At 39.5% G+C, this 51,944-nt stretch carries 47 protein-coding genes, 1 tRNA gene and 1 pseudogene; 12 read left to right on the top strand and 37 right to left on the bottom strand.

Translation table 11 applies throughout. From position 1 onward, the window contains the following. Positions 1-7: 7 nt before the first annotated feature. The 5 genes from nusA to HMPREF3020_RS02075 all read right to left on the bottom strand — a co-directional run bounded on the left by nusA (position 8) and on the right by HMPREF3020_RS02075 (position 3,134). Entirely contained in the window at positions 8-1,495 is a 1,488-nt protein-coding gene (gene nusA / locus HMPREF3020_RS02055; protein ID WP_005699067.1) for a transcription termination factor NusA, read from the bottom strand. Positions 1,496-1,510: 15 nt separating this feature from the next. Then, entirely contained in the window at positions 1,511-1,966 is a 456-nt protein-coding gene (gene rimP, locus HMPREF3020_RS09405; RefSeq protein WP_049371053.1) for a ribosome maturation factor RimP, read from the bottom strand. Positions 1,967-2,095: 129 nt separating this feature from the next. Further along, positions 2,096-2,172 (bottom strand) — tRNA-Met (locus HMPREF3020_RS02065). 114 nt (positions 2,173-2,286) lie between these two features. Continuing rightward, positions 2,287-2,415, bottom strand: coding sequence for a hypothetical protein (locus HMPREF3020_RS09530; RefSeq protein WP_005696016.1), 129 nt, complete (start codon positions 2,413-2,415; stop codon positions 2,287-2,289). Then, a complete protein-coding gene (locus HMPREF3020_RS02075; RefSeq protein ID WP_005699036.1) occupies positions 2,412-3,134 on the bottom strand; it encodes a BUD32 family EKC/KEOPS complex subunit in 723 nt (240 codons plus the stop codon). Before HMPREF3020_RS02075 ends, HMPREF3020_RS09530 begins: the two co-directional genes overlap by 4 nt. A gap of 88 nt (positions 3,135-3,222) precedes the next feature. Between HMPREF3020_RS02075 and HMPREF3020_RS02080 the strand changes: the two genes are divergently transcribed. Beyond that, on the top strand, positions 3,223-3,783 hold the full coding sequence (locus HMPREF3020_RS02080; RefSeq protein WP_005698953.1) for a YceB family lipoprotein: 561 nt from the start codon (positions 3,223-3,225) through the stop codon (positions 3,781-3,783). Positions 3,784-3,810: 27 nt separating this feature from the next. Here the strand turns inward: HMPREF3020_RS02080 and qseC are convergent, their stop codons facing one another. The 4 genes from qseC to HMPREF3020_RS02100 form a co-directional block, all read right to left on the bottom strand. Next, the gene (gene qseC / locus HMPREF3020_RS02085; RefSeq protein WP_070775387.1) at positions 3,811-5,166 is read right to left on the bottom strand and encodes a quorum sensing histidine kinase QseC; all 1,356 of its coding nucleotides are present in this window, start codon (positions 5,164-5,166) and stop codon (positions 3,811-3,813) included. Beyond that, a complete protein-coding gene (locus tag HMPREF3020_RS02090; protein ID WP_054419433.1) occupies positions 5,156-5,824 on the bottom strand; it encodes a response regulator in 669 nt (222 codons plus the stop codon). The genes qseC and HMPREF3020_RS02090 overlap by 11 nt, the downstream gene beginning before the upstream one ends. Positions 5,825-5,893: 69 nt before the next feature. Next, complete coding sequence (locus HMPREF3020_RS02095; RefSeq protein WP_070775388.1) at positions 5,894-6,262, bottom strand: YgiW/YdeI family stress tolerance OB fold protein; 369 nt, start codon at positions 6,260-6,262, stop codon at positions 5,894-5,896. Between the two features lie 145 nt (positions 6,263-6,407). Beyond that, positions 6,408-7,094 (bottom strand): hypothetical protein, encoded by a 687-nt coding sequence (locus HMPREF3020_RS02100; protein WP_070775389.1) that lies wholly within the window; start codon positions 7,092-7,094, stop codon positions 6,408-6,410. A 106-nt stretch (positions 7,095-7,200) separates the two neighbouring features. On the opposite strand from HMPREF3020_RS02100, the gene yfaE reads away from it, so the two are divergent. Beyond that, positions 7,201-7,449, top strand: coding sequence for a class I ribonucleotide reductase maintenance protein YfaE (yfaE, locus tag HMPREF3020_RS02105; protein WP_070775390.1), 249 nt, complete (start codon positions 7,201-7,203; stop codon positions 7,447-7,449). Between the two features lie 345 nt (positions 7,450-7,794). On the opposite strand, the gene dapB is transcribed toward yfaE, so the two are convergent. The 14 genes from dapB to glnS all read right to left on the bottom strand — a co-directional run bounded on the left by dapB (position 7,795) and on the right by glnS (position 24,173). Further along, positions 7,795-8,607 (bottom strand): 4-hydroxy-tetrahydrodipicolinate reductase, encoded by an 813-nt coding sequence (gene dapB, locus HMPREF3020_RS02115; RefSeq protein ID WP_070775392.1) that lies wholly within the window; start codon positions 8,605-8,607, stop codon positions 7,795-7,797. Positions 8,608-8,624: 17 nt separating this feature from the next. Further along, complete coding sequence (locus HMPREF3020_RS02120; protein ID WP_005696005.1) at positions 8,625-9,251, bottom strand: LysE family transporter; 627 nt, start codon at positions 9,249-9,251, stop codon at positions 8,625-8,627. Next, positions 9,245-9,739, bottom strand: a complete 495-nt coding sequence (locus HMPREF3020_RS02125) for a phosphatidylglycerophosphatase A family protein (protein WP_070775393.1) — start codon at positions 9,737-9,739, stop codon at positions 9,245-9,247. The genes HMPREF3020_RS02120 and HMPREF3020_RS02125 overlap by 7 nt, the downstream gene beginning before the upstream one ends. Beyond that, positions 9,739-10,719: a thiamine-phosphate kinase gene (gene thiL, locus HMPREF3020_RS02130; RefSeq protein WP_070775394.1), complete on the bottom strand. Its 981-nt coding sequence runs from the start codon at positions 10,717-10,719 to the stop codon at positions 9,739-9,741. The genes HMPREF3020_RS02125 and thiL overlap by 1 nt, the downstream gene beginning before the upstream one ends. Positions 10,720-10,776: 57 nt before the next feature. After that, positions 10,777-11,214, bottom strand: a complete 438-nt coding sequence (gene nusB / locus HMPREF3020_RS02135; protein ID WP_070775395.1) for a transcription antitermination factor NusB — start codon at positions 11,212-11,214, stop codon at positions 10,777-10,779. Positions 11,215-11,219: 5 nt separating this feature from the next. Next, positions 11,220-11,693: a 6,7-dimethyl-8-ribityllumazine synthase gene (gene ribE / locus HMPREF3020_RS02140; RefSeq protein WP_005695997.1), complete on the bottom strand. Its 474-nt coding sequence runs from the start codon at positions 11,691-11,693 to the stop codon at positions 11,220-11,222. A 105-nt stretch (positions 11,694-11,798) separates the two neighbouring features. Continuing rightward, the gene (locus HMPREF3020_RS02145; protein ID WP_070775396.1) at positions 11,799-14,264 is read right to left on the bottom strand and encodes a glycogen/starch/alpha-glucan phosphorylase; all 2,466 of its coding nucleotides are present in this window, start codon (positions 14,262-14,264) and stop codon (positions 11,799-11,801) included. Positions 14,265-14,379: 115 nt separating this feature from the next. After that, entirely contained in the window at positions 14,380-15,819 is a 1,440-nt protein-coding gene (gene glgA, locus HMPREF3020_RS02150; RefSeq protein ID WP_070775397.1) for a glycogen synthase GlgA, read from the bottom strand. 90 nt (positions 15,820-15,909) lie between these two features. Further along, complete coding sequence (gene glgC, locus HMPREF3020_RS02155) at positions 15,910-17,208, bottom strand: glucose-1-phosphate adenylyltransferase (protein ID WP_070775398.1); 1,299 nt, start codon at positions 17,206-17,208, stop codon at positions 15,910-15,912. Further along, a complete protein-coding gene (gene glgX, locus HMPREF3020_RS02160; RefSeq protein WP_070775399.1) occupies positions 17,198-19,216 on the bottom strand; it encodes a glycogen debranching protein GlgX in 2,019 nt (672 codons plus the stop codon). Before glgX ends, glgC begins: the two co-directional genes overlap by 11 nt. 17 nt (positions 19,217-19,233) lie before the next feature. Further along, positions 19,234-21,423, bottom strand: coding sequence for a 1,4-alpha-glucan branching protein GlgB (gene glgB / locus HMPREF3020_RS02165; RefSeq protein ID WP_049372555.1), 2,190 nt, complete (start codon positions 21,421-21,423; stop codon positions 19,234-19,236). A gap of 11 nt (positions 21,424-21,434) precedes the next feature. Then, on the bottom strand, positions 21,435-21,848 hold the full coding sequence (locus HMPREF3020_RS02170; RefSeq protein ID WP_257281675.1) for a 4-alpha-glucanotransferase: 414 nt from the start codon (positions 21,846-21,848) through the stop codon (positions 21,435-21,437). Between the two features lie 144 nt (positions 21,849-21,992). Further along, entirely contained in the window at positions 21,993-22,433 is a 441-nt protein-coding gene (locus HMPREF3020_RS02175) for a YcgN family cysteine cluster protein (RefSeq protein ID WP_049372554.1), read from the bottom strand. A gap of 66 nt (positions 22,434-22,499) precedes the next feature. Continuing rightward, the gene (gene glnS / locus HMPREF3020_RS02180) at positions 22,500-24,173 is read right to left on the bottom strand and encodes a glutamine--tRNA ligase (RefSeq protein ID WP_049372553.1); all 1,674 of its coding nucleotides are present in this window, start codon (positions 24,171-24,173) and stop codon (positions 22,500-22,502) included. 222 nt (positions 24,174-24,395) lie between these two features. Between glnS and HMPREF3020_RS02185 the strand changes: the two genes are divergently transcribed. The 4 genes from HMPREF3020_RS02185 (at position 24,396) to HMPREF3020_RS02200 (ending at position 29,661) form a co-directional block, all read left to right on the top strand. Next, complete coding sequence (locus HMPREF3020_RS02185) at positions 24,396-25,577, top strand: efflux RND transporter periplasmic adaptor subunit (protein ID WP_049372552.1); 1,182 nt, start codon at positions 24,396-24,398, stop codon at positions 25,575-25,577. Between the two features lie 17 nt (positions 25,578-25,594). Next, positions 25,595-27,526 (top strand): MacB family efflux pump subunit, encoded by a 1,932-nt coding sequence (locus HMPREF3020_RS02190; RefSeq protein ID WP_049372551.1) that lies wholly within the window; start codon positions 25,595-25,597, stop codon positions 27,524-27,526. Positions 27,527-27,610: 84 nt separating this feature from the next. Continuing rightward, entirely contained in the window at positions 27,611-28,978 is a 1,368-nt protein-coding gene (locus tag HMPREF3020_RS02195) for a toxin/drug exporter TdeA (RefSeq protein WP_070775400.1), read from the top strand. A 53-nt stretch (positions 28,979-29,031) separates the two neighbouring features. After that, positions 29,032-29,661: a histidine phosphatase family protein gene (locus HMPREF3020_RS02200; RefSeq protein WP_049372549.1), complete on the top strand. Its 630-nt coding sequence runs from the start codon at positions 29,032-29,034 to the stop codon at positions 29,659-29,661. A gap of 73 nt (positions 29,662-29,734) precedes the next feature. On the opposite strand, the gene apbC is transcribed toward HMPREF3020_RS02200, so the two are convergent. Then, positions 29,735-30,847 (bottom strand): iron-sulfur cluster carrier protein ApbC, encoded by a 1,113-nt coding sequence (gene apbC, locus HMPREF3020_RS02205; RefSeq protein ID WP_049372548.1) that lies wholly within the window; start codon positions 30,845-30,847, stop codon positions 29,735-29,737. 161 nt (positions 30,848-31,008) lie between these two features. Between apbC and metG the strand changes: the two genes are divergently transcribed. After that, the gene (gene metG, locus HMPREF3020_RS02210; RefSeq protein WP_070775401.1) at positions 31,009-33,057 is read left to right on the top strand and encodes a methionine--tRNA ligase; all 2,049 of its coding nucleotides are present in this window, start codon (positions 31,009-31,011) and stop codon (positions 33,055-33,057) included. Positions 33,058-33,161: 104 nt separating this feature from the next. Continuing rightward, the gene (gene tehB, locus HMPREF3020_RS02215) at positions 33,162-34,022 is read left to right on the top strand and encodes an SAM-dependent methyltransferase TehB (RefSeq protein WP_070775402.1); all 861 of its coding nucleotides are present in this window, start codon (positions 33,162-33,164) and stop codon (positions 34,020-34,022) included. A 70-nt stretch (positions 34,023-34,092) separates the two neighbouring features. Here the strand turns inward: tehB and dapD are convergent, their stop codons facing one another. From dapD to HMPREF3020_RS02235, 4 genes are all read right to left on the bottom strand, one after another. Further along, a complete protein-coding gene (gene dapD / locus HMPREF3020_RS02220; protein WP_005695977.1) occupies positions 34,093-34,920 on the bottom strand; it encodes a 2,3,4,5-tetrahydropyridine-2,6-dicarboxylate N-succinyltransferase in 828 nt (275 codons plus the stop codon). A 150-nt stretch (positions 34,921-35,070) separates the two neighbouring features. After that, positions 35,071-35,535, bottom strand: a complete 465-nt coding sequence (locus tag HMPREF3020_RS02225) for an outer membrane lipoprotein (protein ID WP_070775403.1) — start codon at positions 35,533-35,535, stop codon at positions 35,071-35,073. A gap of 23 nt (positions 35,536-35,558) precedes the next feature. Next, positions 35,559-35,858, bottom strand: coding sequence for a hypothetical protein (locus tag HMPREF3020_RS02230; protein ID WP_049365853.1), 300 nt, complete (start codon positions 35,856-35,858; stop codon positions 35,559-35,561). Positions 35,859-35,862: 4 nt separating this feature from the next. Next, positions 35,863-36,432: a VOC family protein gene (locus HMPREF3020_RS02235; RefSeq protein ID WP_049366949.1), complete on the bottom strand. Its 570-nt coding sequence runs from the start codon at positions 36,430-36,432 to the stop codon at positions 35,863-35,865. An 88-nt stretch (positions 36,433-36,520) separates the two neighbouring features. On the opposite strand from HMPREF3020_RS02235, the gene argS reads away from it, so the two are divergent. Next, positions 36,521-38,254 carry an arginine--tRNA ligase gene (gene argS, locus HMPREF3020_RS02240; protein ID WP_070775404.1) on the top strand — a complete coding sequence of 578 codons (1,734 nt, stop codon included), beginning with the start codon at positions 36,521-36,523 and terminating at the stop codon, positions 38,252-38,254. A gap of 35 nt (positions 38,255-38,289) precedes the next feature. On the opposite strand, the gene smrB is transcribed toward argS, so the two are convergent. Beyond that, a complete protein-coding gene (gene smrB / locus HMPREF3020_RS02245; protein WP_065244786.1) occupies positions 38,290-38,799 on the bottom strand; it encodes an endonuclease SmrB in 510 nt (169 codons plus the stop codon). A gap of 84 nt (positions 38,800-38,883) precedes the next feature. Here smrB and prmB point away from each other — a divergent pair, with 84 nt between their 5' ends. Further along, positions 38,884-39,828 carry a 50S ribosomal protein L3 N(5)-glutamine methyltransferase gene (gene prmB, locus HMPREF3020_RS02250; RefSeq protein ID WP_070582355.1) on the top strand — a complete coding sequence of 315 codons (945 nt, stop codon included), beginning with the start codon at positions 38,884-38,886 and terminating at the stop codon, positions 39,826-39,828. Between the two features lie 97 nt (positions 39,829-39,925). Further along, entirely contained in the window at positions 39,926-40,990 is a 1,065-nt protein-coding gene (locus HMPREF3020_RS02255) for an MFS transporter (protein WP_070582354.1), read from the top strand. A gap of 55 nt (positions 40,991-41,045) precedes the next feature. Here the strand turns inward: HMPREF3020_RS02255 and cysB are convergent, their stop codons facing one another. The 5 genes and pseudogenes from cysB to sucC all read right to left on the bottom strand — a co-directional run bounded on the left by cysB (position 41,046) and on the right by sucC (position 45,865). After that, entirely contained in the window at positions 41,046-42,017 is a 972-nt protein-coding gene (gene cysB, locus HMPREF3020_RS02260; protein WP_049384265.1) for an HTH-type transcriptional regulator CysB, read from the bottom strand. A 12-nt stretch (positions 42,018-42,029) separates the two neighbouring features. Further along, positions 42,030-42,959, bottom strand: a pseudogene (gene rluB / locus HMPREF3020_RS02265) (23S rRNA pseudouridine(2605) synthase RluB); the annotation flags it as partial. A gap of 120 nt (positions 42,960-43,079) precedes the next feature. Next, on the bottom strand, positions 43,080-43,703 hold the full coding sequence (locus HMPREF3020_RS02270) for an L-threonylcarbamoyladenylate synthase (protein ID WP_070582353.1): 624 nt from the start codon (positions 43,701-43,703) through the stop codon (positions 43,080-43,082). A gap of 123 nt (positions 43,704-43,826) precedes the next feature. Next, on the bottom strand, positions 43,827-44,696 hold the full coding sequence (gene sucD, locus HMPREF3020_RS02275) for a succinate--CoA ligase subunit alpha (RefSeq protein ID WP_070775405.1): 870 nt from the start codon (positions 44,694-44,696) through the stop codon (positions 43,827-43,829). Between the two features lie 2 nt (positions 44,697-44,698). Next, on the bottom strand, positions 44,699-45,865 hold the full coding sequence (gene sucC, locus HMPREF3020_RS02280) for an ADP-forming succinate--CoA ligase subunit beta (protein ID WP_070775406.1): 1,167 nt from the start codon (positions 45,863-45,865) through the stop codon (positions 44,699-44,701). Positions 45,866-46,010: 145 nt separating this feature from the next. Here sucC and cytX point away from each other — a divergent pair, with 145 nt between their 5' ends. Next, entirely contained in the window at positions 46,011-47,189 is a 1,179-nt protein-coding gene (gene cytX, locus HMPREF3020_RS02285; RefSeq protein WP_070775407.1) for a putative hydroxymethylpyrimidine transporter CytX, read from the top strand. Between the two features lie 102 nt (positions 47,190-47,291). Here the strand turns inward: cytX and odhB are convergent, their stop codons facing one another. The 3 genes from odhB to HMPREF3020_RS02300 all read right to left on the bottom strand — a co-directional run. Beyond that, entirely contained in the window at positions 47,292-48,518 is a 1,227-nt protein-coding gene (gene odhB, locus HMPREF3020_RS02290; protein ID WP_070775408.1) for a 2-oxoglutarate dehydrogenase complex dihydrolipoyllysine-residue succinyltransferase, read from the bottom strand. A gap of 57 nt (positions 48,519-48,575) precedes the next feature. Further along, positions 48,576-51,383, bottom strand: a complete 2,808-nt coding sequence (gene sucA, locus HMPREF3020_RS02295) for a 2-oxoglutarate dehydrogenase E1 component (RefSeq protein ID WP_070775409.1) — start codon at positions 51,381-51,383, stop codon at positions 48,576-48,578. A gap of 150 nt (positions 51,384-51,533) precedes the next feature. Next, positions 51,534-51,944, bottom strand: a 411-nt coding sequence (locus tag HMPREF3020_RS02300; protein WP_180363110.1) for a ComEA family DNA-binding protein, incomplete at its 5' end; no start/stop codon positions are given.

The following is a 51,944-nucleotide window of genomic DNA, read 5'->3' on the forward strand; positions in this document are numbered from 1 at the left end:
AAACTCCTTACTCTTCGCTAAACCAGCAAATATTACGCGCAGCCATAATAAAGTCAGCGGCTTGCTCTGCGGTTAATTCTTCGATATCAGCTAAATCATCTACACCTTGCTCAGCAAGTTCTTCAAGCGTAGTAATTTGTTTTTCAGCTAATTTAAAGGCAATGTGACGATTCATCCCTTCAAGATTTAATAAACGATCTTCAATATTCGCTTTTTTCAAGGCTTCTTCTTCAGCTGCAGCAGCTGCAGTAATGGCATCTTTTGCGCGACCTTGTAATTCTTCGATAAGATCTTCATCTTCTAAACCATCAATTGCACTCAGTTCGCTCACAGGAACATAAGCCACTTCTTCTAATGAAGTAAAACCTTCATTTACTAAGATTTGAGCAAACTCTTCATCAAGACCTAATTTATCCATGAATAAATTTAATACTTTAGTATCTTCTGCTTGATGTTTCTCATTTAATTGTTCGGTAGTCATGACATTTAATGTCCAACCGGTTAATTGTGTCGCTAAACGTACGTTTTGACCGTTACGACCAATTGCTTGTGCTAAGTTGTCAGCATTAACAGCTATATCCATTGAGTGATTATCTTCATCTACGATAATTGAAGTCACATCAGCTGGTGCCATTGCATTGATCACATATTGTGCTGGATTGTCATCCCAAAGTACGATATCCACACGTTCGCCACCTAACTCGTTGGTAATCGCTTGAACACGTGCACCACGCATACCCACACATGCACCAACTGGGTCAATACGTTTATCATTAGATTTCACCGCAATTTTCGCGCGAGAACCTGGATCACGTGCCGCACCACGGATTTCAAGCATTTCTTCACCGATTTCTGGTACTTCAATACGGAATAACTCGATTAACATTTCAGGTTTTGCACGAGTCACAAATAGTTGTGCAGTTTTGCTTTCTGGATTCACTTTATAAAGCACACCACGAACACGATCACCTGGACGGAAGTTTTCACGAGGAAGCATATCTTCACGCATAATCACGGCTTCTGCTTTATTGCCTAAATCTAAAATGATGCTTTCACGATTTACTTTTTTCACCGTACCCGTAACAATCTTACCTTCTTCAGAACGGAATTGCTCAACCACTTTTGCACGTTCTGCTTCACGGATTTTAGTGCTGATTACTTGGCGAGCAGTTTGCATTGCAATACGGTCAAATGCGATAGACTCAATTTGGTCTTCAACATAATCACCAAGTTGAACATTCGGATCTTCAAATTGTGCCGCTTCTAATGTCATTTCTTTTGTTGGCACTTTAACTTCATCAACCACCAACCAACGACGGAATGTATCAAACTCACCCGTTTTAGGGTTGATAGATACGCGAATATCGGTTTCATAGTCATATTTTTTCTTTGTTGAAAGTGCAATCGCACTCTCTAACGCTTCAAAAATCTTTTCGCGTGGTAATAACTTCTCGTTAGATACTGCTTCAGCAGCTAACAAAATCTCTTTACTCATTTTCCTTTTTCTCCTTTAAAATTTTGCGATTACATTGGCTTTTTGAATGTTGCCAAAAATAAGAACTTGTTCCTGACCATCAACAATAAGTGTCAACATGTCATTTTCAATTTTTTCCAATTTACCTTGCCATTTACGGCGATCTAAAACAGGAATACGTAAATGCACAGCGATATCCTCACCCACATAACGTTGGAATTGTTCAAGCGTAAATAACGGACGATCAAGACCTGGTGATGACACTTCTAGGTTATATTTATCCGCAATTGGATCTTCCACGTCTAAAATCGCGCTCACTTGACGACTTACATCAGCACAATCATCAACGCCTACGCCATCGTCTTTATCAATGAATAAACGCACGGTCATAAAGCGACCTGCACGTTGGCATTCAATCCCCCAAAGTTCGCAGCCTAAGTCTTCTACTGCACCTTGAAGCATCTCTTGCAATCTTTGTTCTAATGTTGCCAATTTTTGCTCCTAATCTTAAAATTCAGACATAAAAAAAGGGTTAGGTTCGTCAATGAACCTAAGCCCAGTTTCTAAATTTCTCGTACAAAAAAACCCCAAACTTGGGGTTCTTATTACTGAACTTGTTATTGGTTGCGGGGGCCGGATTTGAACCGACGGCCTTCGGGTTATGAGCCCGACGAGCTACCAAGCTGCTCCACCCCGCGTCCGAAATATGGGGTGTATTATAGTGTTCTAAATCAAAAGATCAAGCGGTTTCTGCTAATTTTCTTGAAAACCTAAGATTTTTGACCGCACTTTGCTTTATCTTAAAGTGAGAGTTAGAATCCAAAGCCAGTTCCAAGACCTACACCAACGCCCACACCATTACTGCCGCCACCAGCGCCAACACCCACAGAACAAGCGCTTACCAAAGCACTTAATACAGCCACTAAAAATAATTTTTTCATAGATTTTCCTTTGTTAAATGTTCAAATAACCGATAAACGGCCAATAAATCCGTTCGAGCAATTGGTTTAAACGGAAGTAAAAGATAATAAAGCCAGCGAAATCTTCTCATATATGACAACATATCAGCCCAATAAATCGTTGGACAGTGAGATTTATAATAATCAAATAATTCATTAAGCTTTTCATCATCTAAGCCTTTCACACGACACAAACTGTATAAAAATGCTAGCATATCACGTGTAATCAACCAATGTTCATTATGGCTTTTTGAATGGGATTCAAAGTCCATAAAACTAATCTGACCATCTCTCCATGCAATATCTCGTATGGCTGGACGACCATGAATAATGCCTTGTTGATGAAGATTAATCAATATCTCCATCGCTAAATGCAAAATATGTGATTTTTCTGTCCAAGACAACGTTTCATCATTAAGCCAGATGTTCAATGTTGGCCCTGCATCTTCCAATACTAAATAATCATCACCGAAATCACATAATTTAGGTATTGGTGCACCAATATTATTCAGGTGCTGAAGAATCTCACATTCTTCTTTAAAATGTTGCTTTGGATGCGGTTTTAATAATAACCATATCCCTTTTAATTGCTCGGGTTGTTTTAACCAATAATGTTTCCCTAAATATTCAAATTGGAAAACACGTTCCCCACGGTGTTTTTCAAGAAGCTTCTGCACATGCTCTTTAAATGACGAAGTCATAATCTCTACTTAAATTTTTATTGTATAGTGAAAAGATAAGCGATACATTCTACAAAATTTTTATTCTTTTTCAATCAAGGAGAAAAATATGCATTTTTTGAAAAAAGTACTCGCCGTACTGATATTAGGTTTCTGCACGCTATCCGTGCAAGCCTCTCCATTCAGTATTGGCGAGCAACAAATTAACCAGTATTTAAGCGAAAAAGGCACGATTAGTGACAAGCTCGGTATCCCTGGATTATTTTCTGTCGATTACGCATTGAAAGATTTGGTGACTCAAATCGGGCAAACTGAAAGTAATCGTGTTGAAATGAGCGGTTTGGTTGATACGCTTATTCGTTTATCTGGTAAAACCTACCCAGCTAAATTGCATTTAACCTTTGATGCCGTTCCAGAGTATAACGCACAAGAAGGTGCACTCTATTTAAAAAATCTGCGAATTTTACGCTGGTCTGGCGAACCTAATAGTGCCATGGAGCAACTCCAAGATGTTATGCCGCTATTAAGCGATGGTGTAGCAGCCTTATTAAGTCAGATGCCGGTTTACACCTTAGATGAAAGTGATATGAAACAAATGCTCATTAAGAAATTTGCCAAAGAAATTAAAGTTGAAAAAGGTCGATTGGAATTAATTGGTGGAATGTTTTAACAAAAAGGGCGTATTAAACGCCCTTTTTTATAACTCAATGATAGCTCGCAAACCTTGAGTGTGTCCGTTATCTTCAATATTTTCCAGGCGGAAACGGTAATGGTGCAATTCTGCGATTCTTGCCACAATAGACAATCCAAGCCCACTTCCCTTTTCATTTTGTCCTGCCGGACGATAAAAACGCTGCCCTAATTTTGCTAATTCTTCTGGGTCAACACCACCGCCATTATCTTCGATAAGAATCTTACGCGGCTGCAAAATCACACGAACCAGAGTGCCTTGCGGACAATATTTAATGGCATTATCCAACAAGTTTCGTAGCATTTGTGCAAGTAATAATGGCTGTCCTTGCTTAACGGCAGGATCTCCCTGATGTTCAAACTGCAATTCGATTTGGCGTTGCTGCGCACTGAAATATAACTCACCGATAAGTGAAGTTATCATTTCTGACCAATCAATGGATTCCTGATGATTTAATTCTTTAAGATTATCTAATCGAGAAAGCGTAAGAAGCTGTTCGATTAATTGGGTCGCTCGGTCGATACCTTGGGTTAAATGCATTAAGGCCATTTCACGAGTTTGTGCATCATCGCCAGCCAACTGTGCGACTTCCGTTTGAATACGTAATGCCGCTAATGGGCTACGTAATTCATGTGCTGCATCAGAAACAAAGCGGCGCTCCCGTTCCAACTGCTCACTGGTGCGTTTGAAAAATTGATTTAAGTTTTGGACTAACGGTAAAATCTCTGTTGGCACATCATCGGTTTCTAATAACGATACATCACCTGGTCGGCGAGCTTGTACGTTTCGACTCAATCGATTAATTGGTTTTAATGCACGATAAATCACAATAAACGCGACCAATAAGAGTACTGGTAATCCTGCAAACCAAATTCCTGTTTGGCTGAAAACCATTTTATTGACCAACTCTTCGCGATATTCTAACTCTTGACCTACGGCGATCACCAATTCACCATTACCAACAGGTTGCCAATAAATCAACCATTCATCGTCATCATCTAAAATATGCGCTTTACTAAAACCAATCTTATTTTGAAAAATAAATTTGTCGCCATTATCACCATCGGTTAATAATCTTTCGCCTTTGTTAGAAAATATGGCAAAGGCCAATGCATCATTATCATAATGACGTTTCTGTGGTTTAAATCCACCACGTGGAAAATTCGCATTTTCATCCAATAACACATTTTTCAAATCAGAGGTTGCTAAACGTTCGGCAAAAAGCACTTGCTGTGCATTAAACACATCTTTTACTTCTTTTTTGACAACCGTCCAGGCAACAGCCGTGGCAATGCACCACACGCAAAGTGCGGTCAAACTTAAACCGATTAAGAGACGAAAACTCAGTCGTTTATTTTTCATTAACTTGTCCTAAAGCATAGCCTACGCCATGTACCGTACGAATAAATTGCTTACCTAATTTTTGACGCAAATTATAAATATGTACGTCCAATGCACCACTACTTAATTCTTCATCCCAATTTGACAGTTTTTCTTCAATGGTCGCACGTGAAAGCACTCGTTCTTTATTCAGCATAAAAAGCTCGAGTAATTTATATTCACGTCCAGTTAATGTAATTTCATCTTCATTCAACCAAGCCTTACGCTGAGCAGGATCGAGTTTGACATTACCATGCTCAATTTGTGGTTTAACTTGCCCATAACGACGACGAATTAATGCTTGTAATCGCACCACCACTTCAGCCAAAGCAAAGGGCTTGCAAAGATAATCATCCGCACCTTGTTGAATGCCTTTAATGCGTTCATCCAACGTATCACGTGCAGTTAAAATCAACACTGGTACATCTTGATTATTTGAGCGCCATTGTTTCAATACATCCAAACCATCTAGTTTAGGCAGGGTTAAATCCAATACCACTGCATCATAAGGCGCGCCGATTAAGGCGTTTAATCCACTTTGCCCATCAGTAAACCAATCTACAATAAAGCCTGATTTCGTTAAACCAATTTGCAGACCATTGCCGATGAGAGCATCATCTTCTACTAATAAAACTCGCATAATATTGACCGCACTTTTCTTAAAACGAAAAAATGGCAGGCTTTTGCCCACCACTTCAAATTATATGAATTATTGCGCTTTTTCAACGCTAATGACTTCAAGCTCTGGTTTTTCAAACATTTCATTGTCTAGTTTACCGTAAACGCGGATTTTATCCTGAGGTCCCACATTTAAGCCATTCCAAACGCGGTTTTTAATTTCCAATTTGATTTGGTCTGTGCCATCAGTGAAAAGATATTCATCACCATCAATTTGTTGAGTGATGTTACCGACTAAGGTAATCATAGAATTATCTTTCGCAGATAATGCTTGTTTAACTGTAAGTTGTTGACCTTGGTTACCACCTTGGAAGCCACCTTGTGCAGTGTTACCATTGAAACCCGCAAATGCTACTGAAGTAGATAAAGCTAAAAGGGTTGCTAAAGCAAATTTTTTCATGATGTTCTCCTAAATAAAATTAACCATAAATAGTCATGTTTCAAAGCGAAGGATTATCCTCATTGCCGCCTTGTTGATGCTTATTAAACACAACAAATCTTAATGAAATCTTAAGCAACCTTAAGATTTTTAAATTTTTTTAAAATCACCAACAAAATCGCTCATTCACCCAGTTATCTTGGCGTTCTTTTTCCCATTTCGCTTTATTTTCAGGATTAGCAAAATAGCGGTCTTGCTCAACTAAACGTGCATCAAGTTTTGCTTCAGCTTCTTTTAACGCTTGTTTTCTATCTGGATGCTTGCTTGGTAATTGAGGTAAAAATACAGTCTGATACGGGTGATTTTTCACCCAGTCAATCGCATCTTGCGCCGCCTTTTGTTGCTTATTCAAATCACAGAACGCATAGGGATTAACATGCTGTCCCACTAATTGCCCAAATGCAGTGTTATTCGATACTGTTAATTTATCTAAATCCAACACATATAAAGCGGTGATTAAACGATTTTGCCCTCGATAAAACCATTTTACTGCTTCATCACGCAAGCCAAAATCATAAGCACGAGCAGAAAGCGCAAACATTGTCATTGGGGAAACAAAATCCACTTTTTTCTCAATAATATTGACCGCACTTTCAAAATCTTTTTGTGTATTTTTCAGTAATAACGCATCAATATCTTTGTTCACATTAATCTGTTCAAGTCGTCCATCTCTGGCATCGTAATAAGGCTTTACATACATATCAATATGCTTAACCGGCTCTTTTGAAATGGTGCTACAAGCCGTTAATAAAAGTGCGGTTGAAATTAACGTTAATTTTAGAAAGGTTTGCATGTTCTTTCCTTATGATGAATATTAGCTCGCTATATTACAACAAAAGAGCCGTGAGTTTTACTTCTCTTTCTTCTATAATGAGCAAAATTTTGTTTTATTTTGTTTCATGAAAATCCATCTTATTCAGCGCCAAATCACCTTAGATTTCGATAACCAAACTTCTCTGCTTAATTTTTTAGAACAACATCAAATTCACCATGAATATCAATGTCGTTCAGGTTATTGTGGTTCTTGCCGCGTGAAGATCAAAAAAGGCAAGGTGTCTTACGCCGATGCTCCCCTTGCCTTTATTCAACCCGATGAGATTTTGCTATGTTGTTGTCGGGTGGAAAGTGATATTGAATTGGACCTGTAATTCATTAAGACTTAACGAACTCTGCCCGTATGCAATTTTACTATTTTTTAGGTGCCATTAAATAACTAAAAAATATAATTACAAAAAATATAAATACTGAAGGTTTAAAAGTGTCTTCAAAGATAAACCTGTAGTTTATATTGGGTGCCTCTAAAACAATTCCCCCAACTATAATCGCTATAGATATACCCAAATAAATAGCTAAAAAAGCAATAAGTAAGGAGAAAATACTCTTCATCTTTTTCCTGTCTAAATCAAAGATTCATCATGCAAAAACATAACGATCCACACATAACATGTACGGATCGTTATTTAATAAGTGAATTAAAAAATCCTATCTACTCTTTATAAATTATTCAAATCCAACACATCTGTCATATCAAACAATCCGTGAGATTGTTTTTCTAACCATTTACCTGCACGAACTGCACCATTGGCAAAGGTCATACGGCTTGATGCTTTGTGAGCAATTTCAACGCGCTCACCAATATCCGCAAACCATACACTATGTTCACCCACGACATCAGAGGCACGAATGGTAGAGAAACCAATTTCATCACGTTTGCGTTCGCCTGTAATGCCTTCGCGACAAAATACGCCATGCGTTTTCAAATCACGACCAAGGGTTTTCGCAATGTGTTCGCCCATAGAAAGTGCGGTACCAGATGGTGCATCCACTTTGTGGCGGTGGTGTGCTTCAATGATTTCGATATCACAATAATCGCCCATCACTTTGGCGGCTTTTTCTAATAGTTTAAACACCAAATTCACACCCACACTGAAGTTTGATGCAAATACAATGGCAATTTTTTCCGATGCAGCTTGAATTGCGGCTTTGCCTGCATCATCAAAACCTGTGGTGCCAATTACCATCTTTTTATTATTAGCGACACAAAATGCGATATGCTCAAGCGTGCCTTCCGGACGCGTGAAATCAATCAGCAAATCAAAGTTGTCTTTTTCTGCATTTAAATCATCTGAGACTTTGACACCTAATGCACCAATACCCGCAAGCTCGCCAGCATCTGCACCGACTAAAGAGGAACCTTTACGTTCAAAAGCTGCACCTAATTCTACCCCTTCTGCATTATGTACGGCTTGAATTAATTGACGCCCCATTCTTCCGCCTGCACCGGCGATCGCAATTTTTAATGTCATGTTTTGTCCTTTTTTAATCAAATTAAAGCGTGTTGAACGCCACTATAAATTAAATAGATTCCGAAGAAAATAAAAATCAACCCTGCCGCATTATCAATATAGCGACTATATTGGCTATAAAACTGTTTTGCAACAGAACGTGAAAAAAGCACCGAAATGATGTAGAAATATAAAAAGGTTTCTACGGTAATCACGGCAAGTGCGGTCAAAATTTGTGATGTTTCGGTAATATTCACTAGAACCAATGACATCACACTGCTGAAATAAATCACAACTTTAGCATTCGATAAATTGACTAATAAGCCTTTCATAATGCTCGTTAAGGTTGATTGATTTGGCACATTTGCATTCTGCTTTTCATCAAAAACCGCATTGTTTTTTACTTTTGCCATTTTAATGCCGAGATAAACTAAATAGGCTCCACCAAGCATCATCACAATGCCTTGAATAATTGGCATGGTGGCAAAAATAATAGCGAGGCCTAAAACAGCAGCCGTTGCCCAAATTAATACACCAATGGTAATCCCAATCACGCCACCAATAGCTTCTCGGCGAGAACTCATCGCTGAAACTCGGCTGACATAGAAAAAATCAGGGCCAGGCGAAAGCAAGCCAACAAGATGAATAATCATCAAATTTAGCATGGCAAGCCTACTATACGTAATATCGCAATAACAATAACAGCATAGATTGCCGCTAAAACATCATCCACCATAATCCCAAAACCGCTTTCCAGTTTTTGATCAAAGTATCGGATTGGATAAGGTTTTAAAATATCAAAGAAACGGAAAAGTATAAAGGCAATGACAATCCAAGGTAATGATAAAGTTGGAATCGCGGCTAACACGATAAATACCCCAACAAATTCATCCCAAACAATGGAACCGTGATCATGAACACCCATATCATCTGCGGTTTTTTGGCATAGATAACAGCCAAGCGCAAAGCAAAGTGCGGTCAAAATTAAGAAGATTTTTAGTCCAAGGCAAGCTAATAATGCCGAACCTAAAATCGTTCCGGCTACACTTCCCCATGTACCCGGTGCAGGACGAATGAGTCCTGAGCCAAAACCTAATGCAAGTAAATGAACTGGATTTTTTAAGCTAACTCTATCAAGAGGTGAACTATTCATTATTTATCCTTAAAATGATCGAAACCAGACGGCGCTTGATAATTGATAACACGTCCATCTTTAAAAAAAGTAATCGGATTGTTATTTTGCGGAACAATTTTTCCGATACAGGTACAAGGTATATTCAACGATTGAGATAACTTTTCAATCTCAGTTTTCTTATTTGCGGGAACTGTGAAGCAAAGCTCATAGTCTTCCCCACCACTCAATGCAAACGCTTCTGCTTTTTCTAAGCGATATGTTTTTTTGAGTGGTGTGGATAAAGGTAAAGTAGATAATTCAATCTCTGCAGAACATTGGCTTCTCGTTAAAATATGTCCTAAATCGGCAACAAGACCATCTGAAATATCAATGCATGAGTGAGCAATTTCCCTTAAGGCTTGGCCCAATTCAACGCGTGGTGTTGGGTGAAAATGACGTTTTACTAAAAATTCAGTATCAAAATCGACCGCACTTTTACCTTGTAAGATCCAATTTAAACCAGACGCACTATCACCTAACGTGCCCGATACATAAATTAAATCACCAACCTTCGCGTTATGTCGGAATAAAGCCTTTCCTTTTGGTACGAAACCTTGTGCCGTAATGGTTATAGAAAGTGGACCTTTCGTTGTATCGCCACCAATTAATGTTACATCATATTGATTTAATGTATCAAACAGACTTTGACTAAATTGGCTCAGCCAGTTTTCATCAACTTCAGGTAATGTGAGTGCAAGAGAAATCCAAGCGGGTTTAGCGCCCATAGCAGCTAAATCACTTAGATTTGTCGCGATAGCTTTATACGCTAAATCTTGGGGAGAAATAGAAGATAAAAAATGCGTGGCCTCAACCATTGTATCGGTGGTAATGGCAAGCTGATAGCCTTCAGGGATATGAGTGATCGCACAATCATCCCCAATACTAAAATCAACAAAGTGTTGATTGTCTTTTTGTATTGAGAAATATTGCTCTATAAGATCAAATTCACCCGTACTCATTTTATCTTTTCACTCAAAAACAAAGGGCAGACATTTGTCTACCCTACATTTGAATAATTATTTGCGACCTAATGCAGGAGCGACTTTATCCAATACACCGTTAATGTATTTATGGCTTTCATCTGCACCAAACACTTTCGCCACCTCAATTGCCTCGTTAATCGCCACTTTATACGGCACATCAGGCTCAAATTGAAGTTCATAAACCGCTAAGCGTAAAATAGCTCTTTCAATCGGATCTAATTCATCTAATGCGCGATCTAAATAATGGCTCATTGAGAAATCAACAGCTTCTACATTCGCAACGGTTTGACGGAAAAGGCGGCTAAAATAAGGTTTATCCACACCTTTTAAATCTTGATCCACAACGAAAGTGAGTTCCACTTGTTCTGGTGCATTACCAGAGAGCGCCCAAGAATATAATGCTTGGACTGCACATTCTCTCGCTCTACGACGTGGCGATACTTTTTTTACAGGCTCTTTTTTCTCTGTCATTGGAATTATGCCGCATCAATTTGTTGTAAAAGATTCACCATTTCAAGTGCCGTTAATGCTGCTTCTGCACCTTTATTACCTGCTTTGGTCCCTGCACGCTCGATAGCTTGTTCAATGTTTTCAGTCGTTAAAACACCGAATGCTACTGGGATTTCAGCTTGCATTGCTACTTGACCTAAACCGCTGCTTGCTTCGCCCGCTACATATTCAAAGTGAGCTGTGCCTCCACGGATTACCGTACCCAATGCCACGATTGCATCAAATTTTTTGCTTTCAGCTAAACGACGTGCTACTAATGGAAGTTCATAGGCACCTGGTGCACGAACGATAGTAATATTCTCATCTTTCACTTGACCGATGCGTTTTAATGCATCTACCGCACCTTCTAATAAACTTTCATTAATAAAACTGTTAAAACGAGCAATCACCACTGCGATTTTAGCATTTGGCGCCGCTACCGCACCTTCTAAAACTTTCATACTTTTTCCTAATCTGAATGAACAATAAATTTGACGGTGGATTTTAGCATAAAAAGAAACCCTGTGGAAATAATCCGACAGGGTTTTCTATGAGTGGAAAAGAACTTACTTCTCGAGTTTTAACGGTTCAATTTTCCAGATATTTTTCGCATATTCAAGAATTGTACGGTCTGATGAGAAGAAGCCCATGTTCACCATATTTTGAATGGTACTTGCTATCCATACATCACGATCTTGATATTTTTTATCTACCGCTTTTTGCGCTTCCACATAACTGCGGAAATCAGCAAAAGATTGGTAATAATCGTGGTATTGTAAACCTTGAATTAGAGAGTGATAACGGTTCGGTTCTTCCGGCGAGAAATCACCACGGATAATTTGGTCAATAACTTCACGTAATTGCTCGTCATTTTGATAATAATCAAACGGACGATAACCTTCGCGACGTAATGCTTCCACTTGTTCAACCGTATTACCAAAGATAAAGATGTGGTCTTCACCAACATTATCTAAAATCTCAACGTTCGCACCATCAAGCGTACCCAATGTTAACGCACCATTTAAGGCAAACTTCATGTTACTGGTACCTGATGCTTCTGTTCCTGCAAGAGAGATTTGCTCAGAAATATCTGCCGCTGGAATGATTAATTGTGCAAGACTTACGCTGTAGTTCGGAATAAAGACAACTTTTAAACGACCTTTTAAGCGTTCATCATTATTGATGACATTCGCGACATCGTTAATCAAACGAATGGTTTGTTTTGCTGCATAGTAAGCTGAAGCTGCTTTACCCGCTAGAATGAACACACGTGGCTGCCAATCTTTTTCTGGATGAGCAAGCATTTCGTTATAACGAGCAATAATGTGTAAAACATTAAGCATTTGACGTTTGTATTCATGAATACGTTTTACTTGAACGTCAAATAATGCATGCGGATCTAAATCGATGTTAAGTGTTTTCTTCACATATTGTGCTAATTTCACTTTGTTATCGTATTTGATATCTGCGACAGCACGCTTAAATTCACCTTTATCTGCAAACGCTTTAAGTTTTTCAATTTGGCTTAAATCGCAACGCCATTCAGAACCAATATATTGATCAAATAAAGCTGCTAATTTCGGGTTTGCTACTGCAAGCCAACGACGTGGTGTCACACCGTTTGTTACATTGGTGAAACGTTCTGGATAGATACGCGCAAAATCAGCAAAGGTTGAAGAAACCATAAGATCTGAGTGAATTGCTGCTACACCGTTCACTTTATGAGAACCAACAACAGACAACCAGCCCATGCGAACTTTACGTTGATGTCCTTCCTCGATAAGCGATACACGACGGATAAATTCCATATCGGTAGTGACATAAGTTTTCACATACTCAAGGAAATGATCATTGATTTCAAAAATCATTTGTAAGTGACGAGGTAAGATTTTCGCCATCATTTCTACCGGCCAGGTTTCTAATGCTTCTGACATTAAAGTATGGCAAGTATAAGAGAAGATACGACGAGTCACATCCCAAGCGTTTTGCCATGAATAACCGTGTAAATCGATTAAGATACGCATTAACTCTGGAATCGCTAATGTTGGGTGAGTATCGTTCAAGTGGATCGCGACTTTATCTGCTAAGTTATCTAACGTGCCATGTGTTCTAAAATGACGACGAAGAATATCTTGTAAAGACGCTGATACTAAGAAGTACTCTTGACGTAAACGCAATTCACGACCATTCCAGGTAGAATCATCCGGATAAAGTACGCGAGAAAGGTTTTGGTTAGCTGAACGAGTCGCTACCGCCGCTAAGTGATCACCACGGTTAAACTCCGCTAAATCGAACACCTCACCACCATGAGCAGACCATAAACGTAATGTGGATGCTGAATTATTTTTATAGCCAGGAATCATTTGGTCGTATGCAAGTGCGGTCACTTTTTCAGCTGGACTCCAAATACATTTTTTGCCTTCAAAATAAATATGACCACCGAAATCAATGCTGAAACGTTTTGATGGACGCATAAATTCCCAAGGTGCGCCTTTTTCTAACCAATCATCAGGGCGTTCAACCTGTTGGCCATTTTCAATTTTTTGACGGAACATACCGTATTCATAACGAATACCGTAACCCATTGCTGGAATCGCTAACGTTGCAAGTGAGTCCATAAAACAAGCAGCAAGACGACCTAAACCACCATTACCTAAACCAGGATCCACTTCTTTTTCAATAATCTCTTCTAAATCAACATTTAATTCAGCCAAAGCTTTTTGTGCCACATCATAAATGCCTTCTGCGATCATCGCATTAGAAAGTGTGCGGCCGATTAAAAATTCCATAGAAAGATAATAAACACGGCGAGTTTCTTCTGCACGAGATTGGCGTGCAGTTGTAATCCAGCCTTCAGTCACTAAATCACGCACCGCATGAAGAGTCGCATTTAACCAGTCACGTTGACTCGCCTCTTTTGGCGAACGACCGATTAAGAAAATTAATTTATAAACAATTGCTTTTTTTACGCCTTCAACATCAACGCTAGGTCGATTATAAAGAAATGGCGAATCAAAATTGTCCATGATCATAGAAAGTAAAACCTCAATTAAAAAAACCGCGCAAATTTTAAGCTTTTTTAGGAAAAAAACAACAAAACCCCCCTTCAAAGGTGATTATTTTTGAAGGGAGAGTCAATCCATTGAATTATTGGTTTAAAATGCTTAAATAGAGCTGCTCATATTGAGCGGCTGCATTTTTCCAACTAAAGTCCTGTGCCATGGCGTTATTACGAACCATCGCCCAAACACGTTGTTTTTGCCATAATGCAAAAGCATGTTGGATAGCGTTTCGTAAATCATCTGCTTCGGCTTTTTGGAATACAAAGCCTGTTGCAGTACGCTCTTTAATGGTTTCGCTTGTACTGTTCGTGACCGTATCGGCTAATCCTCCAGTTGCACGAATAAGCGGCAATGTGCCATATTGCAAGCCATACAATTGGGTTAATCCACAAGGTTCAAAACGGCTTGGCACTAAAATGACATCACCACCCGCAACCATTAAATGTGAGAGCGCTTCGTCATAACCAATTTTTACTGCAATATTTTCTGGGTAACGTTGTGCTAATTGGCAAATTCCCTCTTCCAAATGTTTAGCACCGGAACCGAGAATCGCTAATTGACCACCTTGTTTCACAATTTCATCCGCTGTCGCAATCAATAAATCCACGCCTTTTTGTTCTGTTAAGCGCGTTACCATCACAAATACTGGCGCATCTGGCTGTTGTGGTAGATTGAAATAAGCCTGTAAATCGGCTTTATTTTTCTTCTTACCTGCAATGGATTTTAATTTATAGTGATGCTGAATATACGCATCACAGCTTGGGTGCCAAATTTCTTGATCGACGCCATTTAAAATGCCCACCAACTTACCTGACTCACGTAAGCCCGTTAGTAAGCCTTGCAAGCCATAACCAAAGTCCGGTGTGGTAATTTCTTTTGCGTAAGTAGGACTCACTGCTGTTACCATATCGGAATAATAAAGACCCGCTTTTAAATACGAAATTTGACCAAATAACTCTAGACCATCAACATGGAACATGCCTTCCGGTAAGCCAATTTCATATAGGTGACGATGTGCGAATTGTCCTTGATAAGCAAGATTATGAATCGTAAATACTGATTTTGCTGGACGACCTTTATTGAAGAGATAAGCTGCCGCTAAACCTGCATGCCAATCGTGCGCATGCACTACTTCGGCTCGCCACCAACTATCTAAGCCTGTCGCAAGCTCTGCCCCCACCCAACCTAATAACGCAAAACGCTTATAGTTATCGGCATAATCGTTGTAATCGGTATCATGATAAGGATTTCCTTCTCGCCAATAAAGATGAGGCGCATCAATCAGATAAATCCCTACGCCATTGTATTCGCCATAACGTAATACAACATGGCCTGCAAAATTATCAAATTCTGTCACAACATGCGTATTCTCAATGCCCGCTGAAATTTTTGGATAAGCCGGCAATAAAATACGAGCATCAATACCAATTTCTTTTTGAGCAAAAGGGAGCGCCCCTAAAACATCGGCGAGTCCACCGGTTTTTAATAAGGGATACAATTCCGAGCAAACATGTAAAACTCTCATAATTTTCCTTTTATACTTAAAATTGTGCTGTCATTGATAACAGCACAATCTTTTTACTTCACTTAAAATACTGTCAAAATTGACCGCACTTTAATCCAAATGTTCTTCGTTAGTGACTTCTTCGCCTTGCAATTTTTTCAACATCGTTGAGGTTACAAGTACAACTTTACCGGTAGAACTCACACGGAAGCGTTTACTGTCAAGGGCTTTATCCACACCGATTTCCATACCATCTGGAATAATACAATGGCGATCAATAATACAATCTTTTAATGTACAATTTTTACCAATTTGTACTTGCGGTAACACGACACTGTGATCAACAGTAGAGTCTTCATCAATTTTGACTCTATCAAACAACACTGAATTACTAATAGATGCATCCGTAATCACACAGCCCCCACCAATAAGCGAATTATCTACCGGTTTAATATTGGTTTTTTTATAGAAGAATTTAGATGGATAAGCCTGTACTGGATTACCACGAATTGGCCAGCTTTGATCATAAATATCTAATTGTGGATGCTCTGAAACTAAATCGATATTCGCTTGCCAGAAACTATCGAGTGTACCCACATCACGCCAGTAAATTTCACCTTCAGTGTTTCGGCCCATACAAGAACGGCTGAATGGATGCGCATAAAGCACGCCTTCTTCCAAGCATTTTGGCAAAACATCTTTACCAAAGTCATGAGATGTGCAAGGGGTATTCACTTCTCTGTCAAGCATTTTATAGAGATACTCAGCATCAAACACGTAGATCCCCATAGAGGCTAGCGACGTATCTGGTTTACCCACCATGGCAGGTGGATCTTTTGGTTTCTCAACAAAAGCTTTCACTTTAAGATTCTCATTTACTGCCATGACACCAAATTCACTGGCTTCAGAACGTGGTACCTCAATACAGCCTACTGTGCATTTTGCTCCACTTCTCACATGATCCATCAACATGACACTGTAATCTTGTTTATAAATATGGTCGCCCGCAAGAATCAAAATGTATTTTGGACGATAGTGATTACGGATAATCGCCATATTTTGATACACCGCATCCGCTGTACCACGGTACCACGTAGAATCATCAATTTGTTGACGGGCAGGTAACATATCAACGAATTCACCACGCTCTTGCGGTAAGAATGACCAACCTGTTTGTAAATGGCGTAATAAAGAGTGAGCTGCATACTGGGTTACAACACCGATGCGATTCAGGCCTGAGTTAATACAGTTGGAAAGCGCAAAATCAATAATGCGACGATTACCACCAAAATATAACGCAGGTTTAGCACGTTTATCGGTTAATTCATGTAAGCGAGAACCACGACCACCAGCCAAAATAAGCACTAAAGTATCTTTAACTAATTCATATTTATTAAGATCACTTTTCATAACAAACTCCATCGTTTTCATCATCCATATGTTCCAACACTTCAAATGCTATACCGCTCACATCACATTGTTGAATCACGCTATTTTCAGTTTCGGCAATCTTTTTCCATTTACCCTTTGGCAAATAAAAAGATTGCGGTTCAGTTTTTGCATTAATTAAGAAAAGATATTTGCCGTCCAACATAACTTGTAGGGCTTTGCTTTCCCGATTATGCCAATCGTCTAGGGTCATCGGGTTTCCCCCAGTATTCAACCACTCGACATTTTCATCCGACCACCAAGCCTCCTGTTGCAAACTTTGAATTTTTTTTCGTAATGCAATGGTTTGCTTGGTAAAGTCAAATAAGGTTGGGTTAAAATCATTCCACTTTAACCACGTCATTTCGTTATCTTGGCAATAGGCGTTGTTATTGCCATATTGGCTGTTGCCGAACTCATCCCCAGCAAGCAGCATGGGTACACCATTTGCCAGTAATAAAGAGCCTAACAAGCCTTTTTCTGATAAAACACGGTTATTTTCGACCGCTCTTTGCCATTCATCGGCTAAATCGAGTTGAGAACCTTCAATCCCATGATTGTAGCTATAATTTTCATTGCGTCCGTCACGGTTCTCTTCACCGTTAGCGTCATTGTGTTTATGGTTATAGCTCACTAAATCTCGCAACGTAAAACCATCATGGGCTGTAATGAAATTCAAGCTGGCATGCGGTAATCGACCTTCGCGATTAAAGATATCGCTAGAGCCAGCAAAACGCTCTGCAAAGGCCCCCACTTCACCACTTTGCCATAACCAAAAACGACACATATCATCACGGAAACGATCATTCCATTGAGAGAAATAAGCGGGGAAATACCCGACTTGATAGCCGTAATGACCAATATCCCAAGGTTCAGCAATTAATTTAATTTGTTGTAGAACGTCATCCTGTTCCATTTCCGCAAATAATTTTGCATTTGGATTGAAATCAGGCGTTTCACGACCAAGTACTGTGGCTAAATCAAAACGGAAACCATCCACATGACATTCTGTTACCCAGTAACGTAAACAATCTAATACCCATTTGCGAGTGACGTCATTAGCAAGATTGAGCATATTGCCGCAACCCGTCCAGTTGAGGTAATCACCATGCTCGTTTTGCCAGTAATAGGTTTTATCATCAATACCACGCTGGCAAAATGTCGGAAATGATTTTTCGGATTCTGCCGTATGGTTAAACACCACATCTAAAATCACTTCGATACCCGCTTGATGCAGGGCTTTCACCATGCTCTTAAATTCGTTCAATGGTTGTTTTTGATCCGTCGCATAACTTGGTTCTAAAGCAAACATAGATAATGGGTTATAGCCCCAATAATTGCGTAATCCTTTTTCTTGTAAATGTGGTTCATCAATAAAGAAATTCACTGGGAGCAATTCAAGGCTGGTAATACCCAATGATTTAAAATACGCAATGTTTTCGGAGTGAGCCAACGCCGCATAAGTGCCCCGGATATTTTCTGGAATACGGGAATTTAATTGGCTAAATCCTTTAACATTTAATTCATATACAATGGTTTGAGCCCAAGGAATAGATGGCTTGCAATCCCCTGACCAATCAAAATGCTCATCCACAATGCGACCTTTAGGTGCAACGGCGGCATTATCTCGTTCATCATTTAACAAGAAAATGGAACGGGCTTCTGATGAACTTAAATCCGGTTTATGGCTTACTGCTTTCGCATAAGGATCAAGCATTAACTTTTGCGGATTGGCTAAAGTGCGGTCATTTTTGCCTGTGATTCTGAACGCATACTCATCATTTAACTCAACGCCTTCAATTGCCACATGCCAAATATCATTGGTTCTGCTCATGGCAAAACGGCTTTCTTTACCATCACGGAACAAGCAAAGTTCAATAGCATCCGCCGCACTAGAAAAAAGTGCAAAATTCGAAATTTTTAGGCTGTTTTCCCGCGTTTGAGAATATCCCATTGGGGAAGGTTTGCCATTGTTATAAATACTAAACATCGTGTTCTTCGCTATTGTTATGCTTTATATTTTAAATAGATCGTTGCGAGTGGCGGAATGGTCACGCTAATCGAATTTTCACGTCCGTGACTTGCGATCGCTTCGCTTTCTACCAAGCCGAAATTACCTACGTTTGAACCTTGATAATACATTGAGTCAGTATTCAAAATTTCTTCGTATTCACCCGCTACATTTACACCGATACGGTAGCCTTCGCGTGGCACCGGAGTAAAGTTACTGATCACGATAATGCGTTCACCATCACTGCTTTTACGTTCAAAAGCAAAGACTGAATTTTCCGCATCATCCACCACTAACCAATCAAAGCCTTCCGGTTCACCGTCTAATTCAAAGAGCGGTGCATTTTTTTGATAAATTCCATTCAAATCTTTGACTAATTGCAATACACCTTTATGCCATAGGCCACCATGGTTTTCGTCAAGTAAGAACCAATCCAAACTTTCTTCATAATTCCATTCGCGACCTTGAGCAAATTCATTGCCCATGAATAATAATTTCTTACCTGGATAGCCCCACATATAACCGTAGTAAGCACGCAAGTTAGCGAATTTTTGCCATGCATCGCCCGGCATTTTGCCAAGTAACGAACATTTGCCATGTACAACTTCATCGTGAGAAAGTGGCAATACAAAGTTTTCGCTGTATTGATAAATCATCCCGAAAGTCATTTTGTCATGATGATAACGACGATAAACTGGATCGAGTTTCATATAACTTAGGGTGTCATTCATCCAGCCCATGTTCCATTTAAAATTAAATCCAAGACCACCATTTTCTGTCGGATGGGTTACGCCACCAAAAGAAGTGGATTCTTCGGCAATGGAAATCGCGCCAGACATCTCAGAATGGATTTTCCAGTTGGTGTGTTTTAAGAATTCAATGGCTTCTAAATTTTCACGACCGCCATATTGATTCGGAATCCATTCGCCTTCAGCACGGCTGTAATCGCGGTAAATCATTGATGCGACCGCATCTACACGGATGCCATCTACACCAAATCGTTCAAGCCAATACAGTGCATTACTGGATAAGAAGTTTCTCACTTCATTACGACCATAGTTATAAATTAAGGTATTCCAGTCTTGATGATAGCCTTCACGTGGGTCAGCATGTTCATATAAGGCTGTACCATCAAATGCCACTAAACCGTGTGTATCACTAGGGAAATGGCCCGGTACCCAGTCTAAAATCACATTAATGCCTGCTTTGTGCGCTTTTTCGACTAAGCGTTTAAAGCCTTCTGGTGTACCAAAACGGCTGGTTGGTGAATACAGCCCTATCGGTTGGTAACCCCAAGAGCCATCGAATGGAAATTCGGAGAGCGGTAAAAACTCGATATGGGTAAAGCCCATATGTTTTACATAAGGAATAAGCTCATCGGCAATTTGGTCGTAATCTAGCCAGAAATTATTTTCTAAATTACGGCGCCATGATCCCAAATGCACTTCGTAAATCGAAATAGGTTGATTACGTTGGTTCGCTTTACGACGTTGCTCCGTCATTTCGACTACATCCGGCAACATGCTGATTTCGGATGCTGTATCTGGACGTAATTCAGAGCTAAATGCATAAGGGTCAGCTTTTAAACGAAGGTTGCCGTTGCAATCAATCAATTCAAATTTATAGCGTTGCCCCAAACTGGCTTTTGGTAAGAATAACTCCCACACACCACTTGCCGGATGGAAACGCATTGGATGACGACGACCATCCCAATAGTTAAAATCACCTACCAACGAAACGCGCTTAGCATTTGGCGCCCATACCCGGAAATTTACGCCCGGTACACTGTCACATTCAGTAAAATGTGCACCTAATACTTCATAAGGACGCAATAACGAACCTTCCGCCAATAGCCATTGATCCAAGTCATTAATCATCGGATGGAAACGGTACGGATCTTCAATAATTTGGGCTTCTACGCCCCAATACACTTTTAATTGGTAGGTAAAGAAATGGTGAATCTCTGGCACAATAGCACCAAAAAATCCGCGGTCATCCAGTTTCTCTAGCGCGACAACGATGGATTGACTTTCTTTATCAATCACTTCGACTTTATCTGCATCGGGTAATAAAGCACGAATCTCAATACCATTGTGAGTTTCATGCATGCCTAATACAGCAAAAGGATCGGCATGTTTGCCATCAAAAAATGAATTAATTACTGATTGAGCGACTAATTTCGTCATGACATACTCCTTTATGCTTTGCAAGCTTGATTATTTACAACCGATTGTATTTTCTCGTTTGTTGAGCGGCAAAAAGCATTAAACGATGATAGATAAAAGGCAAAGCAGGCAATGAATGAAAGTGCGGTTGAATATGGAATGGTTTTTTCAAGCTGAATTTGGTTTTGCTCGTCGAGCAATTGATAACGCAAAGAAGCATCAGGAGGAGAAGAAAACGCGATTAAATCATCATGAATAGGTTCATTTTCAAAGGCACATATGACATTTTGGAACGGCTGATTTTGTCCAATATTCGGCGGAAATTGCAACTGCTCGATAAAATAATCAATACTGGTTGGCGATGCATCAATCAAATGCCCATCAATATCATAATGGGAAAACGAAATGCCAAGTTTTTCAGCAGATTGTTTAAGTGATAAGGACATTTGCATACAACGAATGATACATCTATATAATACTTAATAAGTATTATAAGTAAGCACAATTGAAATACAATTGCCAATCTTGCAAATTGTGACCTAAATCAAAAAACAAAGTTTAAAGAGAATAAAAAAACAACGAAATTTAAATTATTCAGTTTCAATGACAAATTCAAACCAATCAATGACATCTTCTTCATGCACGCCATCTTGAATTAAAATGCCTGCTTTTTTCAGTGAATCAGGATCGCCACTGACTAATGGATGCCATTCGGGCAAAGCTTTACCCTCATACAATAAACGATATGCACAGGTATTCGGCAACCAACCAAAATCAGGCAAGTTCTTTTTGGTTAATTTGGTGCAATCACTTTCGATTTTAAAACGTTCAGGATAATTACGACACTTTCCTGTTTCTACATCTAATAGATTGCAGGCAATGCGCGTGTAATACAGTTTTTCACGCTTACCCCGCCCTTGAATGTATTTTCGATAACAGCATTTTCCGCAGCCATCACATAAGGCTTCCCATTCGGATTCCGTCATTTCAAGGAGCGATTTTTTTTGCCAAAAATGAGATTCAAATTGCATAGTGAAACCAATAAAAAAGTGCGGTCAAAATTTACGTGATTTTTGACCGCACTTTGTTGTTTAGAATTAGAAGCCTTCTTTTAAGCTTACGGTTAAGTTAAACACTAAGTGCTCTGGGCGGCTATCTTTGTTATCCGCACAGAAATAACCTTCGCGTTCAAATTGGTAACCTTTTTCTGGTTCTGCATTTGCGAGGCTTTGTTCTACAAAACCGTGTTTCACCACTAAAGAAGTTGGATTTAATACGCTTTCGATTTCTTCTGCTGCACCAGGGTTTGGTACGGTGAAAAGACATTCGTATAAACGGAACTCTGCTGGGTGATTATATACTGCAGATACCCAGTGAATTACCCCTTTCACTTTACGACCATCCGCTGGATTTTTACCTAAAGTTTCAGGATCATAAGTACAGAAGATCGTGGTGATTTCACCATTTGCATCTTTTTCGACACGCTCCGCTTTAATCACGTAAGCATTACGTAAACGCACTTCTTTACCTAATACTAAACGTTTATATTGCTTGTTCGCTTCTTCACGAAAGTCTGCACGATCAATATAAAGCTCTTTCGTAAACGGTAATTGACGTTCACCTAATTCAGGACGATTCGGGTGATTTGGCGCCGTTAACGTTTCTTCGCCTTCAAAGTTTTCAATCACTACGCGAACAGGATCAATCACCGCCATTGCGCGTGGTGCGTTTTCATTTAAATCTTCACGAATACATGCTTCAAGTGCAGAATACTCTACGACGTTATCTTGTTTAGTCACACCAATACGACGGCAGAACTCACGTAATGAAGCCGGTGTATAACCGCGACGACGTAAACCTGAAATGGTTGGCATACGCGGATCGTTCCAACCATCCACAATGCCATCATTCACTAATTTCAATAATTTACGTTTAGACGTTAATGTGCCTTCTAAATTTAAACGAGAGAATTCATATTGATGCGGCAATGGACGTTCAATACTAATATTTTCTAACACCCAGTCGTATAAACGACGGTTGTCTTGGAATTCTAATGTACATAAAGAGTGTGTAATACGCTCAATTGCATCAGAGATACAATGAGTGAAGTCGTACATTGGGTAAATGCACCATTTGTCACCGGTTTGGTGATGGCTCGCAAATTTAATACGATAAAGCACAGGATCACGCATGACCATAAATGGTGAAGCCATGTCGATTTTCGCACGAAGACTTAATGTACCTTCCGCAAACTCACCATTTTTCATTCTTTCAAATAACGCTAAGTTTTCTTCGACACTACGATCACGATATGGACTGTTTTTACCTGGCTCAGTTAATGTACCGCGATACTCACGCATTTGGTCTGGTGAAAGTTCATCTACATAGGCTAAACCTTTCTCGATTAACTCAATCGCATAGCCATAAAGTGCATCGAAGTAATCAGACGCATAACGCGGTTCGCCTTCCCATTTAAAACCTAACCATTCCACATCGGCTTTAATGGAATCCACATATTCCACGTCTTCTTTCACCGGATTGGTATCGTCAAAACGTAGGTTACATAAACCGTTATATTCTTTTGCTAACCCAAAGTTTAAGCAAATCGATTTTGCGTGGCCAATATGCAAATAGCCATTTGGCTCAGGCGGGAAACGAGTATGAACACTTTTGTGTTTACCCGAAGCTAAATCTTCATCAATAATTTGAGTAATGAAATTGTGTGTGCGGGTATTTTCCGCATTTTCTAGAGTGTGTTCTGTATTGCTCATAAATTTCTCAATAAATTGAAAATAATTTCTCCATTCTATACGAAAAGTCTGGCGTTGTGAATTTGATCCCAAAACTAACCGCACTTTCATTAAATTAATACTGAATTTTTGAGGATTTTTAGGTCTAACTTGAAGATTTTTCGTGCAAACTGAAAAGTTTGCCTTTAGAATACACCTTCACTGAACAAACGTTCATTTTTTATTTGGGATGACAAAGTCTTTATGAAAAAACGCTTTTTTATTTTACTTGGATTACTCATTGCTGCTGGCGCAGCTTATTATTTTTTCTCAAGCAATAGCAAGCAAGAAACCACCTATCTGACGGAATCCGTTACACGTGGCAATGTGGAAAAAACAGTTGTTGCCTCTGGTTCGGTTGAAAGCGTAAATGAAGTTGATGTTGGTGCCCAAGCTTCGGGTAAAATTACCAAACTCTATGTCAAATTAGGACAAGAAATCAAAAAAGGCGAAATGATCGCAGATATTGATTCTACAACCCAAATTAATACCTTAAATACCAAAAAGGCGGCATTGGTTAGCTATCAAGCGCAATTAAAAGCGAAGCGAACCGCTTATGATGTAGCCCTTTCAAGCTATAACCGCTTATCAAAACTTTATACACAAAAAGCGACATCTTTAGATAGTCTGAATACAGCTAAAAGCACCCTTGATAATGCGAAAGCGGAAATGGAAGCCATTGAAGCCAATATCAAACAAGCTGAAATTGAAGTGAATACCGCAGAAACCAATGTGGGTTATACAAAAATTACCGCACCAATGGATGGTACCGTCATTTCTGTGCCCGTTTCTGAAGGTCAAACTGTTAATGCCAACCAAACGACGCCAACAATTGTGACCATTGCCGATTTAAGCAAAATGAAAATTAAACCTGAAATTTCAGAAGGCGACATTACCAAAGTTAAAGCAGGCCAAGAAGTCAGCTTTACTATTTTATCTGATAGCCAAACCGTGTATCACTCTGTCATTGATTCTGTTGATCCTGCCAATACCACGACAAGTGATAGCTCTTCAACATCATCTTCGACAAGTTCAAGTAGCAGCTCCACAACCAGTGCGATTTACTATTATGCCAATGTACTGATTGATAATCCTGATCGAACTTTACGCATCGGAATGACGACAGAAAACAACATCAAAATTGCCAATGCCAAAGACGTGTTATTGGTTTCCAATATGGCTATTCAAAAACGTGATGGCAAAAGCTTTGTCAATGTATTGAATGACAAAAATCAGCCTGAACAGCGTGAAGTTGAAACCGGTGTACAAAATGATTTCCAAAGTGAAATCAAATCCGGCTTAAACGAAGGTGAAAAAGTTATCGTGTCACAAGTCGCGAATGGTGAAAAAGTTGGCTCTATGCCTCGTGGTCCAAGAATGTTCTAAAAGTGCGGTAGAAATTAATGAATATTATTGAAATTAAGGATCTCAACCGTTACTTCGGTGAAGGTGAAAATCGCGTTCATATTTTGAAGAATGTCTCTTTAAATATTGAAAAAGGCGATTTTGTAGCGATTATTGGGCAGTCAGGTTCCGGCAAATCGACCTTGATGAATATCATCGGATGCTTGGATACAGCAACCAGTGGTTCTTACAAAATCAATGGCAAAGAAACTATTGAATTAAGCAAAGATCAGCTGTCAGATTTACGTAGCCAAAAATTCGGCTTTATTTTCCAACGCTATAACTTATTGTCGAGTTTAACTGCCGCTGAAAACGTCGCCTTGCCTGCTATTTATGCAGGAATGTCGCAAGAAAAACGTCTTTCTCGTGCAAAACAACTTTTAGAAAAATTAGGTTTAGGTGATAAATGGCAAAATAAACCAAGCCAGCTTTCCGGTGGTCAGCAACAACGTGTGAGTATTGCACGTGCATTGATGAATGGTGGCGAAATTATTTTAGCCGATGAACCCACTGGCGCATTGGATTCGCAAAGTGGTCAAAATGTAATGGAAATTCTGCGTCAATTACACGCAGAGGGACACACCATTATTATGGTAACCCACGACCGAGAAATTGCGGCCAGTGCGAATCGTGTGATTGAAATTAAAGACGGTGAAATCATTGGCGATACGCAAAAAGAAACAGTAAAAAGTGCGGTCGAAAATCCAACCAAATCTAAACCGCACTTTGGGTTTAGCAAAGATCAATTTGTAGAAGCCTTTCGTATGTCTGTGAGTGCTATTATTGCCCACAAAATGCGTTCTCTTTTAACCATGCTCGGGATTATCATCGGGATTACGTCTGTGGTTTCTGTCGTGGCATTGGGAAATGGTTCACAGCAAAAAATCTTAGAAAATATTCGAGGAATTGGGACGAGCACCATAACGATTTTTAATGGTACAGGCTTTGGTGATCGTCGTGCTGAACAAATGCAGAATCTCACAATTAATGATGCAACTGCCTTAAATCAACAAAGTTATGTACAAAGTGTCACGCCGAATAGCTCATCAAGTGGCACATTAATTTATGGCAACCAAACTTTCTCCTCGACCAGTTTAAAAGGTGTAGGAGAACAATATTTTGATGTAGATGGCTTAAAACTAAAATCCGGTAATTTATTTTCGGCTCAAGATGTCGCTGATAACAACCAAGTAGCCTTAATCGATGAAAGTGCGAAAAAGTCGATTTTCCCAGATGAAAATCCCATCGGCAAAATTGTGATGTTTAATAAACGTCCATTACGTATTATTGGCGTAGTATCTGATAAACAAATGGGCGGGGCAAGTAGTTCACTTAATCTCTATGCGCCTTACACTACTGTGATGAATCGTATTTCGGGCAGCAAAAAAATTGGCTCGATTACCGTTAAAGTAGATGATTCCGTGAATACTACAGTCGCTGAAAAAGGGATTACTGAATTGCTTACCATGCGTCATGGTAAAAAAGATTTCTTCATCATGAATAGCGATACCATCAAACAAACTATTGAAAGCACAACGGGCACGATGAAATTGCTCATTTCCTCTATCGCCTTTATTTCATTAATCGTTGGTGGGATTGGTGTGATGAATATTATGTTGGTTTCCGTGACAGAGCGAACCAAAGAAATTGGTGTGCGAATGGCTATTGGGGCAAGACAATTCAATATTCTGCAACAATTTTTGATTGAAGCAGTGCTAATTTGTTTAATTGGCGGCGTGACGGGTATTCTGCTTTCGGGTTTAATCGGTCTACTATTTAACGTATTTATGACTGACTTTACGATGGCATTCTCTACCGGCTCAATTGTTGCAGCGGTGGTCTTCTCTACCCTTATTGGTGTGATCTTCGGCTATATGCCGGCAAAACGTGCAGCACAATTAGATCCAATTACAGCTCTTGCTCGAGAATAAAGAAATTTTGTAAAACACAAAAGAGCGGTTAAAATTCTTACTAATTTTTGACCGCACTTTAATTAAAAAGAAAGGAAAAAATCCATGTTAAAAATGAAAAAATTAACCTTAGCAATCGCGATGGCAACGGCTCTAGCAGGTTGTGCTAACATCGGCGATTCTTATAAAGCGAGCCAGCAGGATTACCAAAATTATGCGGAAATCACCAAACAATTTAATGTAAAAGAAAACTGGTGGGCGCTTTACAATGATTCACAATTAAATCGTGTGGTAGAACAAGCATTAGTCAACAACAAAGATTTAGCCAAAGCGTCTGTTGCCGTAAACCGTGCTCTATATAATGCAAACCTTGCAGGCGCAAATTTAATTCCGGCATTTAGTGGTTCAACCCAATCTTCCGCAAGTAAAAATATGAAAACCGGTGGCAGCTCAGCAGTAAGCCATCAAGGTGCATTAAATGTGAGTTATACGTTAGATCTATGGCAACGTTTAGCGGATACCGCTGATGCGGCAGAATGGTCACACAAAGCTACTGCTGAAGATTTAGAAGCAACCAAACTTTCACTCATCAACTCTGTTGTAACAACCTATTATCAAATTGCTTATTTAAATGATGCTATCAGCACAACCGAAGAAACCATCAAATACTACAACGACATTAGCAGCATCATGCAACGCCGTTTATCACAAGGTGTTGCGGACAGCGCAAGTGTAGATCAAGCACAACAAGCGGTATTGAACGCACGTAACAACTTGATCAACTATCAAACACAACGTAAAACAGCAGAACAAACTTTACGTAACTTACTGAACTTAAAACCGGAAGAAGCATTAAATATCAACTCCCCACACATTCTTAATGTAAAAAATGTAGGCGTAAATTTAAATGTACCTGTTTCTGTGATTGCAAACCGTCCTGATGTAAAAGGCTATCAATATCGCTTAAGTAGTGCATTCAAAAATGCAAAAGCAACTGAAAAAAGCTGGTTCCCTGAAGTCACTTTAGGCGGAAGCTTAACATCAAGTGGTACTAAAGTCGGTAATGCATTGCACAATCCAGTTGGTACAGGTTTAATCGGCATTAGCCTACCATTCCTCAACTGGAATACCGTAAAATGGAACGTGAAAATCTCTGAAGCAGATTATGAAACCGCACGTTTAAACTATGAGCAAAGCATTACTAAAGCCTTGAACGATGTAGATACCAACTACTTCGCCTACACACAAGCACAAAGTGCCTTTGCTAACTTGCAAAAAACACACAGCTATAACCAACGTATCACCAAATACTATCGTGATCGTTACAATGCTGGTGTATCTGAATTACGTGAATGGCTCGCTGCGGCAAACACAGAGAAAAGCTCTCAACTTTCTATCTTGAATGCAAAATACAACATCATTCAGGCAGAAAATGCCGTATATAGTTCAATGGCAGGTTATTACTCCCGTTAAAATCATGATTAAGGAAGTTTCGGCTTCCTTAATCTTTTTTATGGACATGAAAAATGAAAAAACAGCTGACTTTTTATTTTATTCGACATGGTAAAACCGTTTGGAATACAGAAGGTTTAATGCAAGGTCATGGCGATTCCCCTTTGACTGAAGAAGGCGTTAATGGCGCGAAAAAAACAGGTGTGGCACTTAATCATATTCCTTTTGTCGCGGCCTACTCTAGCGTATTAAAACGTACCATCGCGACAGCCTCTCATATTATTGGTGAACGAGATATCCCCCTTTTCCATCACCAAGGTTTAAATGAACAGTATTTTGGTTCTTGGGAAGGCAAAGTTGTTGATACGTTAAGAGAACACCCAGAGTTCAAACAACTCATTAAAGATCCTGCCAATTACAAAGCTCAAGTAAATGGCGGAGAAACGTTCGAACAATTGGGCGAGCGAGCCATGAAAGCATTGCACGACATTATTAAGATCCACAATCAAGGCAATATTCTCATTGTGTCGCATGGCCATACTCTACGTTTATTGCTTGCCTTATTAAACGGTGCTACGTGGCAAAATCACCGCGATGAAGATAAATCAGTATCTCTCATTAACACCTCAATTAGTGTTGTGCATTATGACGATGAGAACGGTTTTTGCGTTGAGAAAATAAATGATGCGGATCATTTAAAATAAGCAAATTTACCTAAAAAAATAACCGCACTTTGGATGACCTAAAGTGCGGTTAATTTTTATGATGTTTTTGTGATTATTTCACTTCGCGGAATAAAATCTCGCTTGGAATCACAGATCCTTGCCAGTAAAGCTCAGTTGATACTTTCTCCGCTAAATCTAAGAAAGATTTCGCAATTTCACTGTCTGGCGCTGCAACTACGGTTGGTTTACCCGCATCCAAATCTTGACGAACTTGGATATTCAACGGTAACTGACCTAATACTTTCACATTGTATTTTTGTGCCATTTTTTCTGCACCACCAGTACCGAAAATTGCTTCGTGATGGCCACAATTGCTACAAATATGCATAGACATATTTTCCACAATACCTAACACAGGCACAGATACACGTTCAAACATCGACACGCCTTTCACCGCATCTAATAACGCAATATCTTGTGGCGTGGTAACCACTACAGCTCCTGTTACCGGAATTTGTTGTGAAAGGGTTAATTGGATATCACCTGTACCCGGAGGCATATCGATCACTAAGTAATCCAAGCTATCCCATAAGGTTTCATTTAAAAGCTGGCTTAATGCACTACTTGCCATAGGACCACGCCAAATGGTTGCATTATCTTCATCCATTAAGAAACCGATCGAGTTGGCAGATAAACCATACGCTTTAATTGGGGTGATATGTTGGTTATCTGGTGAAGTTGGGCGTTGATGCGGCGCACCTAACATATGCGGAATAGATGGGCCGTAAATATCTGCATCTAAGATCCCCACACGAGCACCTTGAGCTTGTAAAGCAAGCGCAAGATTCACTGAAACGGATGATTTCCCTACCCCGCCTTTACCTGAAGTCACCGCAATGATGTTCTTTACACCTTTTACAGCGGGTTGATTATTTGCACGTTTTAACGTTGCGATTTGATAATTCACCACCCATTTGATTTCTTTGCTATCTGTTGCTTTTAATAAAGCATCAGAAAGCTGCTGTTTCACTTGCTCCACGCCAGTGTTCCATGCAAAAGGCAATTGTAATTCAATACGTAATACGTCACCGCCTTTTTCAACTTTCTTCAAAGTCTTTAATTCGATTAAGTCTTTTTGTAAGGTTGGGTGTTGAAATTGTTGGAAAAGTTGCAGAACCTGAGATTGTTGTTCTGCCGTTAAATTTTCAGAAAAAGCAGTTGCCATAATATTCCTTTAATAGTAGTAGGTAGTAGAGTAAATTTGTCAGGGATATTCTACCCCTTTTACACCTCAAATGTTAAGCTAAAAGTATAACTAAACTAGAAAAAATCACACCAATCGGGTAACATACTCACAATTTTTGCAAAAAGAATAAGAGAAAAATAATGACAACTCAACCTCGTAAAATTTTAGTCACTTGTGCATTACCTTATGCAAATGGTGCCATTCATTTAGGCCATATGTTAGAACACATTCAAGCGGATATTTGGGTGCGTTTCCAACGTATGCGTGGCAACAAAATTCATTTTGTCTGTGCTGATGACGCACACGGCACACCAATCATGCTTAATGCTGATAAATTAGGCATTACACCAGAAGAATTAATCGCAAAAGCAAAAGCTGATCACGTACGTGATTTTGCAGGCTTTAATATCAGTTTTGATAACTATCACTCTACTCACAGTGCAGAAAATAAACAAATCACCGCTGATATTTACAATAAATTAAAAGCTAAAGGCTTCATTAAAACGAAAGTGATTTCTCAGTTATTCGATCCTGAAAAGAATATGTTCTTACCGGATCGTTTCGTTAAAGGGACTTGTCCAAAATGTAAAGCTGAAGATCAATATGGTGATAACTGCGAAGTTTGTGCTTCGACTTATAGCCCTATGGATTTAATTAATCCGCGTTCTGCTGTATCAGGTGCAACACCAATCATTAAAGAATCTGAACACTTCTTCTTTGACTTACCTGCTTTTGAAAGGATGTTAAAAGAATGGACTCGCTCTGGCTCACTTCAACCGGAAATTGCAAACAAAATGCAAGAATGGTTTGAAAGTGGTTTGCAACAATGGGATATCTCTCGTGATGCCCCTTATTTTGGTTTTGAAATTCCAGGTGCAAAAGATAAATTCTTCTATGTTTGGCTAGATGCCCCAATCGGCTACATGGCTTCATTCAAAAATCTCTGCGATCGTGAAGGCATTGATTTTAATGAATTCTGGGGAGAAAACAGCGATGCAGAACTTTATCACTTTATTGGTAAAGATATCGTGTATTTCCACAGTCTATTCTGGCCGGCGATGTTAGAAGGTAGCGAATTCCGCAAACCAACCAATGTGTTTGCTCACGGTTATGTCACCGTAGATGGCGCCAAAATGTCAAAATCACGCGGTACATTTATCCAAGCCAGCACCTATTTAAATCACATTGATCCAGAATGTTTGCGTTACTACTACGCAGCGAAATTAAACGATCGTATCGAAGATCTTGATTTCAATTTGGAAGATTTCGTTCAACGTGTAAACACTGATATCGTGAATAAATTAGTCAATTTAGCGTCTCGTAATGCGGGCTTTATCACAAAACGTTTTGAAGGCAAATTAGCAGATAAACTAGAAGATGAAGCGCTTTTCAATGAATTCACTGCACAAGCTGAACAAATTGCTGCTTATTATGAAAGCCGTGAATACAACAAAGCGATTCGTGAAATCATGGCATTAACTGATAAAGCCAATAAGTATATTGATGAAAAAGCCCCTTGGGTCATTGCAAAAGAAGAAGGCAAAGAGGCTGAATTACAAGCAGTTTGCTCAATGGGTATCGAGCTTTTCCGTGTATTAATGTCTTACTTAAAACCGGTTCTTCCAAAACTGGCTGAACGTGCAGAAGCGTTCTTACAAACAGAACTAACATGGGATAATATTGCACAGCCATTATTTGGTCATCAGCTTACTCCATTTAAAGCCCTTTTCTCTCGTTTAGAGAAAAAACAAATTGATGCTGTTGTAGAAGAAACTAAAGCACTTTTCGCTGAAGCAAACAAAGCGACAGAAAAAACAGCGGCTAAAGCGACCGCACTTTCAAATGTCGAACCAATTGCTGACACCATTACCATTGACGATTTTGCTAAAATTGATATGCGTGTGGCAAAAGTGCTGAAGTGCGAAGCTGTACCAGAATCAAACAAACTCTTACGTTTTGAATTAGATTTAGGTGACCATACTCGCCAAGTGTTCTCTGGCATTAAAGCAGCCTACAACAAACCTGAAGAATTAGAAGGTCGTTTTGTTATTGTGGTTGCAAACCTTGCACCACGTAAAATGAAATTTGGTGTATCGGAAGGAATGATTCTTTCTGCTGGTACTGGCGGAAGTGATTTATTCTTACTTTCAGCGGATAGCGGTGTCACTGCAGGTATGCAAGTAAAATAATTTAATATTTAGGCGACTTCGGTCGCCTTTTTTATTGCCAAATAGAATCAAATACCCTACCATATCAATCAGCTATTTATCATGCAAATTAAAAGGAATTCATTATGACAAACGAACTTATCTGCTATAAACAAATGCCGGTTTGGACAAAATATAAACTACCTAAAATGTTTCAAGAAAAACACAATACTAAAGTGGGTACTTGGGGCAAGCTTACGGTATTAAAAGGTAAACTTAAATTTTATGAGCTAACCGAAAATGGCGATGTCATTGCTGAACATATTTTCACCCCAGAAAGTGATATTCCATTTGTTGAGCCACAAGCCTGGCACCGAGTTGAAGCCCTTTCTGATGACTTAGAATGTACGCTTGGTTTCTATTGCACAAAAGAAGATTACTTCAGCAAAAAATATAATATGACTGCAACGCATGGTGATGTGGTTGATGCAGCTAAAATTATCAAACCTTGTAAAGTGCTAGATTTAGGCTGCGGACAAGGTCGTAATTCGCTTTATTTAAGTTTAAAAGGCTATGATGTAACCTCTTGGGATCACAACGAAAACAGCATCGCCTTCTTAAATGAAACTAAAGACAAAGAAAACTTGAATATTAAGACCGCTGTTTATGATATTAACACCGCCAATATTCAAGAAAACTACGACTTCATTTTATCAACCGTGGTATTTATGTTCTTAAACCGTGAGCGAATTCCAGCCATTATTAAGAATATGCAAGAACACACCAACCCAGGTGGTTATAACTTAATTGTTGCAGCCATGTCCACGCCTGAAGTGCCTTGTCCACTTCCTTTCTCATTTACATTCTCTGAAGGTGAATTAAAAGAATATTACAAAGATTGGGAATTCTTAGAATACAACGAAAATATGGGCGAATTACATAAAACTGATGAAAACGGCAATCGCATTAAATTAAAATTTGCGACAATGCTAGCAAGAAAAAAATAATTCGCTAATTTAAAAAAGAAAATGACCGCACTTTGTCTATCAAGTGCGGTCATTTTTTATGGTGTTTTAATTACTCTTCAATAGAACGCAATAATTCGTTGATACCTACTTTACCTAAAGTTTTTGCATCAACTTTTTTCACGATCACTGCACAGTATAAGCTGTATTTACCACATTTTGATGGAAGACTACCTGAAACCACTACAGAACCAGCAGGAACGCGACCATAGAATACTTCACCTGTTTCACGATCGTAAATCTTTGTTGATTGACCAATGAATACGCCCATAGAGATCACACAACCATCTTCAACAATCACGCCTTCAACGACTTCAGAACGTGCACCGATGAAACAGTTATCACCGATAATGGTTGGGTTTGCTTGTAATGGCTCTAATACACCACCAATCCCTACACCACCAGATAAGTGAACGTTTTTACCAATTTGCGCACATGAACCAACGGTTGCCCATGTATCAACCATGGTACCTTCACCCACGTATGCACCGATATTTACATAAGATGGCATTAATACACAGTTTTTAGAAATGTATGCCCCTTTACGTACGGTTGCAGAAGGTACGACACGGAAACCTTCTTGAGCAAAACGCTCTTCGGTATAGTCAGCAAATTTCAATGCCACTTTGTCGTAGTATTTAGTTTCAGCGCCATCAATGATTTGATTATCATTGATACGGAAGGATAATAATACCGCTTTTTTCAACCATTGGTGAGTAACCCATTCGCCATCAATTTTTTCTGCAACACGGTATTTACCGCTATCTAATCCTTCGATCACTTCTTCGATTGCTGCACGAGTTTGTGCATCAACTGTTTTAGGGGTAATTTCCGCACGTTTTTCAAATGCAGCTTCAATAACTTGTTGTAAATTTGACATTTTGCTTCCTATTGTTGATGTGAAATAACGGTTAATAGTTTTATCATATTTTTGACTTTCAAGCAAAAAACAACCGCACTTTCTTTTGATTTAAAACATAAAAAAAGCGAACCGAATTATGGCTCGCTTTTTTCTATTTTTTCGTTTAAGTTAGTTGATAACAGAAACATTTAATGATGAACCGCCAACGATTCTTACGCGACGACCTGCTTTAAAGCTAGGATCCGCTTTTTGAACCACAACGATCTCTTCTCTATTATCTTTTCTGATAACAAGCTCTGCACCATTAACTTGGCTCATTTTCTCTTCAGCTTTGCTACCAATAATCGCCCCACCAATTGCACCTACTGCAGTTGCAATTGCTTGTCCAGTGCCACCGCCAATTGTACTACCAGCGATACCACCTAAAGCACCACCACCAACTGTACCGATTACACCTGGATTATCCGCTTGGATTTTAACAGGACGAACAGAAACAATAGTACCATAGCTAATTGAACGCGCTTCTTTTGCTTGATCTGCAGAGTATACATCACCACTAAAAACATCGGTGTTTGCACAACCCGTTAAACCAACAGACATCATAAGTGCTAATGCTACTGTTACTTTTTTCATAAAACTAACCTTCTAAAAATGAATTAGATTGGGTTTCTTGGAGACCAAGTAGAAACGTTTTTCACGCCTTGACCGTTGTCAGATACTTTCACACAAGCACCAGTTACTAAAGTTGAATCGTATTTGTGAACGATAACTTCTGTTTCACCTTCTTGTTTGTATGAGCAGTCATTTTTACGAACGGTTAATTTTACATCATCACCTTGTAATTCGGTGAAGATAACTTGACCTTTATAAGCGCTTTCATCTTTTTGTGATTGAGATGAACAAGCTGATAAACCTAAACTTAATAAGACAGTTAATGCTAAGGTAATTTTTTTCATTACACTAAACCTCGAGTATTTTCTTTATTGTATAAGGATGAACCTTTATGCAAACGTGATTTTCTGTTTTATCAACAAAACTCACTGCAATGGATGGATTGGGCAATTGCTCCCCTTCCACCTTAGGTTCGCTCACCTTCATGGTTAATTGAGTTAGTTCCTTCCATAAAAATGTATTGCAAATTCGATTAACCCAATCCTCAACAGATTCATGAGATAAAAACGGCATTACAATTTCAATATGTTCCCAAGTTTCTTGGGGATATTGTTTATTTTTAGGAAACGGTAATTCAATAACATCGACAGGCTGACCAATGAAATCAACTGGCTCATCTAATTCAATCAAATAGATAGGACGCCCATTGACGATATTATCGCTTAAAATTCTACCGCACTTTAATAACTCTGTCAGCCAATTTTTTGCTTTTTCTTCAGTATTTGCTCTTAAAGCTAAATGATCAATTTGATAATCCGCTAAATTCACTTTCATGACGGCAGCTAATTGCTGAATTTTTTCTTGAAATAGAGGCAACTCTTGATAAAGTGCGGTCGATTTTTCCATTAAATTTGACATTTTCTCTTGCTCTTACTTTGAGAAATCTATAAACAACGGTATCATAGCCGATTATTTTCATTATTCAATTTCAAGATTAGGAAAAACCGTGAATATTCAATCTATTTTATCCGATAAAATTAAACAAGCGATGATTGCTGCTGGCGCAGATGAACAATGCGATGCGCTTATTCGCCAATCAGGTAAACCACAATTTGGCGACTACCAAGCAAACGGCATCATGGCTGCTGCTAAAAAACTAGGTTTAAATCCACGTGAATTTGCACAAAAAGTATTAGATCATGCTGATCTTTCTGATGTCGCAGAAAAAACTGAAATTGCTGGTCCAGGTTTTATTAATATTTTCTTAAATCCAACTTGGTTAGCGAATAACGTTTCTGCCGCATTAAAAGATCAAAATCTTGGTGTCAGCGCAAATGAAAAACAAACCATCGTGATTGATTATTCTTCACCAAACGTTGCGAAAGAAATGCACGTAGGTCATTTACGCTCTACCATCATCGGTGATGCCGTTGTTCGTACCCTTGAATTTTTAGGTCATAACGTTATTCGTGCGAACCACGTAGGTGACTGGGGTACCCAATTCGGTATGCTCATTGCTTATCTTGAAAAAATGGAAAATGAACATGCGAGTGAAATGGAACTTCAAGATCTTGAAGCATTCTATCGCGAAGCGAAAAAACATTATGATGAAGATGAAGCTTTCGCTGAAAAAGCCCGTAACTATGTGGTGAAATTACAAGGTGGAGATGAATATTGCCGCACAATGTGGAAAAAATTAGTTGATATCACCATGCAACAAAACCAACGTAACTACGATCGTTTGAATGTCACCTTGACCGAAAAAGATGTGATGGGTGAAAGTCTTTATAACCCGATGTTACCTGCTATCGTTGAAGATCTGAAAAAACAAGGTTTAGCCGTTGAAGATGAAGGTGCATTAGTCGTTTATCTTGACGAATTCAAGAATAAAGAAGGCGAACCAATGGGGGTAATCGTTCAGAAGAAAGATGGCGGTTTCCTTTATACCACTACAGATATCGCGGCGGCTAAATATCGTTATGAAACCTTAAAGGCAGATCGTGCATTAGTGTTCTCTGATACACGTCAAAGCCAACACATGCAACAAGCCTGGTTAATTACGCGTAAAGCCGGTTATGTACCAGACAGCTTCTCACTTGAACATAAAAACTTCGGTATGATGTTGGGTAAAGATGGTAAACCATTCAAAACTCGTACTGGCGGCACCGTAAAATTAGCAGATTTATTAGATGAAGCGATTGAGCGTGCCACTGTATTAATCAACGAGAAAAATACCAACTTATCTGATGAAGAAAAAACTGCGGTTATTGAAGCGGTGGGTATTGGCTCGGTGAAATATGCGGATCTTTCCAAAAACCGCACAACTGACTATGTGTTCGATTGGGATAATATGCTCAGTTTTGAAGGTAATACCGCGCCTTATATGCAATATGCTTATACACGTATTCGTTCAATCTTCAATAAAGCAGACGTGAATCCAACCGCTCTTGCAGAAGCGAAAATTCAGCTTTCAGATGAAAAAGAACGTGCATTAGCAATCAAATTGCTTCAATTTGAAGAAGCCGTTCAAACGGTGGGGAAAGAAGGGACACCTCATGTGCTCTGTGCTTATTTATATGAATTGGCGGGTGTGTTCTCTTCATTCTATGAACACTGTCCAATCTTAAATGCAGAAGATGAAAGCGTAAAACTAAGCCGTTTAAAACTTGCTTCTCTTACAGAGAAAACCTTAAAACAAGGTTTAGCGTTATTAGGCATTAAGACAATCGAAAAAATGTAAAAAAAAGTGCGGTCAATTTCGACCGCACTTTTTCTTTATACATCCACTAAAATGAGTATCGCCGCTTCTCCGCCCCATTCTTTGGGTGCTTGGTGTAATGCTCGGACTTTAGGGTGCTGAACTAACCAACGTGGAATTTGTTTTTTCAACGTAAAGGTTCCATAGCCCGTCATGATGCTCGCGCAATAAACATGCTCATCTTCACAAGCTAACAACAGTGCTGCCAATTCCATTTTGGCTTGTTCACGGGTTAAACCATGTAAATCCAAAAATAATTCGGGTGAAAAATCGCCACGACGAAGTTGTTTCAATAAATGGCTATCTTCCCCTTCGCGTAAATATTTGATAACACCATCATGTTCATTTAGCAAAGGTTCATATTCATCGGAAAAATAGAAAAGCGTATCCTCTTTTTCTCGAATATCACGTAAATGAGATTTTTTTTGACCGCTCTTTTGACGAGGTGCCACAAAGGTATCTTGCTTGATGGGTTTGATTCCTTTTGTTTCCGCCCGAAAAAGATCGAAATCATCTTGTTCTGTCATTATTTTTCTCAATTTGTTATTTTGCTTAATGATAGCACATCTATTCTATGGTATAACTAGCCAAAATTTTTATTGAGGCACAAAATGGAAACCTTACACAATCAAGAACTTGTTGCGACAATTTTAGAAGATAATGTGGCAAGTGAATTAACGACCATTCAAGATTTTTTACGCTGGACATACAGCACATTTAACCGTTCTGATATTTATTACGGACAAGGCCATGACAATGCGTGGGATGAAAGCCTTCAATTAGTCCTTGCGGGACTTCAATTACCGCTCGATTTACCGCAAGATTTATTCAGCAGCAAACTCACTCCTTCAGAAAAAGAAACCTTAGTACAGTTAGTCTTAAGCCGAATTGAGCAACGTGTCCCTGTTGCTTATTTAACGAATAGTGCGTGGTTCTGCGGATTAGAATTTTATGTGGATGAACGCACTATTATTCCTCGCTCACCAATCAGTGCATTAATTCAAGATAAATTTGCTCCGCTTTTAAAATCTGAACCAAAACGTATTTTAGATCTTTGTACTGGCAGTGGTTGTATCGCGATTGCCACGGCAGAAGCCTTTCCTGAGGCTGAAGTGGATGCGGTCGATCTTTCTGTGGATGCGTTAAATGTGGCAGAGATCAATATTGCTCGCCACCAATTAGAACACCGTGTTTTCCCGATTCAATCAGATTTATTCCAAAATCTCTTCGGTCAACAATATGATTTAATCGTCACCAATCCGCCTTATGTGGATGAAGAAGATTTGGCAGATATGCCGGAAGAATTCCATTATGAGCCTAAATTAGCCTTAGGTTCCGGTGTTGATGGTTTAGAAATTACAAAGCAAATTTTAAAACAAGCGCCGGATTATTTAACACCAAATGGCATGCTCGTTTGCGAAGTGGGCAACAGCATGGTAAGTCTCATTGAACAATATCCAGATGTGCCATTTGAATGGGTTGAACTAAAAAATGGCGGTCTAGGTGTATTTGCCATTAGCCGCGAAGATTTAGTGAAACATCACGATTCTTTTTAATCTCAAGTGCGGTTAAAAATCGTCGTGAATTTTGACCGTACTTAACAAATTACTGGCGCGCGTTCTTAACGCGTGCTTTTCTTTTTTTAATAACACAATGAATTTACAAAAACTTTTACTGACTCGTCGTTTCTTTTCTACCCTTGCATTCTTTTCCATGCAAACGGTATTTTTCATCTATTTACAAGGAAAAGGCTTAAGTAACAGTGAAATAGCCTTTTCACTCTCGTTGCTTTTCTTCTGCAACCAAGCATTAGCGATTTTAGCCGGTATCTGGGGCGATCGTTTTGGACTGGCCAAAATGATGTTACTTGGATGCTTTTTAGATGTGATCGCCTATATTTTCTTTCTCTCTGCAGACAATTACATTCTGCTTTTAATTGCCACCACCTGTTTTGGCTTAGGTAGTTGTTTGTTTGGTACCAATGCAAAAGCCTGCCTATTGGTGCTCGCGGGTGAAGAATACAAAGAGAAAACTCGATTACAGGGAAAATATTTAAAAGTCACCTCCATGTCGTCTATATTTGCGCCTTTGTTGGTGATTCCATTTATCAAATATAATCATATTGAATGGTTGATTTGGGTCTGCTTTCTCATGGAAGCGGTTCTCTTTGCCTTAATGGTAAAACCGTTTTATCAAATCCAAACTTTGCAAACCTTAGTGAAATTTCGCTTTGCCCAAATAAAAGAAATCATCACCAAAGAATTTTTATTTGTGCATTTAATGTTGTTTATTCCTCTTTCCATTGCAACATCATTCTTTGTGATCTTCCCGTTTCTTTTTGATAACAAATTAGGGATGCCGGAACACTCCCCCATTGCACTTTTTGTGAATGGTTTACTGACAGTCTCATTACAAAGTTATTTTTCTCGAAAAATTAATTTAACGATTAAACAAACCTTATGGGTGGCCCCAATCCTGGCTGTGGGCATTATCTTGCCTTGGTTTATTACGTTGAAATATATTTCTGTGGTTTCTGCTTATATTTACTTAGTCATCTTCACGGTGATTGAAGTCTATGCCTTAACGGCAATGGCGAATTTATTAGTAAAATTTGATAATGGGACCAACCGAGGCTTTATCTTTGGCTCATCACGATTATTGCTTTCTGTCGCAACAGTTATCGTCATGAACTTAGTACCTCATTTATTTTTATTGTAAAAAAGAGCGGTCAGAATTCACATTAAATTCTGACCGCCCTTTTATTTTTGCTATTTTACTTCACATCTAATTCGACATTATCAAACAATTTCTTCACGGCATTGTTATCACGCAACCTCTCGGCTTTTTCAACCATTGGACGCGTTAAGTGAGGTGAGAAAAATTCGATAAAGTCATACATATAATTGCGTAAGAAAGTGCTGTGTTTAAACGCAATTTGCGTCATACTCGCACGGAACAAATGCCCTGCATCAATCGCCACTAAATCCTTATCGGCTGGCGTATGCGCCATAGATGCCATAATGCCCACGCCTAATCCTAAACGCACATAGGTTTTAATCACATCAGCATCCGTTGCAGTAAACACAATATTCGGCAAAATACCGGCTCGGTTAAATGCATAATCCAAATCAGATACACCAGTAAAGCCGAAGGTATAAGTGACTAACGGATATTTACCTAATTCTTCAACGGTAAGCTCTTTCACTTTTGCTAAAGGATGATCGGGTTTAACAATCACCGAACGATTCCACAAATAGCAAGGCAATTGAATCAAATCATCAAAAAGATATGGTGCTTCTGTCGTAATCGCTAAATCGACTTCGCCCGAAATCAATGCATCATGAATTTGCGTCGGTGAACCTTGATGAATATGTAAACTCACATCCGGATATTGTTTAGAGAAACGTTCCACCACAGCTGGCAGCATATAACGCGCTTGTGTATTGGTTGTCGCAATGCGTAACACGCCATGATTCGGACAAGTATATTCATTGGCAACCGATTTAATGCTTTGCGCTTTCACCAAAAGCTCACGGGCAATAGCTACAATCTTTTTACCCGCAGGTGTAATAGATTTAATGTGTTTACCATTACGTTCAAAAATCTCTAAACCCAATTCATCTTCTAACAAACGAACTTGTTTACTGATACCTGGTTGAGAGGTATAAAGCGCGTTGGCCGCCTCTGTCACGTTTAAATTTTGGTTTACAATCTCAACAATGTAGCGGAGTTGCTGCATTTTCATCGCGAATACCACCTATTTTTTATAGCGTTTACTTAACTCAGTATAACGTTTTACTGCTTTACGAATTTGACCTGATTTTGGTCGACGACGAGGTTTGGTTACGTCTAATTTGGTTTCGGTTTCAGACGGTAAGCCTACTAATTCACGTAAATAGTTGACGTTTTCCAAATCCATTTCTTCCCAGCCACCTCGCGGTAAGCCTTTCATCAGCTTAATGTTGCCGTAACGAATACGAATCAAGCGGCTCACTTGAATGCCTTGTGATTCCCACAGACGGCGTACTTCACGGTTACGACCCTCCATTAAAGTCACATCGTACCATTGGTTAATTCCAACGCCACCCGCAAATTTGATTTCTTTGAAATTAGCAGGCCCATCTTCTAACTGCACGCCTTTACGCAAACGCGCTAACATGGCATCATCCACTTGACCAAATACGCGCACGGAATATTCACGTTCAACTTCACGGCTTGGGTGCATTAAACGATTAGCTAATTCACCATCAGTTGTAAAAAGTAATAAGCCCGAAGTATTAATATCTAAACGACCGACTGCAATCCATCTTGCACCATTTAAGCGTGGTAAACGATCAAATACTGTTGCACGACCTTCAGGATCGCTACGGGTACAAAGTTCGCCTTCAGGTTTATAATACATCAACACACGACACACTTCTTTTTGTGCTTGTTGAAGGTTTATGATTCGACCATCAATACGCACTTTTACACCAGAATGTACATCGATACGATCACCAAGAGTCGCCATTTTGCCATCAACACTCACACGGTTTTCAGCAATCATCGCTTCAATTTCACGACGAGAGCCTTGTCCTGCTCGCGCAAGCACTTTCTGTAATTTTTCACCTTCTACAGTAGATTGACGAGATGGTCTAGCTACCTTAGCTTTAGGGATTGATTTGATGTCAGAATTGACCACACTTTTACGATCTTTACGCTCAAAGTGCGGTTGCTTTCCCGCTTGTTTTTCACGTTCTTGTCTGACTGTTTTTTGAATAGGTTTCATCTGTTTTCCTTTGTCGCTTTCCCAAGCGTCTAAAATAAGTTAAATGAAAGGAGCAGTACTACCACTTCCTTCACGTAAAATGACTGGCGATTCTTCCGTTAAATCTACCACCGTTGTTGGTTCTTGACCTAAATAGCCACCATGAATAATTAAATCCACTTGACGTTCTAAACATTCACGAATCTCTTCTGGATCGGAATAAGTCATATGTTCATTATCAGGCAACATCAGTGAGCAAGATAGAATCGGTTCACCTAATGCGTTCAATAAATCCAAAGCAATTTGGTTATCCGGCACACGCAAACCAATAGTTTTGCGTTTTGACGTCATTAATCGACGAGGAAGCTCTTTCGTTGCCGTCAAAATAAAGGTATAACGTCCCGGTGTATTGTTTTTAATTAAGCGATAAGCCACATTACTGACCGTTGCATAGGTTGAAAGCTCGGATAAATCGCTACATACCAACGTAAAATTATGCCCTTCTGGCAATTTACGAATTGCAACAATACGATCCATCGCATGTTTATCGCCTATCATACAGCCTAAGGCATAGCCCGAATCTGTCGGGTACACAATGACACCACCTTGACGCAAAATTTCTACCGCTTGATTAATCAAACGCGCTTGCGGATTTTCAGGGTGGATATAGAAAAATTGGCTCATAATTTTGTCCTTAAAAAACTGACGAGATTATACACCGATTTAGATGCAGGTTATAAGAATTTGTTATAAAAAACGACCGCACTTTGAAAACGAATCCAAAGTGCGGTCCATTTTTTAAGTATTTTATTTCAATAATTCACGGAGGGCTGAACCGATTTCAGCAAGACTTCTCACTGTCTTCACGCCAGCCGCTTCAAGTGCGGCAATTTTATCTGCAGCTGTTCCTTTTCCACCGCTGATAATCGCTCCTGCATGTCCCATACGCTTGCCTTTTGGCGCCGTTACACCTGCGATATAAGCCACCACAGGTTTTGTCACATGAGATTTAATGAACGCTGCCGCCTCTTCTTCTGCAGAGCCACCGATTTCACCAATCATCACGATGGCTTCAGTTTCAGAATCTTCTTGGAATCGTTTAAGAATATCAATGAAGTTAGATCCTGGAATAGGATCGCCGCCGATCCCTACGCAAGTGGATTGACCGAAACCTTCATCTGTTGTTTGTTTTACCGCTTCATAGGTCAAGGTGCCTGAACGAGAAACAATGCCTACTCTGCCTTTTTTATGGATATTGCCCGGCATAATACCAATCTTACATTCATCCGGTGTAATCACGCCTGGACAATTTGGGCCGATCATCACGACACCCGTTTCATTTAATTTTTGTTTTACCAACAACATATCCAATGTCGGAATGCCTTCTGTAATACAGACTACCAACTGAATACCTGCATCAATGGCTTCTAAAATGGCATCCTTACAAAATGGTGCGGGCACATAAATCATCGTTGCCGTAGCCCCTGTAGCTTGCACCGCTTCACGCACTGTATTAAATACCGGCAAACCTAAGTGAGTTGTTCCGCCTTTATTCGGTGAAACGCCACCCACTAACTTTGTGCCATAAGCCAATGCCTGTTCGCTGTGAAATGTCCCTTGCGCACCAGTGAAACCTTGGCAAATTACTTTTGTCTCTTTATTAATTAAAATCGCCATGATTATTCTCCTTTTGCCGCTTTCACTGCCGCTTGTGCTGCTGCTTGTAAACTATGTGCTGCAATTAAATTCACACCACTTTCGGCTAAAATTGCTCTACCTTGTGGGGCATTGGTTCCTTCTAATCGAACCACAACAGGCACTTTTACACCGACTTCTTGAATCGCCGCCACGACACCTTCAGCAATAAGATCACAGCGTACAATTCCACCAAAAATATTCACTAATACAGATTTCACATTTTTATCTGTAAGAATAATCTTAAAGGCTTCAGCCACACGTTCTTTCGTTGCACCGCCACCAACATCAAGGAAGTTTGCAGGGGTACCGCCATATAATTTCACAATATCCATTGTGCCCATAGCAAGTCCTGCGCCATTGACCATACAGCCAATATCACCTTCCAAAGCAACATAGTTAAGTTGATATTTTTCTGCTTCGGCTTCACGTGCATCACTTTGACTTAAATCGCGTAAGGCTAATAAATCAGGATGTCGATAAAGTGAGTTATCATCAATGCCTACTTTCGCATCTACGCAAATTAAATTGCCTTCTTTTGTCACCACAAGCGGATTCACTTCAACTAGAGAAAAATCTTTTTCGATAAAAAGTTGAGCGAGTTTTACAAAAATCTCGGCAAATTGTTTATTTTGTTCGCCGCTTAAACCAAGTTTAAAGGCTAATTCACGGCCTTGATATGGCATTCCCCCCACGAGAGGATCAATGGTCACTTTATGAATTAATTCAGGCGTTTCTCTTGCTACATCCTCTATGCTCATCCCCCCTGCTGAAGAAGCCATAAAAATCACTTTCTGCGAAGCACGATCAATCACTGCACCAAGGTAAAGTTCTTTCTCAATCTGGCAGGTTTCTTCAATATAAATGCTATTAACGGGTTGGCCTTTTTTATCAGTTTGGAAGGTGACTAAATGCTGGCCAAGCCATTTATCTGCAAAAGCACGCGCTTCTTCTGCATTATGCACGAGCTTCACACCACCAGCTTTTCCACGTCCACCTGCGTGAACTTGACATTTCGCTATCCAAACATCACCATTCAGCTGAAAGAGTGCCATTTCAGCTTCATCTGCCGTTTGGCACACGACACCTTCACTCACAGGCAGAGCATATTGCTTAAAAAGCTGCTTAGCTTGGTACTCATGTAAATTCATATTTCCTTCCTATTTTTGATGTTGTTTAGCGAAACAAACAAAAATTTGACCGCACTTTGTTTTATTTTAAATTCTGGGCTTGCCCTTTCTATATTGAGTTATATACTGGGACAGAATAACCACAATTCATGTTAAGGATAACAACATGCAAACGAAAAAATCAAGCAATCTTGCGATTGCGCTCATTTGGTTTACTGCTGCTATTTCAATGGCAGAAATTCTCACCGGTACTTGGTTTGCACCACTAGGATGGCAACAAGGTTTAATCGCCATCGTCGTTGGACACTTTATTGGTGGTTCGATGTTTTTCTGTGCTGGTTACATCGGCGCAAAAACCCAAAAAAGTGCTATGCAAACGGTACAAATTTCATTTGGTGAAAAAGGCTCTGCGCTTTTCTCTTTACTTAATGCCATGCAATTAATGGGATGGACTGCAGTCATGATTTATATGGGCGCTGACGTCATTTCCATCTTAAATCAAACACCTGATGCTTCACTCTTCCCATTTCTTACACTTGGTTTAGGCATACTCATCATACTTTGGCTACTACTCGGCTTTACTAAATTAGGTATCTTTAAAAGCATTTCACTTGTCACCATGTTTTTACTGATGTTGTGGCTTAGTATTCAAGTCGCCAATAAACCATTCATTACCATGGATGTAGCACAAAATATTAAATTTGGTACAGCTGTTGAAATTGCTGCTGTCATGCCGCTTTCTTGGTTACCGGTAGTATCTGACCACACGAAGAATAGCGAAACACCATTTAAAACGACCGCACTTTCAACGCTGACTTATACCGCGACTAGCTGCTGGATGTATGCTCTTGGCTTAGGTGCAGCATTAGTGACCGGTAAATCTGAAATCTCACAAATTCTTTCGCTTGCTGGTGTCAGTGTTATTGGCGTATTAATTGTCATCGCCTCTACCATGATTAACACGGCTCTTCCCGCCTATTCCACCGGCATGAGTTTAAATAATATTTTCCCTCAATTAAAAGTTACGCCAATCTCGGTTCTTACCGTGATTGTGGGCATCATATTAGCCTCAACCTTACCTGTAACAGAATACGAACATTTCTTGTTCTTTATTGGCTCTGTATTCGCGCCAATGATCGCCGTGCTTATCGCTGATTTCTTCGTGCTTAAACAACATGATGTAAGAAAATCAGTTGATAGTGTTGGACTCGGCGTTTGGTTTGTCGGCTTCGTGCTCTATCGTTTTCTGATGGCAAAAGGTTGGGAAAGCGATTTAGGTCTGACTTTCCCTGTTATCATCATTACCTTTATCTTAGCAATCTTAGTACGCAAAATAGCTAAATAAAGATTGGATTTTAACGATAGAAAGGCGGGCATTGTTCCCGCCCTTTTAATTACTTCGATATAAAAAAGGCTTTTTCCCTCAAAAGAGAAAAAGCCTATATACTTAAATTTCTAATAATAAACGAGTTGGATCTTCTAATAAGTCTCTAATCGCCACTAAGAAGCCAACAGATTCACGACCATCAATTAAACGGTGGTCATAAGATAGGGCTAAATACATCATAGGACGAATCACCACTTGACCATCTACCGCAACCGGACGTTCTTTGATGGCATGCATGCCTAAAATTGCACTTTGCGGTGGGTTAATAATTGGTGTAGACATTAAAGAACCAAATACGCCGCCATTAGTAATGGTGAAGTTACCCCCAGTTAAATCCTCAACCGTTAATTTACCATCACGGCCTTTTTCTGCGAGTGATTTAATTTGTTTCTCAATATCTGCCATGCTGAGTTTATCGCAGTTGCGTAATACTGGTGTCACTAAACCACGCGGCGTTGAAACGGCAATGCTAATATCAAAATAGTTGTGATACACAATGTCATCACCATCAATTGAAGCATTCACTTCTGGATAACGTTTTAATGCTTCAACCACTGCTTTAATGTAGAAAGACATAAAGCCTAAACGTACACCATGTTGTTTCTCAAATTTCTCGCCGTATGTTTTACGTAATTTCATAATCGGCTGCATATCCACTTCATTGAATGTCGTGAGCATTGCGGTGGTATTTTTTGCTTCCAATAAACGTTCTGCAATACGTTTACGTAAACGGGTCATTGGTACACGTTTTTCTGAACGAGAGCTATATGCCACAGTACTGATTGTATTCTGCTCTGTCGCCACATCTTGTTTCGCTTTTTGTGCATCACGTTTTGCTACTTCACGAGCAATATCTTCACGGGTAATACGACCACCTACACCAGAACCTTGAATTTTCTCTGCATCTAAATCATGTTCAGCTAATAAACGACGAATAGCAGGACCTTGATCCGCTGAATTATTGTGACTATTTTCAATCGCTGCTTTTTGACGATCTGCTGGTGTTGGCTCATTGCCTTTCACTGTCTCTGATGAAATATCACCCGCTTGTTGAGTAGAAAGTTTACCTAAAAGCTGTTTACTTACTACGGTTGCACCTTCTTCTTGAAGAATTTCAGCCACTACGCCATCACTTAAAGCTGGCACTTCAAGTACCACTTTATCTGTTTCGATTTCCACTAAGACTTCGTCACGTTTTACCGTCTCACCGACTTTTTTATGCCATGTTGCAACAGTTGCATCCGCAACGGATTCCGGTAAATCTGGAACAAGAATTTCGATTGTCATTTTATTTTCCTTTAAATTATTCTTTCTTTAAAAATTACTCAAATTTTGACCGCACTTTTACAGTGTCAGTGCATCTTCTACCAATTGTTTTTGCTGTTTGGTGTGTAAAGACATATAACCTACCGCTGGTGAAGCTGAGGCTGGACGACCTGCGTATTTTAACTTCACATGCTCAGGAATTGAGCTGTCAAAGTTATGCTTACTGCAATACCAAGCACCTTGGTTTAATGGCTCTTCTTGACACCACACAAAATCCGTCACATGGGCATAAGGCTCTAACGCTTTCTTCACATCTTCATGTGGATACGGATAAAGCTGTTCAATACGAATAATCGCCACATCTGTTTGGTTATTCGCACGGCGTTTTTCTAAGAGATCGTAATACACTTTACCAGAGCATAGAACCACACGTTTAACTTGTTTTGGATCGATATCATCAATTTCACCAATTACGGTTTGGAATGTGCCATTTACTAATTCATCCATACTTGAGACGGCAAGTGGATGACGTAATAAAGATTTTGGTGAAATACCAATTAATGGACGACGCATTTTACGGATCGCTTGGCGACGTAACATGTGATAAACCTGTGCTGGTGTAGATGGAATACACACTTGCATATTCTGTTCTGCACAAAGTTGTAAATAACGTTCTAAACGAGCGGATGAGTGCTCTGGACCTTGGCCTTCATAGCCATGTGGTAATAACATGACTAAACCACACATTCTGCCCCATTTTTGTTCGCCAGAACTAATAAATTGGTCAATCACGATTTGTGCGCCGTTTGCGAAGTCACCAAATTGTGCTTCCCAAATGGTTAATGTTTTTGGATCTGTTGTAGCATAACCATATTCAAAGGCTAGTACAGCTTCTTCAGATAATACAGAATCCCACACCTCAAAACGACCTTGGTTAGCATGTAAATGTGTTAATGGCACATAGCCTGTCCCGTCATTTTGGTTATGCACAACTGCATGGCGGTGGAAGAACGTACCACGTCCTGCATCTTCACCCGATAAACGAACATTAGCGCCTTCATCTAATAAGGTTGCGTATGCCATAGTTTCCGCCATACCCCAATCGAACAATTTCTCGCCTTTTGCCATTTCACGGCGATCAGCATAGATTTTTTCTACACGAGGATGTGCACGTAAGGTTTCTGGATATTCACTAACACGCTCCGCTAAAGTTTGGAAACGTTCTTGTGGGAATTTACTTTCGTAAGGGGATGTCCAGTCATAGTTGAGATATTGCAACCAGTCCATTTGGGCAGTATCCATTTCTCGCCATTCTTTCACTACGCGATCGCCATTATCTAAGGCATCACGATAGAGATTCATCATTTCAATGGTTTCTTCTTCGGTAATTACCCCTTCAGCAATTAAACGATCAGCATAGACTTTGCGTGGCGTTGGATGTTTTTTGATGATGCTATACATCATTGGTTGAGTGGCTAATGGCTCATCAGCCTCATTATGACCATGACGACGATAAGAAATCAGATCAATGAAAATATCGCGTTTGAATAGATTGCGATATTCCACCGCCATTCTCGCGGCAAAAGCGACCGCTTCAGGATCATCACCGTTTACATGAATAATCGGTGCCTGAATCATTTTCGCGATGTCCGTACAGTATTCTGTTGAACGGGTGTCATTTGGGTTAGAGGTAGTAAAACCAATTTGGTTATTGATCACAATACGGATTGTGCCACCAACGGTATAACCACGCGCATTCGACATATTCAAGGTTTCTTGTACAACACCTTGTCCTGCTACCGCTGAATCCCCATGAACCGTAACGGCTAATACTTGATTACGTTCTGTATCATTCTTTTTGGTTTGACGAGAACGTACCGCACCAATAACTACTGGACTAACAATTTCTAAATGGGATGGGTTGAATGCAAGGGTTAAATGCACGCGACGATCACCGACCGCAAAGTCGGAAGAGAAACCTTGGTGGTATTTCACGTCACCTGTACGCTCGCCTGAATGTTTACCCGCAAACTCGTCGAAAAGATCTTCAGGTTTCTTACCAAGCACGTTTACTAACATGTTTAAACGGCCACGGTGTGCCATACCAAACATCACATCTTGTACGCCTTGTTTGCTCGCATGACGAATAATTTCTTTCATCAATGGAATAAAGGCATCACTTCCCTCTAAAGAGAAACGTTTTGCCCCCGGGAATTTCGCACCAAGATAACGTTCTAAGCCATCTGCAGCGGTCAATTCACTTAATAAATTAATTTTTTCTTCTTTGCTAAAGAGCGGTTTATTTAATTGGCTTTCTAATTTGCTTTGTAGCCAACTTTTCTGCTCCATATCTTGAACATGCATAAACTCAAGACCAATTGAACCACAATAGGTCTCTTTCAACATTTTAGCTAAATCACCTAATTTGATGTTATCGCGATGATAAACGTAGTGATTAATATTGAAGGTTTCGTTGAGATCCTGCTCGGTAAAACCGTGATAACGGTAATCCAACTCAGGTACGCTGGAGACTTTCCAACGATAATAATTGATTGGGTCTAGTTTCGCTTCTAAATGACCACGGAAGCGATAAGCATTGATAAATTGGAGAACTTTGACTAATTTTGCGCTGGCTTCAGGATCGATAACCGTCACGGCTTCTGTTGTATTTTCTCTTGCTAAACGACGGAAATAATCACGCACTGGTGAATGTGGTTGCTCTGCTGCAGTTGTTTTTGGCAATGCATCAAATGTGGCTCGCCAGCTTTCATCGACTGACGATGGATCTTCTAAATAACTTTCGTATAACTCTTCAATATACGATTGATTTGCCCCACCTAAAGCAGTTGAAGCCAACCATTCATCAAAGGCATTATAATGCTGCATATCTACCCCTTGTATTACATGATGTTGTCCGCACATTATACATAGGATACAAAAAGAAATAATCCTCCAAATCACACTTTGTTACAATTTTGTGATCTACTTCAATAAAAAAACCGCACATAAAGTGCGGTCTGTTTTATCTCTGTTTTCTTAGAAACTTAAGAATGGTGTGATTTTCTCAATTGTGGCTTCACCGATACCATCAATATTTGAAAGTTCGGCAGCGTTTTTGATTTTGCCCACTTTGTTACGGTAATCAATGATCGCTTGTGCTTTTTTCTCACCGATACCAGAAAGTTTTTGTAATGTTTCTGCATCCGCTTTATTGATATTTACTTTAGCAGAAGAAGCCACTTTCTCTTTTGCTGATTCTTTTGTTGAAGTCGCGTTTTCTTTCACTTCTTTTACTTTATCTGCGGCTTTTGTTTTTGCTTCAGATGCTTTTTCTTTCGCATTATCTTTAACTGAATTTAATTTTTCAGTGGCTTTGTCTTTCATGGACGGTTGATTATTCTCAGTCGCTTTTTCTTTTAAAGCAGATGCTTTCTCTTTTACCACATC

This window comes from Haemophilus sp. HMSC068C11 (assembly GCF_001815355.1).
GTDB lineage: Bacteria > Pseudomonadota > Gammaproteobacteria > Enterobacterales > Pasteurellaceae > Haemophilus_D.

Coding starts and splice junctions, on each gene's coding strand:
- HMPREF3020_RS02270 (WP_070582353.1), bottom strand. CDS start 43,703: ATGAGCCAATTTTTCTATATCCACCCTGAAAATCCGCAAGCGCGTTTG.
- glgX (WP_070775399.1), bottom strand. CDS start 19,216: ATGTTTAGTATTTATAACAATGGCAAACCTTCCCCAATGGGATATTCT.
- nusB (WP_070775395.1), bottom strand. CDS start 11,214: ATGACAGAGAAAAAAGAGCCTGTAAAAAAAGTATCGCCACGTCGTAGA.
- sucC (WP_070775406.1), bottom strand. CDS start 45,865: ATGAATTTACATGAGTACCAAGCTAAGCAGCTTTTTAAGCAATATGCT.
- sucD (WP_070775405.1), bottom strand. CDS start 44,696: ATGGCGATTTTAATTAATAAAGAGACAAAAGTAATTTGCCAAGGTTTC.
- dapD (WP_005695977.1), bottom strand. CDS start 34,920: ATGTCAAATTTACAACAAGTTATTGAAGCTGCATTTGAAAAACGTGCG.
- HMPREF3020_RS02120 (WP_005696005.1), bottom strand. CDS start 9,251: ATGCTAAATTTGATGATTATTCATCTTGTTGGCTTGCTTTCGCCTGGC.
- glnS (WP_049372553.1), bottom strand. CDS start 24,173: ATGAGCAATACAGAACACACTCTAGAAAATGCGGAAAATACCCGCACA.
- HMPREF3020_RS02255 (WP_070582354.1), top strand. CDS start 39,926: ATGAATTTACAAAAACTTTTACTGACTCGTCGTTTCTTTTCTACCCTT.
- metG (WP_070775401.1), top strand. CDS start 31,009: ATGACAACTCAACCTCGTAAAATTTTAGTCACTTGTGCATTACCTTAT.
- HMPREF3020_RS02235 (WP_049366949.1), bottom strand. CDS start 36,432: ATGTCAAATTTAATGGAAAAATCGACCGCACTTTATCAAGAGTTGCCT.
- sucA (WP_070775409.1), bottom strand. CDS start 51,383: ATGCAGCATTATAATGCCTTTGATGAATGGTTGGCTTCAACTGCTTTA.
- HMPREF3020_RS02230 (WP_049365853.1), bottom strand. CDS start 35,858: ATGAAAAAAATTACCTTAGCATTAACTGTCTTATTAAGTTTAGGTTTA.
- HMPREF3020_RS02175 (WP_049372554.1), bottom strand. CDS start 22,433: ATGCAATTTGAATCTCATTTTTGGCAAAAAAAATCGCTCCTTGAAATG.
- HMPREF3020_RS02170 (WP_257281675.1), bottom strand. CDS start 21,848: ATGTCCTTATCACTTAAACAATCTGCTGAAAAACTTGGCATTTCGTTT.
- nusA (WP_005699067.1), bottom strand. CDS start 1,495: ATGAGTAAAGAGATTTTGTTAGCTGCTGAAGCAGTATCTAACGAGAAG.
- cytX (WP_070775407.1), top strand. CDS start 46,011: ATGCAAACGAAAAAATCAAGCAATCTTGCGATTGCGCTCATTTGGTTT.
- thiL (WP_070775394.1), bottom strand. CDS start 10,719: ATGAGTACGGGTGAATTTGATCTTATAGAGCAATATTTCTCAATACAA.
- glgA (WP_070775397.1), bottom strand. CDS start 15,819: ATGAGAGTTTTACATGTTTGCTCGGAATTGTATCCCTTATTAAAAACC.
- tehB (WP_070775402.1), top strand. CDS start 33,162: ATGACAAACGAACTTATCTGCTATAAACAAATGCCGGTTTGGACAAAA.
- yfaE (WP_070775390.1), top strand. CDS start 7,201: ATGAAAATCCATCTTATTCAGCGCCAAATCACCTTAGATTTCGATAAC.
- HMPREF3020_RS02200 (WP_049372549.1), top strand. CDS start 29,032: ATGAAAAAACAGCTGACTTTTTATTTTATTCGACATGGTAAAACCGTT.
- HMPREF3020_RS02075 (WP_005699036.1), bottom strand. CDS start 3,134: ATGACTTCGTCATTTAAAGAGCATGTGCAGAAGCTTCTTGAAAAACAC.
- HMPREF3020_RS02125 (WP_070775393.1), bottom strand. CDS start 9,739: ATGAATAGTTCACCTCTTGATAGAGTTAGCTTAAAAAATCCAGTTCAT.
- HMPREF3020_RS02195 (WP_070775400.1), top strand. CDS start 27,611: ATGTTAAAAATGAAAAAATTAACCTTAGCAATCGCGATGGCAACGGCT.
- HMPREF3020_RS02080 (WP_005698953.1), top strand. CDS start 3,223: ATGCATTTTTTGAAAAAAGTACTCGCCGTACTGATATTAGGTTTCTGC.
- HMPREF3020_RS02100 (WP_070775389.1), bottom strand. CDS start 7,094: ATGCAAACCTTTCTAAAATTAACGTTAATTTCAACCGCACTTTTATTA.
- qseC (WP_070775387.1), bottom strand. CDS start 5,166: ATGAAAAATAAACGACTGAGTTTTCGTCTCTTAATCGGTTTAAGTTTG.
- HMPREF3020_RS02225 (WP_070775403.1), bottom strand. CDS start 35,535: ATGAAAAAAGTAACAGTAGCATTAGCACTTATGATGTCTGTTGGTTTA.
- odhB (WP_070775408.1), bottom strand. CDS start 48,518: ATGACAATCGAAATTCTTGTTCCAGATTTACCGGAATCCGTTGCGGAT.
- smrB (WP_065244786.1), bottom strand. CDS start 38,799: ATGACAGAACAAGATGATTTCGATCTTTTTCGGGCGGAAACAAAAGGA.
- HMPREF3020_RS02095 (WP_070775388.1), bottom strand. CDS start 6,262: ATGAAAAAATTTGCTTTAGCAACCCTTTTAGCTTTATCTACTTCAGTA.
- HMPREF3020_RS02145 (WP_070775396.1), bottom strand. CDS start 14,264: ATGATCATGGACAATTTTGATTCGCCATTTCTTTATAATCGACCTAGC.
- HMPREF3020_RS02185 (WP_049372552.1), top strand. CDS start 24,396: ATGAAAAAACGCTTTTTTATTTTACTTGGATTACTCATTGCTGCTGGC.
- apbC (WP_049372548.1), bottom strand. CDS start 30,847: ATGGCAACTGCTTTTTCTGAAAATTTAACGGCAGAACAACAATCTCAG.
- cysB (WP_049384265.1), bottom strand. CDS start 42,017: ATGAAAATGCAGCAACTCCGCTACATTGTTGAGATTGTAAACCAAAAT.
- prmB (WP_070582355.1), top strand. CDS start 38,884: ATGGAAACCTTACACAATCAAGAACTTGTTGCGACAATTTTAGAAGAT.
- HMPREF3020_RS02190 (WP_049372551.1), top strand. CDS start 25,595: ATGAATATTATTGAAATTAAGGATCTCAACCGTTACTTCGGTGAAGGT.
- HMPREF3020_RS02090 (WP_054419433.1), bottom strand. CDS start 5,824: ATGCGAGTTTTATTAGTAGAAGATGATGCTCTCATCGGCAATGGTCTG.
- glgB (WP_049372555.1), bottom strand. CDS start 21,423: ATGACGAAATTAGTCGCTCAATCAGTAATTAATTCATTTTTTGATGGC.
- dapB (WP_070775392.1), bottom strand. CDS start 8,607: ATGACATTAAAAATTGCGATCGCCGGTGCAGGCGGAAGAATGGGGCGT.
- HMPREF3020_RS09530 (WP_005696016.1), bottom strand. CDS start 2,415: ATGAAAAAATTATTTTTAGTGGCTGTATTAAGTGCTTTGGTAAGCGCT.
- glgC (WP_070775398.1), bottom strand. CDS start 17,208: ATGAAAAGTGATCTTAATAAATATGAATTAGTTAAAGATACTTTAGTG.
- ribE (WP_005695997.1), bottom strand. CDS start 11,693: ATGAAAGTTTTAGAAGGTGCGGTAGCGGCGCCAAATGCTAAAATCGCA.